Annotated in this window: 57 protein-coding genes, 1 tRNA gene and 1 pseudogene (1 of these 59 only partly in view); 24 read left to right on the top strand and 35 right to left on the bottom strand. The window is 66.7% G+C overall.

All coding sequences use genetic code 11. The features are described from left to right. The 4 genes from argF to queE all read left to right on the top strand — a co-directional run. Positions 1 to 803 carry the 3' portion of an ornithine carbamoyltransferase gene (argF, locus tag ASG07_RS11450; protein WP_055846352.1) on the top strand. It extends 115 nt beyond the left edge of the window, so only the last 803 of its 918 coding nucleotides appear in the window; its start codon lies off the left edge, out of view; its stop codon occupies positions 801 to 803. A 31-nt stretch (positions 804 to 834) separates the two neighbouring features. Further along, positions 835 to 1,749, top strand: a complete 915-nt coding sequence (hslO, locus tag ASG07_RS11445) for an Hsp33 family molecular chaperone HslO (protein WP_055846349.1) — start codon at positions 835 to 837, stop codon at positions 1,747 to 1,749. Positions 1,750 to 1,902: 153 nt separating this feature from the next. Beyond that, complete coding sequence (gene queC, locus ASG07_RS11440) at positions 1,903 to 2,622, top strand: 7-cyano-7-deazaguanine synthase QueC (RefSeq protein ID WP_055846347.1); 720 nt, start codon at positions 1,903 to 1,905, stop codon at positions 2,620 to 2,622. Beyond that, the gene (gene queE, locus ASG07_RS11435; protein ID WP_055846346.1) at positions 2,619 to 3,251 is read left to right on the top strand and encodes a 7-carboxy-7-deazaguanine synthase; all 633 of its coding nucleotides are present in this window, start codon (positions 2,619 to 2,621) and stop codon (positions 3,249 to 3,251) included. Before queC ends, queE begins: the two co-directional genes overlap by 4 nt. 98 nt (positions 3,252 to 3,349) lie before the next feature. On the opposite strand, the gene ASG07_RS11430 is transcribed toward queE, so the two are convergent. The 3 genes from ASG07_RS11430 to lipB all read right to left on the bottom strand — a co-directional run bounded on the left by ASG07_RS11430 (position 3,350) and on the right by lipB (position 5,349). Beyond that, a complete protein-coding gene (locus tag ASG07_RS11430; RefSeq protein WP_330219021.1) occupies positions 3,350 to 4,102 on the bottom strand; it encodes a hypothetical protein in 753 nt (250 codons plus the stop codon). A gap of 225 nt (positions 4,103 to 4,327) precedes the next feature. Continuing rightward, on the bottom strand, positions 4,328 to 4,591 hold the full coding sequence (locus ASG07_RS11425; protein ID WP_055846343.1) for a hypothetical protein: 264 nt from the start codon (positions 4,589 to 4,591) through the stop codon (positions 4,328 to 4,330). A gap of 89 nt (positions 4,592 to 4,680) precedes the next feature. Next, entirely contained in the window at positions 4,681 to 5,349 is a 669-nt protein-coding gene (lipB, locus tag ASG07_RS11420; protein WP_055846340.1) for a lipoyl(octanoyl) transferase LipB, read from the bottom strand. Positions 5,350 to 5,481: 132 nt separating this feature from the next. Here lipB and ASG07_RS11415 point away from each other — a divergent pair, with 132 nt between their 5' ends. Beyond that, positions 5,482 to 6,312 (top strand): hypothetical protein, encoded by an 831-nt coding sequence (locus ASG07_RS11415; RefSeq protein ID WP_156361843.1) that lies wholly within the window; start codon positions 5,482 to 5,484, stop codon positions 6,310 to 6,312. Between the two features lie 3 nt (positions 6,313 to 6,315). On the opposite strand, the pseudogene ASG07_RS11410 reads toward ASG07_RS11415, so the two are convergent. The 3 genes and pseudogenes from ASG07_RS11410 to ASG07_RS11400 form a co-directional block, all read right to left on the bottom strand. Continuing rightward, positions 6,316 to 6,899: pseudogene (locus tag ASG07_RS11410) on the bottom strand (GNAT family N-acetyltransferase). 4 nt (positions 6,900 to 6,903) lie between these two features. Continuing rightward, complete coding sequence (gene hemF / locus ASG07_RS11405) at positions 6,904 to 7,746, bottom strand: oxygen-dependent coproporphyrinogen oxidase (RefSeq protein ID WP_055846337.1); 843 nt, start codon at positions 7,744 to 7,746, stop codon at positions 6,904 to 6,906. A gap of 57 nt (positions 7,747 to 7,803) precedes the next feature. Next, complete coding sequence (locus ASG07_RS11400; protein WP_055846335.1) at positions 7,804 to 8,247, bottom strand: tRNA (cytidine(34)-2'-O)-methyltransferase; 444 nt, start codon at positions 8,245 to 8,247, stop codon at positions 7,804 to 7,806. Between the two features lie 176 nt (positions 8,248 to 8,423). Here ASG07_RS11400 and petA point away from each other — a divergent pair, with 176 nt between their 5' ends. From petA to ASG07_RS11380, 4 genes are all read left to right on the top strand, one after another. Then, positions 8,424 to 9,008, top strand: coding sequence for a ubiquinol-cytochrome c reductase iron-sulfur subunit (petA, locus tag ASG07_RS11395; RefSeq protein ID WP_055846333.1), 585 nt, complete (start codon positions 8,424 to 8,426; stop codon positions 9,006 to 9,008). Between the two features lie 10 nt (positions 9,009 to 9,018). Then, on the top strand, positions 9,019 to 10,305 hold the full coding sequence (locus tag ASG07_RS11390; protein ID WP_055846330.1) for a cytochrome b: 1,287 nt from the start codon (positions 9,019 to 9,021) through the stop codon (positions 10,303 to 10,305). A gap of 18 nt (positions 10,306 to 10,323) precedes the next feature. Then, on the top strand, positions 10,324 to 11,172 hold the full coding sequence (locus ASG07_RS11385; protein ID WP_055846327.1) for a cytochrome c1: 849 nt from the start codon (positions 10,324 to 10,326) through the stop codon (positions 11,170 to 11,172). Positions 11,173 to 11,253: 81 nt separating this feature from the next. After that, positions 11,254 to 11,784 carry an adenine phosphoribosyltransferase gene (locus tag ASG07_RS11380; RefSeq protein ID WP_055847005.1) on the top strand — a complete coding sequence of 177 codons (531 nt, stop codon included), beginning with the start codon at positions 11,254 to 11,256 and terminating at the stop codon, positions 11,782 to 11,784. 201 nt (positions 11,785 to 11,985) lie between these two features. On the opposite strand, the gene ASG07_RS11375 is transcribed toward ASG07_RS11380, so the two are convergent. After that, a complete protein-coding gene (locus ASG07_RS11375) occupies positions 11,986 to 12,771 on the bottom strand; it encodes a hypothetical protein (protein ID WP_055846325.1) in 786 nt (261 codons plus the stop codon). A gap of 167 nt (positions 12,772 to 12,938) precedes the next feature. On the opposite strand from ASG07_RS11375, the gene ASG07_RS11370 reads away from it, so the two are divergent. After that, entirely contained in the window at positions 12,939 to 13,529 is a 591-nt protein-coding gene (locus ASG07_RS11370; RefSeq protein ID WP_055846321.1) for a hypothetical protein, read from the top strand. An 18-nt stretch (positions 13,530 to 13,547) separates the two neighbouring features. On the opposite strand, the gene ASG07_RS11365 is transcribed toward ASG07_RS11370, so the two are convergent. The 6 genes from ASG07_RS11365 to ASG07_RS11340 all read right to left on the bottom strand — a co-directional run bounded on the left by ASG07_RS11365 (position 13,548) and on the right by ASG07_RS11340 (position 18,328). Beyond that, positions 13,548 to 13,997: a MaoC family dehydratase gene (locus ASG07_RS11365; RefSeq protein ID WP_055846319.1), complete on the bottom strand. Its 450-nt coding sequence runs from the start codon at positions 13,995 to 13,997 to the stop codon at positions 13,548 to 13,550. 74 nt (positions 13,998 to 14,071) lie between these two features. After that, positions 14,072 to 14,767, bottom strand: coding sequence for an HAD family hydrolase (locus ASG07_RS11360; RefSeq protein WP_055846317.1), 696 nt, complete (start codon positions 14,765 to 14,767; stop codon positions 14,072 to 14,074). Between the two features lie 4 nt (positions 14,768 to 14,771). Then, positions 14,772 to 15,872 carry a redox-regulated ATPase YchF gene (gene ychF / locus ASG07_RS11355; protein ID WP_055846314.1) on the bottom strand — a complete coding sequence of 367 codons (1,101 nt, stop codon included), beginning with the start codon at positions 15,870 to 15,872 and terminating at the stop codon, positions 14,772 to 14,774. 92 nt (positions 15,873 to 15,964) lie between these two features. Beyond that, a complete protein-coding gene (locus tag ASG07_RS11350; protein ID WP_055846312.1) occupies positions 15,965 to 17,206 on the bottom strand; it encodes a DUF2254 domain-containing protein in 1,242 nt (413 codons plus the stop codon). Between the two features lie 45 nt (positions 17,207 to 17,251). After that, entirely contained in the window at positions 17,252 to 17,854 is a 603-nt protein-coding gene (locus ASG07_RS11345; protein WP_055846309.1) for a TIGR02466 family protein, read from the bottom strand. 105 nt (positions 17,855 to 17,959) lie between these two features. After that, positions 17,960 to 18,328: a hypothetical protein gene (locus ASG07_RS11340; protein WP_055846306.1), complete on the bottom strand. Its 369-nt coding sequence runs from the start codon at positions 18,326 to 18,328 to the stop codon at positions 17,960 to 17,962. A gap of 146 nt (positions 18,329 to 18,474) precedes the next feature. On the opposite strand from ASG07_RS11340, the gene ASG07_RS11335 reads away from it, so the two are divergent. Together ASG07_RS11335 and ASG07_RS11330 are read left to right on the top strand one after the other, a co-directional pair. After that, positions 18,475 to 18,912, top strand: coding sequence for a hypothetical protein (locus ASG07_RS11335; RefSeq protein WP_055846301.1), 438 nt, complete (start codon positions 18,475 to 18,477; stop codon positions 18,910 to 18,912). 207 nt (positions 18,913 to 19,119) lie between these two features. After that, a complete protein-coding gene (locus ASG07_RS11330; RefSeq protein ID WP_055846298.1) occupies positions 19,120 to 19,713 on the top strand; it encodes an FxDxF family PEP-CTERM protein in 594 nt (197 codons plus the stop codon). 58 nt (positions 19,714 to 19,771) lie between these two features. On the opposite strand, the gene ASG07_RS11325 is transcribed toward ASG07_RS11330, so the two are convergent. The 3 genes from ASG07_RS11325 to ASG07_RS11315 are packed head-to-tail and all read right to left on the bottom strand — an operon-like array spanning position 19,772 to position 22,124. Further along, positions 19,772 to 20,935: a glutathionylspermidine synthase family protein gene (locus ASG07_RS11325; RefSeq protein WP_055846296.1), complete on the bottom strand. Its 1,164-nt coding sequence runs from the start codon at positions 20,933 to 20,935 to the stop codon at positions 19,772 to 19,774. 11 nt (positions 20,936 to 20,946) lie between these two features. After that, positions 20,947 to 21,693, bottom strand: coding sequence for a PspA/IM30 family protein (locus ASG07_RS11320; protein WP_055846292.1), 747 nt, complete (start codon positions 21,691 to 21,693; stop codon positions 20,947 to 20,949). 14 nt (positions 21,694 to 21,707) lie between these two features. Then, positions 21,708 to 22,124 carry a YjfI family protein gene (locus ASG07_RS11315; protein WP_201781013.1) on the bottom strand — a complete coding sequence of 139 codons (417 nt, stop codon included), beginning with the start codon at positions 22,122 to 22,124 and terminating at the stop codon, positions 21,708 to 21,710. 194 nt (positions 22,125 to 22,318) lie between these two features. Here ASG07_RS11315 and ASG07_RS11310 point away from each other — a divergent pair, with 194 nt between their 5' ends. The 3 genes from ASG07_RS11310 to ASG07_RS11300 are packed head-to-tail and all read left to right on the top strand — an operon-like array spanning position 22,319 to position 24,003. Further along, entirely contained in the window at positions 22,319 to 22,957 is a 639-nt protein-coding gene (locus tag ASG07_RS11310) for a DUF2491 family protein (RefSeq protein ID WP_201781012.1), read from the top strand. A gap of 9 nt (positions 22,958 to 22,966) precedes the next feature. Beyond that, positions 22,967 to 23,383 carry a DUF350 domain-containing protein gene (locus ASG07_RS11305; protein WP_055846286.1) on the top strand — a complete coding sequence of 139 codons (417 nt, stop codon included), beginning with the start codon at positions 22,967 to 22,969 and terminating at the stop codon, positions 23,381 to 23,383. 11 nt (positions 23,384 to 23,394) lie between these two features. Further along, entirely contained in the window at positions 23,395 to 24,003 is a 609-nt protein-coding gene (locus ASG07_RS11300) for a DUF1190 domain-containing protein (RefSeq protein WP_082474753.1), read from the top strand. A 60-nt stretch (positions 24,004 to 24,063) separates the two neighbouring features. On the opposite strand, the gene ASG07_RS11295 is transcribed toward ASG07_RS11300, so the two are convergent. Both ASG07_RS11295 and ASG07_RS11290 read right to left on the bottom strand, forming a co-directional pair. Then, positions 24,064 to 24,140 (bottom strand) — tRNA-Pro (locus ASG07_RS11295). A 135-nt stretch (positions 24,141 to 24,275) separates the two neighbouring features. Then, positions 24,276 to 25,226: a CsgG/HfaB family protein gene (locus ASG07_RS11290; protein WP_055846282.1), complete on the bottom strand. Its 951-nt coding sequence runs from the start codon at positions 25,224 to 25,226 to the stop codon at positions 24,276 to 24,278. Between the two features lie 133 nt (positions 25,227 to 25,359). Between ASG07_RS11290 and lepA the strand changes: the two genes are divergently transcribed. Continuing rightward, a complete protein-coding gene (gene lepA, locus ASG07_RS11285; protein ID WP_055846278.1) occupies positions 25,360 to 27,183 on the top strand; it encodes a translation elongation factor 4 in 1,824 nt (607 codons plus the stop codon). 48 nt (positions 27,184 to 27,231) lie between these two features. Here the strand turns inward: lepA and ASG07_RS11280 are convergent, their stop codons facing one another. From ASG07_RS11280 to ASG07_RS11260, 5 genes are all read right to left on the bottom strand, one after another. Continuing rightward, positions 27,232 to 27,636: a hypothetical protein gene (locus ASG07_RS11280; RefSeq protein ID WP_055846275.1), complete on the bottom strand. Its 405-nt coding sequence runs from the start codon at positions 27,634 to 27,636 to the stop codon at positions 27,232 to 27,234. Continuing rightward, a complete protein-coding gene (locus ASG07_RS11275; RefSeq protein WP_055846271.1) occupies positions 27,633 to 28,844 on the bottom strand; it encodes a hypothetical protein in 1,212 nt (403 codons plus the stop codon). Before ASG07_RS11275 ends, ASG07_RS11280 begins: the two co-directional genes overlap by 4 nt. A gap of 198 nt (positions 28,845 to 29,042) precedes the next feature. After that, positions 29,043 to 29,519, bottom strand: a complete 477-nt coding sequence (locus tag ASG07_RS11270; protein WP_055846262.1) for a cytidine deaminase — start codon at positions 29,517 to 29,519, stop codon at positions 29,043 to 29,045. Further along, complete coding sequence (locus tag ASG07_RS11265; protein WP_055846258.1) at positions 29,516 to 30,193, bottom strand: GH25 family lysozyme; 678 nt, start codon at positions 30,191 to 30,193, stop codon at positions 29,516 to 29,518. Before ASG07_RS11265 ends, ASG07_RS11270 begins: the two co-directional genes overlap by 4 nt. Next, the gene (locus ASG07_RS11260; protein WP_055846255.1) at positions 30,186 to 30,668 is read right to left on the bottom strand and encodes a UPF0262 family protein; all 483 of its coding nucleotides are present in this window, start codon (positions 30,666 to 30,668) and stop codon (positions 30,186 to 30,188) included. Before ASG07_RS11260 ends, ASG07_RS11265 begins: the two co-directional genes overlap by 8 nt. Before the next feature lie 70 nt (positions 30,669 to 30,738). On the opposite strand from ASG07_RS11260, the gene ASG07_RS11255 reads away from it, so the two are divergent. Together ASG07_RS11255 and ASG07_RS11250 are read left to right on the top strand one after the other, a co-directional pair. After that, on the top strand, positions 30,739 to 32,229 hold the full coding sequence (locus ASG07_RS11255; RefSeq protein WP_055846251.1) for a replicative DNA helicase: 1,491 nt from the start codon (positions 30,739 to 30,741) through the stop codon (positions 32,227 to 32,229). Positions 32,230 to 32,310: 81 nt separating this feature from the next. Next, positions 32,311 to 32,610, top strand: a complete 300-nt coding sequence (locus ASG07_RS11250) for a hypothetical protein (RefSeq protein ID WP_201781011.1) — start codon at positions 32,311 to 32,313, stop codon at positions 32,608 to 32,610. Positions 32,611 to 32,750: 140 nt separating this feature from the next. Here the strand turns inward: ASG07_RS11250 and ASG07_RS11245 are convergent, their stop codons facing one another. Next, the gene (locus tag ASG07_RS11245) at positions 32,751 to 33,854 is read right to left on the bottom strand and encodes a helix-turn-helix transcriptional regulator (protein WP_055846247.1); all 1,104 of its coding nucleotides are present in this window, start codon (positions 33,852 to 33,854) and stop codon (positions 32,751 to 32,753) included. 163 nt (positions 33,855 to 34,017) lie between these two features. Between ASG07_RS11245 and ASG07_RS11240 the strand changes: the two genes are divergently transcribed. After that, positions 34,018 to 34,692 carry a hypothetical protein gene (locus tag ASG07_RS11240; protein ID WP_055846242.1) on the top strand — a complete coding sequence of 225 codons (675 nt, stop codon included), beginning with the start codon at positions 34,018 to 34,020 and terminating at the stop codon, positions 34,690 to 34,692. A 123-nt stretch (positions 34,693 to 34,815) separates the two neighbouring features. On the opposite strand, the gene ASG07_RS11235 is transcribed toward ASG07_RS11240, so the two are convergent. The 3 genes from ASG07_RS11235 to ASG07_RS11225 are packed head-to-tail and all read right to left on the bottom strand — an operon-like array spanning position 34,816 to position 37,625. Next, positions 34,816 to 35,574, bottom strand: coding sequence for a phosphoadenylyl-sulfate reductase (locus tag ASG07_RS11235; RefSeq protein ID WP_055846239.1), 759 nt, complete (start codon positions 35,572 to 35,574; stop codon positions 34,816 to 34,818). Further along, on the bottom strand, positions 35,567 to 36,001 hold the full coding sequence (locus ASG07_RS11230; protein ID WP_055846235.1) for a DUF934 domain-containing protein: 435 nt from the start codon (positions 35,999 to 36,001) through the stop codon (positions 35,567 to 35,569). Before ASG07_RS11230 ends, ASG07_RS11235 begins: the two co-directional genes overlap by 8 nt. Further along, complete coding sequence (locus tag ASG07_RS11225) at positions 35,994 to 37,625, bottom strand: nitrite/sulfite reductase (protein WP_055846232.1); 1,632 nt, start codon at positions 37,623 to 37,625, stop codon at positions 35,994 to 35,996. Before ASG07_RS11225 ends, ASG07_RS11230 begins: the two co-directional genes overlap by 8 nt. A 228-nt stretch (positions 37,626 to 37,853) precedes the next feature. Between ASG07_RS11225 and ASG07_RS11220 the strand changes: the two genes are divergently transcribed. After that, positions 37,854 to 40,895 carry a TonB-dependent receptor domain-containing protein gene (locus ASG07_RS11220; protein ID WP_055846229.1) on the top strand — a complete coding sequence of 1,014 codons (3,042 nt, stop codon included), beginning with the start codon at positions 37,854 to 37,856 and terminating at the stop codon, positions 40,893 to 40,895. A 46-nt stretch (positions 40,896 to 40,941) separates the two neighbouring features. On the opposite strand, the gene ASG07_RS11215 is transcribed toward ASG07_RS11220, so the two are convergent. Then, the gene (locus ASG07_RS11215; protein ID WP_055846226.1) at positions 40,942 to 41,238 is read right to left on the bottom strand and encodes a DUF2849 domain-containing protein; all 297 of its coding nucleotides are present in this window, start codon (positions 41,236 to 41,238) and stop codon (positions 40,942 to 40,944) included. After that, positions 41,235 to 42,038, bottom strand: a complete 804-nt coding sequence (cobA, locus tag ASG07_RS11210) for a uroporphyrinogen-III C-methyltransferase (protein ID WP_055846223.1) — start codon at positions 42,036 to 42,038, stop codon at positions 41,235 to 41,237. Before cobA ends, ASG07_RS11215 begins: the two co-directional genes overlap by 4 nt. Positions 42,039 to 42,289: 251 nt before the next feature. Between cobA and parE the strand changes: the two genes are divergently transcribed. After that, entirely contained in the window at positions 42,290 to 44,266 is a 1,977-nt protein-coding gene (gene parE / locus ASG07_RS11205; protein ID WP_055846219.1) for a DNA topoisomerase IV subunit B, read from the top strand. A gap of 56 nt (positions 44,267 to 44,322) precedes the next feature. Here parE and ASG07_RS17260 read toward each other — a convergent pair whose 3' ends face one another. The 3 genes from ASG07_RS17260 to ASG07_RS11195 form a co-directional block, all read right to left on the bottom strand. After that, positions 44,323 to 44,904, bottom strand: a complete 582-nt coding sequence (locus ASG07_RS17260) for a hypothetical protein (RefSeq protein ID WP_156361842.1) — start codon at positions 44,902 to 44,904, stop codon at positions 44,323 to 44,325. Positions 44,905 to 45,049: 145 nt separating this feature from the next. Beyond that, positions 45,050 to 46,462, bottom strand: coding sequence for a hypothetical protein (locus ASG07_RS11200; RefSeq protein ID WP_082474751.1), 1,413 nt, complete (start codon positions 46,460 to 46,462; stop codon positions 45,050 to 45,052). Between the two features lie 44 nt (positions 46,463 to 46,506). Then, the gene (locus ASG07_RS11195; RefSeq protein ID WP_055846212.1) at positions 46,507 to 47,340 is read right to left on the bottom strand and encodes a TIGR00266 family protein; all 834 of its coding nucleotides are present in this window, start codon (positions 47,338 to 47,340) and stop codon (positions 46,507 to 46,509) included. Positions 47,341 to 47,495: 155 nt separating this feature from the next. Here ASG07_RS11195 and ASG07_RS17885 point away from each other — a divergent pair, with 155 nt between their 5' ends. Then, positions 47,496 to 48,317: a PEPxxWA-CTERM sorting domain-containing protein gene (locus tag ASG07_RS17885; RefSeq protein WP_082474750.1), complete on the top strand. Its 822-nt coding sequence runs from the start codon at positions 47,496 to 47,498 to the stop codon at positions 48,315 to 48,317. 66 nt (positions 48,318 to 48,383) lie between these two features. Here ASG07_RS17885 and ASG07_RS11185 read toward each other — a convergent pair whose 3' ends face one another. Then, positions 48,384 to 49,199 (bottom strand): DeoR/GlpR family DNA-binding transcription regulator, encoded by an 816-nt coding sequence (locus tag ASG07_RS11185; protein ID WP_055846205.1) that lies wholly within the window; start codon positions 49,197 to 49,199, stop codon positions 48,384 to 48,386. Beyond that, positions 49,200 to 50,747 carry a glycerol-3-phosphate dehydrogenase gene (locus ASG07_RS11180; protein ID WP_236694648.1) on the bottom strand — a complete coding sequence of 516 codons (1,548 nt, stop codon included), beginning with the start codon at positions 50,745 to 50,747 and terminating at the stop codon, positions 49,200 to 49,202. A gap of 153 nt (positions 50,748 to 50,900) precedes the next feature. Here ASG07_RS11180 and ASG07_RS11175 point away from each other — a divergent pair, with 153 nt between their 5' ends. Both ASG07_RS11175 and glpK read left to right on the top strand, forming a co-directional pair. Continuing rightward, positions 50,901 to 51,695: an MIP/aquaporin family protein gene (locus ASG07_RS11175; RefSeq protein ID WP_055846201.1), complete on the top strand. Its 795-nt coding sequence runs from the start codon at positions 50,901 to 50,903 to the stop codon at positions 51,693 to 51,695. 21 nt (positions 51,696 to 51,716) lie between these two features. Continuing rightward, positions 51,717 to 53,210 (top strand): glycerol kinase GlpK, encoded by a 1,494-nt coding sequence (gene glpK / locus ASG07_RS11170; protein ID WP_055846197.1) that lies wholly within the window; start codon positions 51,717 to 51,719, stop codon positions 53,208 to 53,210. A 455-nt stretch (positions 53,211 to 53,665) separates the two neighbouring features. Here glpK and ASG07_RS11165 read toward each other — a convergent pair whose 3' ends face one another. After that, on the bottom strand, positions 53,666 to 54,136 hold the full coding sequence (locus tag ASG07_RS11165) for a hypothetical protein (RefSeq protein ID WP_156361841.1): 471 nt from the start codon (positions 54,134 to 54,136) through the stop codon (positions 53,666 to 53,668). Positions 54,137 to 54,285: the final 149 nt, after the last annotated feature.

Here is a 54,285-nt window from a genome sequence, read left to right as displayed (position 1 = left end):
CCGACGCGCCGCTCGCCGGCCGCGTGCTGGCGATGGTGTTCGAAAAGAACTCGACCCGCACCCGCGTGTCGTTCGACATGGCGATCCGCCAGCTCGGCGGCACGTCGATCGTCATGGACGCCGGCTCGATGCAGCTCGGCCGCGGCGAAAGCATCGCCGACACCGCGCGTATCCTGTCGGGCTATGCCGACGCGATCATGATCCGGACCGACGATCATGCGAAGATCGAGGAGATGGCGGCGCACGCCTCCGTCCCGGTCATCAACGGCCTGACCGACGCGTCGCACCCCTGCCAGATCATGGCCGATCTGCTGACGATCCTCGAAACCGGCCGCGCGCTGCCCGGCCTGAAGGTCGCGTGGCTGGGCGACGGCAACAACGTCCTCGCGTCGATCGTCGAGGCGGCGTCGCTGATGCGGTTCGACGTCGTCGCCGCCTGCCCGCCCGGCTTCGCGCCGGAGGAGCAGGCGATCGCCGCCGCCTCCGGCCGCGCCCGCGTCGTCACCGATCCGTACGAGGCGGTGGCGGACGCCGACATCGTCGTAACCGACACTTGGATCTCGATGGGCCAGCTTCATGCCGAGGAGAAGCTGGCGGCGCTCGCTCCGTATCAGGTCGATGCCGCGCTGATGGCGGCGGCGAAACCGGGCGCGGCGTTCCTCCACTGCCTGCCGGCGCACCGTGGCGAGGAAGTCACGGCGGAGGTGATCGACGGTCCGCAGTCGTTGATCTGGCAGGAGGCGGAGAACCGGCTGCACGCGCAGAAGTCCGTCCTGCGCTGGTGCTTCGGGCAGATCGGTTGATCGTCACGGCGGCGTCCCCACATCGGGCCGCATGCAGGACATGACCGATACCCTCGACCGCGCGCTCGGCTTCGCGATTCCGGACCGCCATGCGCGCGGCCGGATCGTGCGGCTGGGGCCGACGCTCGATACCATCCTGGCGGCGCACGCCTACCCGCCCGCGATCGAGGCGTTGCTGGCGGAGGCGTTGACGCTGTGCGCGCTGATGGGGTCGACGTTGAAGGACGGCGACGCGCAACTGACGATGCAGACGCGGTCGGAGACGGGCGTCGTCCAGTTGCTCGTCTGCGATTATCGCGGCGGCGAACTGCGCGGCTATATCCAGTACGACGCCGACCGGCTGGCCGAGGCCCCGGCACAGCCGACCCTGTTCGCGCTGTTCGGCAAGGGGTATCTGGCGATCACGTTCGACATGGCGACGACCGGAGAACGCTATCAGGGGATCGTCCCGCTCGATGGCGAGACGCTGGCGGCGGCGGCGGAGAGCTATTTCGTGCAGTCTGAACAGATCCCCACGCTCGTCCGCGTGGGCAGCGCGCGCCAGTCCGACGGGACCCTGATCTCCGGCGGGCTGCTCCTCCAGCATCTGCCGGAGGGGGAGGAGGGTCGCGAGCGGCTCCACACCAAGCTCGACCATCCGGAATGGGAGCACGTCGCCGCGCTGGGCGTCACGATGGGCGTCGACGAACTGGCCGACCCGACGTTGCCACTGGAGACGCTCGTCTGGAGATTGTTCAACGAAGAGAGTGAGATACGCGTTCTGGCCGGACAAGACCTGTCCAGAGGATGCCGCTGTACGCCGGAGCATATCCTGAGCGTGCTGGCCAAATTTTCGGTCGCGGACCGGCAGGACATGGCGGACGAAAAAGGTGTCATTGCCGTGGATTGCGCGTTCTGCGCCACGATATTTCCGGTCAATGCTACCGATCTGGTCCCAATTCGTTAACCAAATCTTAACTTAACTGTCGTTATGGGGGGATCGTGCTTTTGATTGCAGCACGGTTTTCTCCCTTGATGGGCTCGACCCATAAACCTCAAAAGGGCCGCGGACGTCGCGGCCCTTTCTTTTTTGGGGCCGACGGAGTAGCCGCGCGCCATCATGACAGCTTCGCAAACAACGTCTTCCCCCGCGGCGACGGGGTCGCTGGCCGTGGCTCTGGTGTCCGGCGGCCTCGATTCGCTGGTCGCCGCCGCCCGCGCGCGCGAGGACGGCCATCGCCTCCTCGCCCTCTCCGTCGACTATAACCAGCGCCACCGCGTCGAACTCGCCGCCGCCGCGCGCGTCGCGGCGATGCTCGGGGCCGAACGCCACGTCGTCCTGCCGCTCGACCTGTCGGCGTTCGGCGGTTCCGCGCTGACTGCCGACATCGCCGTGCCGAAGGGCGGCGTCGAGCCGGGCATCCCCGTCACCTACGTTCCGGCGCGCAACACCATCTTTCTCAGCCTGTCGCTCGGCTGGGCGGAGGCGGCGGGCGCGCGCGACCTGTATATCGGCGTGAACGCGCTCGATTATTCCGGCTATCCGGATTGCCGCCCCGAATTCATCCGCGCGTTCGAGGGCCTCGCCGAACTCGCGACCAAGGCCGGGGTCGAGGGGGAGGCGTTCCGTATCCAGGCCCCGCTGCAACATATGACCAAGGCTGATATCGTCCGCGAGGGCGTACGCCTCGGCCTCGACATGGGTGTGAGCTGGTCCTGCTACGACCCCGTGAAGGGCGCGGGCGGGGAGGACCTGCATTGTGGCCTGTGCGACAGTTGCCGTCTGCGATCGAAGGGCTTCGAGGAAGCCGGCGTCGCCGATCCGACGCGCTACGCGTGACCTATGCGGTAAAGGAGATGTTCCTCACGCTGCAGGGTGAGGGCGTCAACGCCGGCGCGCGCGCGGTCTTCGTGCGGTTCGCCGGCTGCAATCTCTGGTCGGGACGCGAGCAGGATCGCGCGACGGCGGTCTGCCGGTTCTGCGATACCGATTTCGTCGGCACCGACGGGCTGGGCGGCGGCAAGTTCGCCGATGCGGCCGCGCTGGCAGCGGCGGTCGCGGCGCATTGGGGCGAGGGTCGCGAGCGGCGGTTCGTCGTCCTGACCGGSGGSGAGCCGATGCTCCAGATCGACGATGCGCTGGTCGAGGCCTTGCACGCGGCGGGCTTCCGGATCGCGATCGAGAGCAACGGCACCTTGCCGGTCCACCCCGGCATCGACTGGATCTGCATCAGCCCGAAGGCGGGCAGCGACGTCGTGCAGCGATCGGGCGACGAACTGAAGCTGGTCTGGCCGCAGGCGGGAAGCGACCCGGTCGCGATGGAGGCGTGGGACTTCGCGCATCATCTGGTGCAGCCGCTGGACGATCCACAGGCGGATGCGAACCGCGAGGCGTGCGTGGCACTGGCGATGCAGCGCCCGCGCTGGCGGCTATCGCTTCAGACGCACAAGTATCTGGGATTGCGCTGAACCGTCCGGGCACATCCGCCTGTCGGGGGTGAACGGGGGTGGCCGCAAGCAAGCTGCCTGCGGCCCCGATCCCACCCGGTCCCGGCGATACGCGACGTTCAGCGCGAGGCGGACACCACCGGCGCGGGCTGCGCCATGACCGGGGCGGGCGCGGGCGCCGCCGCGACCGTCGTCGCGGCCATCGGCCACGTCAGCGGCCCGCACTTCTTGTCCTGCCACCGCGCCTTCTTGTCCCAGCACAGCGCATCGAGCCGCGGCGTCGTCGCGCGGTCGAACCCGATCGAGCGCGGGAAATGCTGCTCGCCATAGGGGATCAGGCTGTTGCGCAGTTCCTTCATCCGCGTCTGCGCCAGCGACGACAGGCCGCCACGCGGGCTGAACAGCGCGTCCCGCCCGATCGAATTGGCGGTCCGGCAGAACCCGTATTGCGACGCGACGGTCGCGAAGCTGGAATAGGTCCGCGTGCCGAACTGGTCGAGCGCACCCTGCGCCGCGCGCGGCGCCTTGTTCGTGCGGGCGAAATACTTGGTCAGCGTGGTCCAGGACTTGGCCAGCTCTTCCTTGTGGTCGGTCAGGATGGCGTTGTAATTGCCGACCGTCAGCAGCGTCGGTTCGAACTGGCACTGCAACGCGGCGACGTTCAGCGCCGACCGCATCGTCCACACCAGCGCCGCCTGCGTCTCGTCCGCCGTCGCACCCGGCAGCGGCTGGACCATGCCCGGCTCGTCGCCGCGCACCGCGTCGCCCGCATATTGAAAACTGCGCAGGAAGAACTGCGCCGATGCCGGTGTCGCCACCAGTCCACCCGTCGTCGCGATCGCCAAAACTGCGATCCGGACCGCCCCCATCATATTCGTCACCCCAGAAGGCTCCCACAGAAGCATTATGTGGTGGAATCTACCGCATTTCCGCGGATTGCGCATCCGCTATTCACCATGACCGGCGACCGGACGAGTCATGCGCGCGACGAACCGCCGGTCGCAGGCGGAACGATCCTCGCGAACGCTGCCGGCAACGAAAAAGGGCCGCCCGGTCGCCCGGTCGGCCCCTCGCATCATGTAATCCCGAACGGGAAATTACATCATGTTGTTCGACATCATGCCGTCGTTCGACATCATCGTGTCGTTCGCCATCATCGTGTCGTTGGCCATCATGCCACCGTTCGACGCGCCGTCGACGGCGGTCATGTTGTCGGTCATGGTGTCCATGCCCTCGGTGGCATTCATGTCGGTGACCATCGTGTTGTCGGTGGTCTCGGTCTTCGGACCGCAAGCCGCAACCGCGAGCGCGGCGCCGGCGATCATCGAGCCGGTCAGGACCTTGGAGAGGATTGCACGCATTTGGAAGCTCCCTAGATAGAGGATTTGGTTTGGCCTATTGCCGTTAAGACCCAAATCGACGTAGACATTAACTGGATATCACCGCGCTCTCAAGCCACGATTTCCGTGGCGCAAGAAAGAGTTTCGAGAAACCCTGACGCGGTCAACGCCAGTGCGGCATCAAAGGTTTCCAAGGGGATAGCGCATCCCAGCGCCGCCAGACTGGTGACCGGATAGTCCGGCAGGCCGCACGGCACGATCCCGCCGAAGTGCGTCAGGTCCGGCGAGACGTTCACCGAGAAGCCGTGAAGCGTCACCCAGCGTTTCACCCGGACGCCGATCGCGCCGATCTTCGCCTCCCGTCCGTCGCGGTCGATCGTCCAGATTCCGACGCGCCCCTCCGCCCGGAACGCCTCCACTCCGATCTCGCCCAGCGCGGCGATCACCCATCCCTCCAGCGCATGCACGAAGCACCGCACGTCGCGGCCCCGCTTGTTCAGGTCCAGCACCAGATAGCCGACCCGCTGGCCGGGGCCGTGATAGGTGTATTTGCCGCCGCGCCCCGTCGGCACCACGGGGAACCGCGCGTCGATCAGGTCGCCCGCCACCGCGCTGGTGCCGGCGGTATAGACCGGCGCATGTTCCAGCAGCCACACCAGCTCGTTCGCCGTCCCGGTCGCGACGGCGGCGGCGCGCGCCTCCATCTCCGCCAGCGCGTCGGAATAGGGGATCAGGCCGGTGCTGTGCCGCCATTCCGGCGCGGGAAGATCGTTCGACATCGCCGCTGCATCTGGCGCGGCGCGCGGCCCGGTGCAAGCGGGTGGCCCAACGCAGGCAGATGGCCGGCGCAGGCAGGTGGCCGGCGCAGGCAGATGGCCGGTGCAAGCTGGCGGCTATGCCCCGCCTTCGCTATGCGGATCGGAATACGGGGCAACGGAGTTACGCGCGACATGGTCAGCATGGGCAATGTCTGGGATCGCACGGTCGACGTGCTGCGCGGTCGGTCGAGCATCCTGGCGTCGATCGCCGGGGTCGGCATCCTGTTGCCGTCGGTCCTGCGCGACGTGATCGGCCTCGCCGCTCCGACGTCGTCCGGCCTGTACGCGCTGATCGGGCTGCTGGCGCTGGTCGCGACGGTATGGGCGCAGCTGGCGATGCTGGCGGTCGCGACCGATCCCGCCACCGATCGCGCGGAGGCCAGCCGACTGGCGCTGTCGCGGCTGGGCGTCGCGCTGGGCGTCGTCGTGCTGCTGGGGCTGGCCTTCACCCTGTTGTTCATTCCGGCGGTCGTCGCGCTCGCGCAGAGCGGCGTCGACTATTCGACCGGCACGATCGATCCGACGACGATCCCGGCGGGGCTGCGCAGCTTCCTGACGATCTATTTCCTGCTGTTCTTCGCCGCGGCCTTCTGGCTCGGCGCGCGATTGCTGTTGCTGAACGCGGTGATCCTGCGGGAGCGGCTGGGTCTGGGCGCGATCATGCGGTCGGTGCGGCTGACGCAGGGGGCGACGTGGCGGATCATCGGCGTGATGCTGCTGTTCGTGATCCTGCTGCTGGTGTGCGCCGGCGCGGTGCAGGTGGTGGTCGGGCTGGTGCTGCGCTTGCTGCTCGGTGCTGGGTCGCTCCCGACCATCACCTTCGTCGCCAGCCTGATCGCGTCGATCGTCACGACGGCGTTCAGCGTCGTCGCGGCGGCCTTCACGGCGCAGCTCTACGTCGCCGCGCGCGACAGTCGGAACTAGGCGTCAGGCGAGCAACGGGATCTGCGGCGCGGCATCGCGCGGCAGGATGCCCGACACGCGCGGGTCGGCTTCGTCTCGACCGTGCGACCGGTCGCGACGAAGCCGTGGCGGCGATAGAAGCCGAGCGCCGCGGGATGGTCCAGCGTGCAGGTATGCACCCACACCCGCGCGACGCCCGGTCGCCATGCCCGCGCCAGCGCCTCCGCCATCAACCAGTCGCCATGCCCCTTGCCCGCCAGTTCCGGGACGAGGCCGACATAGCCCAGCTCGCACGCGCCGGCGCTGCGATGGTCCAGCTCCAGCATCCCGACCTCGACCCCCGCCCGGTCGGTGACGGCGAAGACCGATATCCCCGGATCATGGACGATCGCGGTCAGTGCGCCGTCGTCCATCGCCAGCCGCGAGAACCACAGCCACGGCGCGCCGACGCGGCGGAACAACGCGCGATACCGGTCGGGCGCGGGTGTCGGCCATGCCACCAGCCGAAAGGGAGAGGCGGGCAGGGGGCGGAGCGGCGGCCGGCGTGTCATCTCCAATGTGGTGACGATCGTCGCCAGTCGATCGTCCGGCACCGGAATCAGCGCCATGCCCCTACTCCCATGTGGCCAGCGGCGGCAGGCTCATCAGGATGGCATCGATATTACCGCCGGTCTTCAGGCCGAACAGCGTGCCGCGATCGTAGACGAGGTTGAACTCGGCATACCGTCCCCGCCACGCCCGCATCGCCGCGATGTCGGCGTCGGTGAAGCCGTCGTTCATGCGGCGGCGGACGATGCGCGGATAGGCATCGAGGAACGCTTCGCCCACGTCGCGCACGAACGCGAAATCGCGTTCGAAGCCATTCTCCAGATGATCGAAGAAGATGCCGCCGACGCCACGATGGACCTTGCGGTGGGGCAGCCAGAAATACTCGTCCGCCCATTGCTTGAAGCGCGGATAGTAATCGACGTCATGCGCGTCGCACGCGGCCTTCAGCGTCGTGTGGAAATCCTCTGTATCCTCCCCGACCGGCAGCGGCGGGTTCAGGTCCGCACCGCCGCCGAACCACCGCTTCGTCGTCGCGAGAAAGCGGCAGTTCATGTGCACCGCCGGCACGCGCGGATTGGCCATGTGCGCGACGAGGCTGATGCCGGTCGCGAAAAAGCGCGGGTCGTCCGCCGCGCCGTTGATCGATCGCGCGAAATCCCCCTCCAGCGTGCCGCCGACGGTGGAGACGTTGACGCCCACCTTCTCGAACACGCGCCCCTTCATCACGCCGCGCACGCCGCCGCCGCCGGGCCCGCCGGACGGATCGATGCGGTCCCACGCGATATACTCGAACGCCGCGTCCGATCCGGCATCGCGCTCGATCGCCTCGAACGCGGTGCAGATGCGGGTCCTGAGCGATTCGAACCACGCGCGGGCGGTCTGTTGGTCGGTGTCGAGCGTCAGCATGGCGCGCTCGCTAGCAAAAGCGGCGGCCGGGCGGGAGCGGTCAAATCGTCCAACCCTTCAGGCCCAGCCGGTCTGGCGCAACGCCTCCGCGAGCACGATCCCGCCCGCGACTGCGACGTTGAGCGACCGGAAGCCCGGCCGCATCGGGATCGCGACGCGCAGGTCGGCGCGGTCGTGGACATGCGCCGGCACGCCCGCCCCCTCCGATCCCAGCAGCAGCACGTCGTCGGGCCGGAACGCGGCATCGGGCAGGGCGACCGCCCCGCTGGTCGTCAGCAGCACGATCCGGCCCGTCGCCTGCGCCGCGAACGCCGCCCAGTCCTCATGACGGGCGACATCCGCGGCGCGGGCATAGTCCATGCCGGACCGGGCCAGCGCGCGGTCGCTCCACGGAAAGCCCATCGGCTCGATCAGGTCGATACCGACGCCGAAACAGGCGGCGGTGCGGATCAGGGTGCCGACATTGCCCGCGATGTCGGGTTCGTGGAGAGCGAGGCGCATCAGTTGGCAGTAACCCACGCGGCTCGCCGGGCAAAATGCTGTTGGCAAATGGCGGCTGCGGCGGCTAACAGGGCGCGGGCTCGCCGTGGGGACGGTATGGGGCCCGGCGGGCGATACGCAGCCGGACGGCGCGGTTTTCCGTCAGATATACGGGTTCTGAGCAAGGGTTCAGGTGAATGGCGACTGTCGACGATAGGCTTCCTCCGGGCGAAGACCCCACGCTTCTGCAGGAGGAGGTCCACGACCCGCGCCGTCGCGACTTCATCAACATCGCCGCCGTGTCCTTCGCGGGCGTCGGCGCGGTCGCGATCGTCTTGCCTTTGGTCAATCAGATGAACCCGTCCGCCGACGTGCTCGCGCAGTCGACGACGGAGATCGACATCTCCAAGATCGAACCCGGTCAGGCGGTGAAGTCGTCGTTCCGCAAACAGCCGCTGTTCGTCCGCAACCTGACGCCGGCCGAGATCGCCGAGGCGAACAAGGTTCCCGTCAACAGCCTGCGCGATCCGCAGACCCTGGCCGAGCGGACCAAGCCCGGCAAGGAGAACTGGCTCATCACGCTGGGCGTCTGCACCCATCTCGGCTGTGTGCCGCTGGGCGCGGGCGAGGGCGAGAACAAGGGCCCGTTCGGCGGCTATTTCTGCCCGTGCCACGGTTCGGCCTACGACACCGCCGCGCGCATCCGTCAGGGGCCTGCGCCGCGCAACCTCGAAGTGCCGCCGTACAATTTCAATTCCGACACCGTCGTGACGGTGGGTTGAGGTCGCCGATATGAGCTTTCCCTGGGCCAAGCAGTACGAGCCGAAGCAGCCGCTGATGCGGTGGCTCGACGAGAAGCTTCCCGTGCCGCGTCTGGTCTACAACGCGGTCGGCGCGGGCTATCCGGTGCCGCGCAACCTCAACTATTTCTGGAACTTCGGCGTGCTCGCGGGCGCGGCGCTCGGCATCCAGATCATCACCGGCATCGTGCTGGCGATGCACTATGCCGCCAACGCCGGGGTCGCCTTCGGCTCGGTCGAGGGGATCATGCGCGACGTGAACGCGGGCTGGTTCCTGCGCTACGCGCACGCCAACGGCGCGTCGATGTTCCTGCTGGTCGTCTACATCCACATCGCGCGCGGCCTCTATTACGGGTCGTACAAGGCGCCGCGGGAAATGGTGTGGCTGCTCGGCGTCGTCATCTTCCTGCTGATGATGGCGACGGCGTTCATGGGCTACGTCCTTCCTTGGGGCCAGATGTCGTTCTGGGGCGCGCAGGTCATCACCGGCTTCTTCTCCGCCATACCGCTGGTCGGAGAGTCGATCCGCATCTGGCTGCTGGGCGGCTATGCGCCGGACAACGCCGCGCTGAACCGCTTCTTCTCGCTCCACTATCTGCTGCCGTTCGTCACCGCGGGCGTCATCATCCTGCACATCTGGGCGCTGCACATTCCGGGTTCGAACAACCCGACCGGCGTCGATGTGAAGGGCGAGCAGGACACCGTGCCGTTCCACCCCTATTACACCGCGAAGGACGCGGTCGGGCTGGGCGTGTTCATGCTGATCTTCGCGCTGCTGATCTTCTTCAGCCCGAACCTGCTGGGTCACCCCGACAATTATATCGAGGCGAACCCGCTCTCGACGCCCGCGCACATCGTGCCCGAATGGTACTTCCTGCCGTTCTACGCGATCCTGAAGAGCTTCACCGCCGATTTCATCCTGCCGGCGAAGCTGTGGGGCGTGCTGGCGATGTTCGGATCGATCCTGCTGCTGTTCTTCCTGCCCTGGCTGGACAGTTCGCCGGTGCGCTCGGCGAATTATCGCCCGAAGTACCGCGCGTTCCTGATCGTGCTGCTGTTCGACGTGCTGCTGCTCGGCTATGTCGGCGGTGCGGAGGCTAACGCCCGCAACGTGGTGCTCGGCCAGATCGGCAGCGCCTATTACTTCCTGCATTTCCTCGTGATCCTGCCGCTGGTCGCCGCGTCGGAGCGGCCCCGTCCGCTGCCCAACTCGATCACCGAAGCGGTGCTGGAGAAGCACGCAGGCACGAGCCCGGCCAAGACCGCGCTGGCGAACTGATAAGGACTGACACGCACCATGGTTCGCTTCATCGCAATGCTGGTCGGCGCGGCGTTCACGTTCGTGCTCGCCCTCGCCCTCTGGGGAACGATCTCGACCGCGATCACCGATCCCGCCCCGGAATCGGCTGAACACGTCTTCCACCTTCACCCGAAGGATGCGGAGCTGTCGTCGGCCGGCTTCTTCGGCAAGTTCGACGATCGTCAGGTCCAGCGCGGTTTTCAGGTTTTCAAGGAAGTCTGCGCCGCCTGTCATTCGCTGAAATACGTCGCCTTCCGCGATCTTGCCGAAATCGGCTATTCGGAGCGCGAGATCAAGGCGGTCGCCGGTCAGTGGGTTATCGAGCAGCCGTCGGTGAATCCGGATACGGGTGAAGCCGCGACGCGCAAGAACGTCGCGTCGGATCGCTTCCCGTCGCCCTTCGCGAACGAGGTCGCCGCCCGCGCCGCGAACAACAACGCGCTGCCGCCAGACCTGTCGCTCATCGCCAAGGCGCGTCACGACGGCGCGAACTACGTCTATTCGCTGATCGGGCCGGACGGTTACCGTCCGCAGCCGGCGGCGCTGGTGAAGGAGTTCCCGGGCGCGAAGACGCCTCCGGGCCTGCACTACAACCCGTATTTCGCGAACCTCAACATCGCGATGCCGCCGCCGCTCACCGCGGACGGTCAGGTCACCTACACCGACGGGACCCGCGCGACGCGCGACCAGATGGCGAAGGACGTGTCGGCGTTCCTGACGTGGACCGCGGAGCCGAAGCTGGAATCGCGCCACGGTGCCGGTTTCGCCGCGGTGATCTTCATCGTGATCTTCTGCTTCCTCGCCTGGGGCGCGTACCAGAACGTCTGGCGCGATGTGAAGCATTGATCGGACAGGCGTAAGGCCGCGATCGAACAGGGGGCGGGGCCGGTGGCTCCGCCCCTTTTGCGTGCAGCGAAGGAGTTGGCGATGAACGACGATCTGAAGGCGCTGATCCGCACCATTCCCGACTTCCCGAAACCGGGCATCCAGTTCCGCGACATCACCACGCTGCTGCTCGACGCGAACGGGCTGGCGACGGCGGTCGATCGGATGGCGGCGGCCGCGCCGGGATCGATCGACCTCGTCGCCGGGATCGAGGCGCGCGGTTTCCTGTTCGCGGCGGCGCTCGCCGTGCCGTTGAAGGCGGGATGCCTGTTGATCCGCAAGGACGGCAAGCTGCCGGGCGCGACGATCGCGGAGGATTATGCGCTGGAATATGGCGAGGACCGGATCGCGATGCACGCCGACGCCTGCGCGCCCGGTGCCCGCATCCTGCTGGTCGACGACCTGATCGCCACCGGCGGCACCGCCCGCGCCGCCGTCCGCCTGCTTCGCAAGGCCGGTGCGGAGGTGGTGCAGGCGCAATTCCTGATCGACCTGCCCGATCTGGGCGGCGCGGTCGCATTGGCGGCGGACGGCGTTCCGGTCGCCTCGCTGGTCGCGTTTCCCGGGCACTGACAGGTTTCCGTCCGGCGCAGTGACGACGGCAGATCAGGCTCCCCGCCCTCCGGAGCGACGAGGCAAAGAAGCGCGATCTCCGCACCCGCCGGGGTCTGAAGGGCAGGGAGCTTCAGCCTGACCCCGTTCCGCCCCGGTCGTCGTCCGGACCGATGAAGCGCAGCATCCCGCCCGCTCCCATGCGATCGAACCGTCAGCCCGTCAGGGCGTAATCGCCGGCGCGGCTGCCGTCGTGCCGCCGCCCAGTTGATAGGTCGCGTCCCATGATCGTTCGGGATTCTTGTCGAACGTGATGCCCGCCACCGCGGGCCGCGGCGGGCCGCTGTCATGTTCGCGACATCCGTCGCTCTCGCACGTCCACGCCGTTCCGCCGCTGCCGATGACATTGATCGACACGGTCTGCCTCCGCGGCATCAGCGACCCGGCGGTGATGATCTTCCGATCTCCAAAGATCGCGGGCTTGCGCATGGCATGGACGTTGCCGACGAGGATCAGGACGAGGTCGCGGTCGTTCCGCGGAATGGCGGTCCACGACGCCGCCATCGCCGCGTCGCGGGTTTGTCCGGGCGGCGTCGAACGCCCCACGTCCGACGCGACGACGCCGGCGATCGTGCCGGACTGCTTCATCCCCCGCAACGTGTCCCAGAGTCGCAGAAAAGCGACGCTGCTCCGACCGTCCTGGAATTCCGTGCTCCAGATCGGCAGCTTGGTCAGCGCCGATCGTGCCGCGGTATCACCGTCGGATTCCAGCCATGCGTCGATCACGGCCTGCCCATCCGCCGGATATTCCAGCGCGACCGTCACGGGGCGGCCCGTCACCGCCGCGAGGCAGAGGAGATTGGCGAAGGCGTCGGGGATTTCGTTGGTGCCGTGGAGTTCGCCGACGATGACCCAGCGCGTGGTCGCGCTCCATAGTCGATCGGCCCCGGCGACCGGAACGCAGGGCGCCGTCGTGGCGCCGACCAAAGCAGCGAGCATCGCGATCATGTCGACAAACCTCCCCGGTGAACGCAGGCGGTGTCGCATCATCCCCACCGCGCTTCAATCCCGGGCCGCGCCATGAACCGGGAAACGGAACGAGAACCCCGGCCTCTCGTTACCCTGTTACTGGCGGCGCGTTCTCGCCGCGAGCCTCATGTACGGGAGGTTCCATCATGTTCCTGAAGCGACTCGGCCTCGTCGGCATCCTCGCCGGCCTTGGCATCGGCCTGTCCGCATGTGCGGACGGTTACGGCTATGGCGGCCTCAACGCCGGTTATGGATCGACGGCCTATTACGACGGCTATGGCGGCGGCTATCCGGGCTACGGCTATGCCGGTTACGCACCAAGCTACTTCGGCTGGTACGGCGATTATTATTATCCGGGCACGGGCGTCTACGTCTATGATCGCGACCGCCGCGCGCATCGCTGGAACGATCGCCAGCGCAACTATTGGTCGGGGCGGCGAGGTAACGCTCAGGCCCGCGACAACTGGGCCGATTTCCGGAGGGACTACCGCTCGGAGCGACGCGACTATCGCGGTGATCTTCGCGACAATCGCCGCGCCTATCGGGCCGGTACGATCGACCGTGGCCAGTATCGGGAAGGGCGTCGCGCGGCCCGGCAGGAGTTTCGCCGCGACGTGAACCGCGATTATCGCCAGACGCTGCGGGAGAATCACGGCGTTCGGCAGGGCGGCGATCGTCCGGTCCGGTCGGGCTTCGGTCCGCGTGGTGGCGGACGGGGTATGCGAACCGGCCGTTGACGAGGTGCGGCCCGCCGGTCAGCCGGTGGGCCGCGTCCGGATCAGGGCATTGGAGATGAAGTTCATCACCACGACGTCGTCCTGATTGAACACCGTCATCCGCGACCGGTACAGGCCCATCTCCGGCCGGCTGGCGGACGGTCGCTTGTCGATGATCTCCGTTTCGCAACGGAGCGTATCGCCGGGATAGACTGGTTTCCGCCATTTCAGCTCGTCGATACCCGGCGAGCCGAGCCCGGCCTCCTCGCGCCCCTTCAGATCCTCGACGATCATCGCCATCGTCATCGCGCAGGTATGCCAGCCCGATGCGGACAGCCGGCCGAAATGCGTCTTCGCGGCGGCCTCGTCGGACAGGTGGAAGGGCTGCGGATCGTACTTCGCCGCGAACTCCACCACCTCTTCGCGCGTGACGGCATAGGCGCCGAACGCGCGACGCGCGCCCACCTCGATATCCTCGAACCAGTGCATCTCCGCTCCTCCGCCGCCCCGTGATACGCGATCATCGGCCAATCGCCGCGCGCCGACAAGCGGGCGGGCGGGGTTCAGCCGATCGTGTCGATCCATCTCGGCAGATCGCCGAGCCGGTCCAGCCGGCGATAGCGCGGATGATCCTCCGGCTCCGCGCGCTGCTCGTGCGCCCAGCCGCCGGGCTGCGGGACGAACGCCGCCCATGCGCCCGCGTCCAGCGCGGGCAGCACGTCGGACCGCATCGAATCGCCGGCCATCACCGCCCGCTCCGGGGTGACGCCATACCGATCGAACAGGCGCAGGAACGTGTCGGGCGTCTTGTCGCTGACGATTTCGACGCCCGCGAACCGCTCGCCCAGCCCGGATGCGGCGAGCTTGGCCTCCTGATTCAGCAGGTCGCCCTTGGTGACCAGCACCAGCCGTCCCCGTTCCGCCAGCGCGTCGAGCGTCGCGGCGATCCCGTCGAGCAGCTCGACCGGATGCGCGAGCAGGCGACGGCCCGCGGCAAGGATGTCCGACACCACCGACACCGGCAGGTCGCCGCCGACCAGCTCGATCGCGGTTTCGATCATCGACAGCGTGAAGCTCTTCGCGCCATAGCCGTAATGGCGCAGGTTCGCGATCTCGCACCGCTCCAGCGCCGCGCGCGCCGCCCGGTCGTCGGTGAACGGCGCCAGCATCGCCGCGAACGCCGCCTCCGTCTCCGCGAAGAAGCGCATGTTATGCCAGAGCGTATCGTCGGCATCGAGGCAGATCAGGTCGACGGGCATCGGCCTAGACGTTGAAGCGGAACAGCATCACGTCGCCGTCCTGCACGACATACTCCTTGCCCTCCGCGCGCAGCTTGCCGGCGTCGCGTGCGCCGGTTTCGCCGCCCAGCGCCACGTAATCGTCGAACGCGATCGTCTCGGCGCGGATGAAGCCGCGTTCGAAGTCGGAGTGGATCGCGCCCGCCGCCTGCGGAGCCTTCGCCCCGACATCGACGGTCCACGCGCGCGCCTCCTTCGGGCCGACCGTGAAGAACGTCAGCAGGTGCAGCAGCGTGTAGCCGGCCCGGATCACCCGGGCGAGGCCGGTTTCGGACAGGCCGAGTTCCGACAGGAACTCGCCGCGATCCTCCGCGGGCATCGTCGCGATCTCCGCCTCGATCGCGGCGGAGACGACGACCGCCTCGGCTCCCTCCGCCTTCGCCTTGTCGAACACGCGCGCGCTGAACGCATTGCCCTCGGCCGCGTTGGCTTCGTCGACGTTGCAGACGTAGAGGACGGGCTTGGCGGTCAGCAACTGCGCGGATGCGAAGACGCGCTGCTCCTCGGCGTCCTTGATGTCGGTCAGCCGCGCCGGCTTGCCCTCGCGCAGCAGGTCGAGCGCGCGGCCCAGCACGACCGCCCCCAGCTTCGCCTCCTTGTCGCCCTGCTGGCCCTTTTTCGCCAGATTGGGGACGCGCTTCTCCAGGCTTTCCAGATCGGCGAGCATCAGCTCCGTCTCGACCGTCTCGGCATCGGCGATCGGGTCGACCTTGCCCTCGACATGCGTGACGTCGCCATCCTCGAAACAGCGCAGCACATGGACGATCGCGTCGACTTCGCGGATGTTGCCGAGGAACTGGTTGCCCAGGCCCTCGCCCTTGGACGCGCCGCGGACCAGCCCCGCGATGTCGACGAAGGCGAGCTGCGTCTCGATGATCCTGGCGGAACCGGCGATCGCCGCCAGCTTTTGCAGGCGATCGTCGGGCACGGCGACGTTGCCGACGTTCGGCTCGATCGTGCAGAACGGGTAATTCGCCGCCTGCGCCGCTGCCGTCTCGGTCAGTGCGTTGAAAAGGGTGGACTTGCCCACATTGGGCAGGCCCACGATGCCGCAGCGGAAACCCATGCGTCGTTCCTGGGATGTGTGAGGATCAGCGTGCGCCGTTACGCCAGCGGCCGGGATATGACCAGCCCGCGGTCGTCAGGCGTGCGCGGTGGTCAGGACCAGACGCCGTCATGCGCCGCGCGGAAAGCGGCGCGATCGTCGTCGTCCTCGATCGTGCGCCCGACCCGCCGGGCGGCATCGTCGGCCAGACGGCGGATCGCCACCCGCGACATCGGCAGCCGGTCGTGCAGCGCGGCGAGCGTCTTGGTCAGGCGGATCATCACCTCCACCGAAGCGCCGCCGTCGCGGATCAGCGGGCGGAACGCATCGACCAGCATCGTCGGCAGGTCGTGACTGGGCACGTGTACGGAGGCGCGCTCCGCTAGCACCGCGGGCGAGGGTCGCTCGGCCGGCAGGTTGGCCAGCACCCGGTGTAGCGCGTTCAGCACCTCGATCGCGGTGCCGGGATCGTTGACGGCGGGTGACAGCGCGCGGCTGCCGATCTCCGACAGTGCGATCAGGCCCAGTCGCGGGTCCTGATCGAAGCTGCGATGGCGTTCCACGCTGAACGCCCGGATCATCGCCGCGCGCGCCTCCTCGTCCACGGCGCCCTCGACGCGGAGCAGCGCACGGCCCGGATGGACCAGCGTGCCGGGCAGGGCGACGACATGCACGCTCAGGTCCGCCGCGTTCGCCACCCGCGCCAGTGCGGCGATATCGACATGCGCGACATAGCCCACCGCGTCGCTGCACAGCGCTGTCGATGCACCGGGGATCGGCATCGGCGGCTTGCCACCCATGAACGGCGCGGCGGCGAACTCCACCATCGACTTTGCGGCCGCATCCTCGACCCGGTCGATCACGTCCGCCATCCGGCCGAACGCGGTGATGTGGGCGATCCAGCGCAGCAGCGTCACGACGACCACGGCGACGACCAGAACCGTGCCCGCGAATAGGATGATCCGCCCGTCCTCGCCATAGGCGCTCGTCTGCAGGCCGATGATGCCGACGACGGAAAACACGAACGCGCCCAGAAACGTCGACAGCGCGTTTTGCGACGTCGGATCGCTAATCATCAATTGCGTGGCGCGCGGCGTCGCCAGTTGCGTGGCCGACGAATAGGCGCTGACCATCGCGGTGAGCGAGAAGGTCGTGACCGCCAGCATGCTCGACGCCATGATCTGCAGGATCGTGCCGACCGAATCCTGCCCCAGCTCTCCGCCGAACCGGTAGGGCAGATACGGCCCCACCAGCGCCGCCGCCACCGCCAGCGCGATGCTGAGCGCGCTGATGATCGCGGCCCGAAACCAGATCTGCCGGACGATCCGGCTCAACATCCAGGACCAGTGTCCCATCCGCAACTCCCTTTCACTGCCAACGCACGGGCGGCGAAAGTCGGTTCAGCGATAGTTGAAGCTGATGCTGATCCGCTCGCCCTTCGCGCCGTTCGGCACGACCTCGTGGCGCAGCCAGCTTTCCCATAACAGGATCGTGCCGGCATCGGGCTGGATCGTCTCGAACGTGCGCGATCCTTCCGGCGCATCGGCGCGGCGCGGCGGCGCGGCCATCAGCATCGGCAGGCGCGGGTCCTCCAGCTTCAGGCCGCCGGCTCCGGGGGGCAGCGCGACGTAGGCGGTGCCGGACACGACGCTGTGCGGGTGGAGATGCGCGGAATGGTGGCCGCCCGGCTTCATCAGATTGACCCACAGGCTGTCGAGTTTCAGCCGCTTGCCGCGGAGATCGAACGCGCACGCCTCCGCGAAGGCCGCGACGTGACGGTCGAGGATACGCTTCAGGTCGGCGAACGCCGGATCGCGCCGGGGCAGGTCGTTGAGCGACGCGTAGCTGGTATAGCCGCGATATCCGTGCTCCTTCGACCAGCGCCGCCCCGCACCGTCATCGGCGGCGAGGGCACGGACCGAATGATCGAGATCGGCGATCAGCGCCGGATCGTCGAGTTCTGCCCGATAGAGCAGGGTGGGGAACAGCGCACGCACGGTCATGCCGCCGACCTGCCCCCGCGTCCGGGCCCAGTCAATCGAGGGGAGTCAATCGAGGGCGGTCAATCGAGGGCGACCAATTGGGGGACGTCAAAGCACCACAGTCTCTCAGCGCGCGGTGAAGCCCGGCAATGCGCGCATCATCCCCGCGACGAACGCGCGCGCGGCATCGGGCGCGATCAACGCGGCGGCGGCGGTGCGGGCCGCGCCGATACGGTCCGCGCGCGCCAGTCGCCACAGGCCAAGCACGACCGCCTCCGTCTCCTCGACGGTGGCATGACAGGGGCGCTGGAACACCATCGTGTCGGACGATCCCCGGTCCAGCGCGCGCATCAGGTCGTCGAACGGCTCTCCGTCGGGGCCGGCCGGCGCATGTCCCGCCAGCGTCAGGGCATGGACCCAGCGCCGCGTCGCGTTCAGAATGCGTGCCTCGAACGCGGGAAGGTCGGCGACGGGACGGTCGATCAGATCGTACATGCCTGCTCCGGAGCGACGCGCAGTCGCTAATGAGAATGCCTCTCACTAAAAGCCGACCCGTAAAGAGTCAATTACGATCGGCCTGGCTGGATGCGATTCGCCGCAGGTGTAAACCGGCCTGCAACATCTTCGGGCTAGGGTGCGACATGGACCACGCGATTTCCCTCTCCGACCTGAACGATCATCAACGTCGTGCGCGCGACGTGCTCGTCCGCGGCGCGGCCTGCGTGGAGGCGGGGGCCGATGCCGTGGCGGCGCAGTCCAGCGCGTTGCGGGCCGAGATGGCGGCGGTGCTGGGTGACTATCAGGTCTTCAAGCACGAACGCATCTTCAATCCGGCGATGACCAACGCCGATCCCGGACTGGCGAGTCTGGCGCGCGAGATGAAGGTGGAGTGCATCGCGGCAGGGGAGGCGTTCCGTGCGCATCTTCAGGCGTGGCGGGTGGACGACATTCGGGCCGCGTGGTCGAACTACAAGCCGGCCGTGCGCCTGACGATCAACCAGTTGCGCCGTCACATCGATCGCGAAGCCGAAGGGATCACGGCCTTGCTGACGGCGCTGCAGGCGCGACCCGCAGTCTGACGCCGGATCGGGCCGTCCCGATCGTGAACGCGGAATGACGCAAATATAAATTATCGGTCATTAAGTATAGTTCGCATCGGGATTGATGGTTACCACTATTGTGACGATTTCAACGGCTCCGTAAGCACCTGTATCGAGATCGAGAGGTTGCGACATCGGTCGCGGGGACTGTCCTACTCTCCATGCTCTGTTAAAGGGGTGCGTGGCATGACGAAGTACGGCAAGATCATCGGCATGGCTGTCGCCGCGATGGTGTCGATAGCCGCAGTTGCCGTCGCGCGGCCTGCACCGGCTCCGGCCAAAGCCCTTCCGAACATCGGCACGCCCTTCAACAAGTTCTCGACGCTCGCCTCGACCGGGACATTCGGCAACAATGGCGGCCTGACGAGCGCCAGCTTCAGCAACGTCTTCACCTTCGTCGTCGGCCGCGCGGGCGATCTCTCGGCGGACTTCAGCAATTCGGCGAGCCGCAACAACGCGAACGGCGATATCGACTTCACCTCGGCCGTGCTGTCGGGCGGGTCGCTGACCATGCCCCTGTCCTTCACCCGCCTGCTCGGGGAACCGGTGCGCCTGACGGAGGTCTGGGGGCTGACCCGCGCGACCCGGATTGCGGCGGGCACCTACACGCTGACGATCGGTGGTCGTTCGTTCGGGACCGCATCGACCTATTCGGGGAATTTCAACGTCGCGGCGGTGCCGGAGCCGGCCAGCTGGGCGATGATGATCGTCGGTGTCGGCATCGCCGGCGGTGCGTTGCGGCGTCGGCGCGTGGTCGCCGCGAATACCGCCTTCGCCTGAACGGAACGCCATTGCTTCTTACCCCCGGCCCGCCATAGAGACGCGCCGGGGCGCGCGGTCAGACGATCGCGTGGGGGACGAACCGGGCAAGATCGCGGGTGATCGCCGCGTCGTCCTCCCGGATCGACATCGCGACCGGCTCGTCGCCGACGATCCACGACCCGATCACCGGACGCACGCCGTCGAAAACGGGTAGCGGGGCCAGCGCCTGGATGATCGCGCCTTCTGCCCCGTAACCGCCCTCGGGGCCACGCTCGACCGCCGTCCCGTCGACCAGTTCGATATCCCATCCCTCCCGCGAGAAGAACGGTTTGCGGACGTAACGCGGCCCGATCGCCGCCGCCGCGTCCGTGTCGTCGGCGAATGCGGCGGGCAACAGGTTCGGATGGCCGCGATGCCGCTCCCACAACAGCGGCAGCATCGCCTTGTTCGACAGCACCGCCTTCCACGCCGGCTCCAGGAACATCGCCCGGGCGGTCGCCAGATGCGCGGCATAGGGTTCGCGCAGCATGTCTTCCCACGGATACAGCTTGAAGATCGCGGCGATGATCGTGCCGTCCTCGTCGACGAAGCGACCGTCTTCGTCGACGCCGATCCGGTCGACCGCGACGAAGTGCGGATCGAGCCCCGCCTGTCGGGCGACATCCTCCAGATAGCGGACGGTCTGCCGATCCTCCGGGTGATCGGCGTCGCTGGCGAAGTGGAGCAGGCTGCCGGGCGTCAGTATCTGGCCCATCCGCCCGACCAGCGCCTCGTGCAGGCGGTTATACTGGTCGGTCCCGGCGGGCAGCGCGCCGGATGCGATCATGTCCTCCAGCCATTGCCACTGGAACAGCGCCGTCTCGAAGATGCTGGTGGGGGTGTCGGCATTGTATTCCAGCAGTTTGGCCGGACCCGTACCGTCATAGCTGAAGTCGAACCGCCCATAGAGGGTCGGCGCGCGCGCGGCCCAGCTGCGGGCGATGACGTCGCGCTGCCCGTCCGGGATCGCCAGCCGCTGCATCAACGCGTCGCTGACCGTCGCCTCCGCGACGAGGTCCAGGCACATCGCGTGCAGTTCGCCGCTCGGCCCCTCGATCCGCTCCTCCACCTCGTCGAGGGAGAAGCGGTAATAGGCGCGCTCGTCCCAATAGCGTGCGTCGTCCAGATGGTGGAACGTGAAGCCCATCCGCTCCGCGGTCGCGAGCCAGTCGGACCGCTCGGCCGCGGCGATACGCTCCATGTTCCCCGCGCCTATTCGCGGGGGAGGGCGCGGGTTTCGGTGTCGCGCGGCAACCGCGTCGCGTCGCCGCCGTCCCTGGGGCCGGCGAGGCGGGCGAGGATGTCGTCCGCGCTGCTCGATCCCTCCAGCAGGCCGGCATCGCGCAGCCTGTTGTCCAGATCGGCGCCGGTCCGCATGTCCTCCAGCTCCGCGGACGCGCGGAACTTCTCGTCGCGGATCGCCTGCTGCTCCTTGATCCGCTTCAGGCTGTCCGCCGCCGACCCCATCGACGAGATCGTCCCGCCATAGCTCGCGGCGACGCTCGCCTGCGCCTTCTGGACGCTTTCGTTGGCGCGGACGACCTCGACCTCCCGGCTCAGCGCCTGGATCTTGCCGTCCGACTGCTTGATGATGCTCCGGATCCGGTCCTCGGCGCTGCGCATCTCGGCGATCTGCGGCCCCTTGGTCGCGCCCTCCGCCTCGATCGCGGCCAGCCGCTCGGCAACTTCACGGGCAAGATCCATATCCCCCCGCCCCATAGCCGCCCGCGCCGATGCCTCGTATTTGTCGCGTTGCGCAGTCAGTCCGTCGAGTTCCTTCTCGATCAGCCGGCGTTTGGCCGTCAGCGTCGCGAGATCGTCGCGCGCCTTGCCCTGCGCGGTGTGCGCGTCGCGGATCTGCTGGTCGAGGATGACCAGCGCCCGCTTGTCGACCGCGGCCTGCCCGGCCTCGTGCGCGGTCCCGCGGATAAGGGTGACGAGCTGATTCCAGATGGACATGCGAACGGGATCCTTCAGGCTTCAAACGCGGTGCGCAGGTCACCGGCAGCGGAGATGGCGTTGTCGGCGAGCACGCGCAACTCCAGCGCGATGATCTCGATGGAAGACGCGGTGGCGAGTTCGCCGACCAGCTCGTAATAATCGCGACCGTCCACCTCGGTAATCGCGAAATTGGACAGCGGCACCAGCTTCTGCGCCTTCAGGATGAAACGATTGAATGCGTCGGCATCCTGTTGTTCGTCCACCGGCCAGAGCAGGGTCGACACGACGATCTGGTCGCCCGCGGCGGTGAGGAAGACGGCAAGGTCGCCATGCTCTCGCATCGTGATGCGCAGTACGGGCTCGTCGCCCGTCACCGCGTCCACGCCGAATTCGTCGGCGAGGCCGCGCAGAGCGTCCGCCAGCCCGTCGATCGTCCATGCCTCAGCCAACGCTATCGTCCTATCCGTCGTGGTCGCTTGACACACCATGCACGACCACGCAGCACTTGCAACATGAGCGGATACGGTGGCGACGGTCGAATGCCCGGACGGGGCGCAGCACGGATGGCGGTTCCGGCGGTGCATCCCGTCGGGTCGATGACGCCCGTCCGCTCCCGGTCGATGTTGCTCGAGCCGCTATCGTCATGATCTGGAAGTCGTTGTTCGGAATCGACGATCGCCCCGCCCGGTCGCGACTGGCGGAGGTGCGCAACATCACGATCGGTCGCACCGTGCGGCTGGACGCGCTGGCGTGGCGGATGCTGGAGAACAGCGGATTCCAGCTCGATCGCGATACGCTGGAAATCACGGCGCAGGGCGTGGTCAAGCTCGACGACGGCAGCCATGTCCACCGCTTCTACACCGACGACGAACTAATGCTGCAAGCGGTGAGCCAGCAGGCGAACGGCTCCGACGCGGACGATTTCACGCTGTTCCGGCCTTGGTCGAGCAGCTATCCCGCCGACCGCGACGACAAGGAGGCGTTCCTGCGCCGGATGTCACGACCGACATGGGATCAGGGCGGCCTGCCGCCGTTCCGCCGCTTCTGGTACGAGGGTGACGAGCGGGACCAGCCGCCCGTTCAATTGTGGGAGGCGGTCTATTACGAACGCGACGCCGACCCGGTCAGCCATATCCGGCAGACCTGCATGCTCTATGCCCGCGATCTGCGGCCGGCGGGGCTGGAGTTGCTGCTGGCGCTGGCCATGGCGCCGGAGGGCGGCGACTACACGCACGAGATCATGGTCGGCCTGCCGCTCGGGCTGGCCGAGTTCACTGCCTGAGGGGGAAGCATGGACTATTTCGCGAACGTGTTCCTGTACGCCGCGGGACATTTCGTCCTCGCCTTCGGGCTGGCCTGCCTGTTGCTGGCGGTGTTCAAGCGCCTGTACCAGATCTCGACGCCATATGACGAGGCGAAGCTGATCGCGGCGGGCAACGTCGCCGCGGCGGTCGCGCTGGGCGGCGCCATCATCGGCTTCGCGCTGCCCCTCGCGTCGGCGTTGAGCGAGACGGCCGATCCTGTCGAGTTCACCGCCTGGGCAGTGCTGGCCGGCGTGGTTCAGGTGCTGGCGTCGCTGGTCGTGCGGCGGTTCGTGGTGCGCGACATGGCCGAACGGATCGAAGCGGGGAATATCGCGAGCGGCATCTATCTGGCGGCGACATCGATCGGCGTCGGGCTGCTCAACGCCGCCAGCATGACATATTAAGGGCAGAGACGATGGACAGCCTTCCTCGCCGCCGGATGCGGTCCGCCGCCGCCGGTCTCAGCGCCGTCGGAGTGGCGGCCATGCTGTCCGGCTGCGATCCCAGCCCGGAGGAATTGTCGCGGCAGCAATTCGGTGCCCCGACCGAAGTCGCGGCCTTCGCCTCTGTCGCCGAATGTGTCGCCACGCGCGACTATACGCAGCAACAGTGCGAGGAAGCGCAGCGCACCGCCAATAACGACGACACCCGCACCGCCCCCCGTTTTGCCGAGCGTGGCTTGTGCGAAGACCAGTTCGGCAGCGGTTCCTGTTCCGCCCGCACCGATGGCGGGCAGAGTTTCTTCACGCCATTGCTGACCGGCTTCCTGATCGGTCAGCTCGCCAATGGCGGCGGCTACCGCTATGGCGGACTGTATCGCGACCGGCGCGACGACCGCTACTACACCGGCTCGGGTGCATGGCTGTACAATGGCGGTTATGGCGGGCGCGGCTATCGCTATCAGGTCGGATCGCGGGCGATCTCGGCGCCGGTGACCACGTCGCGCATCCAGACGCGCAGCTCGGTGGTGTCGCGCGGCGGGTTCGGCGGACGCGCCAGCACGCGCGGCGGCTGGGGAGGCTGACGCCGGCGACATGCCGCGTGCGGCCGTCCGGCGGGCGACTGCCGGCTGTGATACGATAAATGGTCGGGAAGAGAGGATTCGAACCTCCGGCCCCTGCCTCCCGAAGACAGTGCTCTACCAGGCTGAGCTACTCCCCGACGGAGTCCCGGGTCATCGGCCTTTTCGGGGGCCTACCGGTGCTTGGAGGCGCGCCTATAGCCAGCACTTCATAAGCTGGCAAGCGGTCGCGCACGATTTGGTGCGCGACCGCCGAACGTCACCTGGGCGGATGGTCAGTTGCTGGGGGACAGCTTGGTGTTCAGGACCCAGCCGACATTGTCGTTATCGTCGGCGACCTCCCACCACAGGCCGGCCTTCTGTCCGGTGGGGTAGACGATCGAGCCGACCGGCAGCGTGCGGATGATCTTCGCCGACGCCATGCCGGATGCGCGCATCGCGACCGGACCCTGCGCGGTGAAGGTCTTCGCGGGGGCGGCCTGCGCGGTGCCGGCGTCGCCCGGCGTGACGAGGCCGAGCGTGTTGACCATCTTCGTATAGGCCTGGATGAACGACAGCGTCACGATGCGGCCGATATCGGTATTGTCGTAGCCGCCGCCGACTGCGCCGCCCACGGCCAGAAAGCCGCCCGCACCGAACGCCAGATTGTTCTTGGCGGCATAGCCGTCCTCGACCGCGATCGTCTCCGTCGTGCGGACGTTGGTCAGCGACAGCTGGGTGTTCGCCTCCATCTTCTTGCTCTTCAGCCCGCCGAGCAGCCCACCGACGCGGCCGCCGACCAGTCCGCCGATACCGCCGGCGACACCGCTGCCGCTGACGTTGCTGTTCGCGCCCGCAATCTCCGCGACGAGGACGTAGTCGGCCGCCTTGATCTGGCCCTGACCGACGTTGGAGGCGCGTTGCAGGCCGAGCCCGTCGCCGATCGCGCGTTCGCGGCTGGCGGCGTTCAGTCCGGTGCCCCGATCGACGATGTTGAAGCAGCCCGAACGCTGGACGAGAACGCGCAGCAGCTTCTGCGGAGGTGCGAGGCTGTTCTGCGTCCAAGCGGAGGGATCGTCGCCGTCCGCGATCGACACGGTGCCCAGCTTGCGGGCGCAACGCGGCACGTCGTTGACGGCCTGCGTCTGCATCTGCTGTCCCTTGGACGCGCGGGCTTGTGCATCGGCCAGCGCCGGAAACATTGCCACGGCCGCGACCATGCCGGCCGTTACTGCGAACGTCTTCATCGATAATCCCCTTTGTTACTTGCCCCGTAACGACTCCGGCCTTTAGCGAAGGTGAAGCCGGCGCGGAACCCGCGTTTGCCTTGGGCCGAGCGGATGCTATGGCCGACGAAACCCGCACATCGTCAGGACATCCGTGGCAACCCCGCTCGACCGCATCCGTAATTTCAGCATCATCGCGCATATCGACCACGGCAAGTCGACGCTGGCGGATCGCCTGATCCAGCAGACCGGCGGCCTGACCGAGCGCGAGATGTCCGAGCAGGTGCTCGACAACATGGACATCGAGAAGGAGCGGGGGATCACGATCAAGGCGCAGACGGTGCGCCTGGCCTATACCGCGTCGGACGGCGAGACGTACGTCCTGAACCTGATGGACACGCCGGGCCATGTCGACTTCGCCTATGAGGTGTCGCGGTCGCTGGCGGCGTGCGAGGGTGCGCTGCTGGTCGTCGACGCGGCGCAGGGCGTCGAGGCGCAGACGTTGGCCAACGTCTATCAGTCGATCGAGCACGACCACGAGATCGTGCCCGTCATCAACAAGATCGACCTGCCCGCCGCCGAGCCCGAGATGGTCCGGAAAGAGATCGAGGACGTGATCGGCATCGACGCGTCGGAGGCGGTGCTGGCATCGGCCAAATCGGGGATCGGCATCGCCGAAATCCTCGAGGCCATCGTCAAGCGCATCCCGCCGCCCAAGGGGGATGCCGATTCGCCGCTGAAGGCGATGCTGGTCGACAGCTGGTACGACCCGTATCTGGGCGTCGTCATCCTCGTCCGCGTGATCGACGGTGTCCTGAAAAAGGGCCAGCAGATCAAGTTCATGCAGGCCGGCACGATGCACCTCGTCGACCGCGTGGGCTGTTTCCGGCCCAAGATCGAGCAGCTGGCCGATCTGGGACCGGGCGAGATCGGCTTCATCACCGCGCAGATCAAGGACGTGGCGCAGGCCCGCGTCGGCGACACGCTGACCGATGCGAAGCGGCCCGCCGCGGAGGCGCTGGAAGGCTTCAAGGAAGTTCAGCCGGTGGTGTTCTGCGGCCTGTTCCCGGTCGATGCCAACGACTTCGAGAAGCTGCGCGAAAGCATCAGCAAGCTGCGGCTGAACGATGCCAGCTTCTCGTTCGAGATGGAGACGTCGGCGGCGCTGGGCTTCGGGTTCCGCTGCGGGTTCCTGGGGCTGCTGCATCTGGAGATCATCCAGGAGCGGCTGACGCGCGAATACGACCTCGACCTCATCACCACCGCGCCGTCGGTGGTGTACCAGATCGAGTTCACGCATCCCGATCCGGCCGGGATCACGCAGATCGACCTGCACAATCCCGCCGACATGCCTGACGTCAACAAGATCAAGACGATCAGCGAGCCGTGGATCGAGGCGACGATCTACGTCCCCGACGAATATCTCGGGTCTATCCTGAAGCTGTGTCAGGACCGGCGCGGCATCCAGAAGAACCTGACCTATGTCGGCGGGCGGGCGCAGGCGACGTACGAATTGCCGCTCAACGAAGTGGTGTTCGACTTCTACGACCGGCTGAAATCGCTGTCGAAGGGCTATGCCAGCTTCGACTACCACCAGATCGGCTATCGTGAGGGCGATCTGGTCAAGATGTCGATCCTCGTCAACGAGGAGCCGGTCGACGCGCTGAGCATGATCGTCCACCGCGGCACCGCCGAAGTCCGGGGCCGCGGCATGGTCGAGCGGCTGAAGGAGCTAATCCCGCGCCATTTATTCAAGATTCCGATCCAAGCGGCGATCGGCGGCAAGGTAATCGCGCGCGAGACGATCAGCGCGATGCGCAAGGACGTGACCGCGAAATGCTATGGCGGCGACGCCACCCGCAAGAAGAAGCTGCTGGAAAAGCAGAAGAAGGGCAAGGCGAAGATGCGCGAGTATGGCTCGGTCAGCATCCCGCAGGAAGCCTTCATCGCGGCACTGCGCATGGGTGACGAGAACTGACGCGGGACCTGCTGCGGTCCTGAACGGCGACCGGATGGCGTGTGCGGTTCAGGCAAGATCGGGGAACATCAGCGTAAAACGTGCCTGCTCCGCGCGCTCCAGTCGCTTTCTGGCTTCCGCGAAGTTGACCGTCATCTCGTTCAGCAGCCGGTCGTGGTCGGCGATCGCGAAGGCGATCAGGTCCGGCACCGCGTTCAGGCTATCGAGCGGTTTGCCGTTGCGAAGATTGAAGATGAGGGACAGGTCGAACCAGTTATCCGGCTCCTGCCGGCTGGCGATATCGATAGAAGCGGACCCTTGTTCGGAGACGAGGCGGAACCGGACCACGTCATTTTCGAGTATCGCCGTGCCGTTATCGCGAAATCCGGTATCGGCGATCGCGGGATCGCGCAGGCGCCAGGCGGTGGCCAGTTCACCGGTATCCGCCGCGAGCGTCGTTATGGTGGACATCATGGTCGTCCCGGTTTGATGAGGCTGAGCCCGTCCTTCGCGGGTTTGTAACCCTTCGAGAAGAGGTAATCGAGTTCCCGCGCCAGATAGCTGTCCGGTTTGACCTTGGTAACCGAGTTGGACAGGATGATGGCGTCACCACGCGCGATGGTGCGATCAATGAACGGCTTGTTGAACCGGTCGAAGATCTGATCCTTGGTCATGCCCTTGGTAATGCGGTCCCACTGTTGCGTCGGGATGTCGAAATACCGGTCTCCACCCTTGTTCGCGAGCGCCTGGTAATCGGGGTTGTGACCCAAGACTGTGGTCCCTGTCTGCCGCTTCGCAGGTTTGGCCAGCGGCTTGTGGAGCGGCGCGGATGCCTCTTCCCCTGTTCTAGCGGTCGCTGCGGTCCGCGCCGCCGTCGTGTCCACCGCCGCCGTGTCCGCCGCCGCGCGACGAAGACCACCAACCTGCAGGCGGATCAGCAACCACGCGATGAACGCCTTGCCCAGATGCTCGAATGCTTCGGCGTAGCGGCGGGCGGCGATATCAATGTCGGCTTCCGTGCGCGCCTCCGCCGCCGCTCGGCTCGCCGCGCCCAGACCATAGGCGAAGGCGATACCCTCGTAGCCGAACTCCCAGCAGGTCCACGCCAGGATCGCCGCGCCTAACGCCTCGCCCACCACCGGCACCGCCAGCAGCGCGAAGCCGCCGACGATCAGCGCGACGTCGCGTTCGTCCAGTCGCTCGATCGCCTGCCGAAGTTCGACCAGCTTCCGGCGGGTGTCGCCACGGACATGGTCCAGCGATCGCTGGACCGCCAGCGCGACCTTTTCGATCGCCGGCAGGTCGTCGATCCGCTGCCGCGGCTGGGTACGCTGACCCGCGCCGGCCGGCGGAGTCTTCGACGTCGGCAGCCGATCGATCTGGATCGTGCCCGTGAACAGCGGCGGCAGCCACACCAGCGCGATCCGCTGTGCGATGATCGCCCGCTCGATAGTGTCGCGCAGTTCCATCGGCGTGAGGTGGGCCGCGTGACTGCCGCTGAGTGGAAGCTGTCGCCAGACCTGCTGCAATTGCCGAACCGCGCCGGCGCTGCCGAACAGCCGGTACAGAACCGCGACCTGATGATACGGCCGACGCTGTTCCGGCGGCAGCAGCGCGGGCGTACCGATGAGGATGCGGCCGGTGCCGACCCGAACTTCAATCGGCCGCGAGACCACGGCCATCCCTGTTCCCCGGCATTGCGATGCGTCCCCCGGGGCGCATCCTGACACCGGCAGGGCGCGTCCGCAACGATGTTTGGGGGAACACCATAGTGTCGACTGGTCCGGGCGACACGGAGAGACTGTATCACCGCGAACTTGATGCCAGCGAAGTGCTTCAGATTACGGCGGGAAGTCAGTCGCGCTTCCGACCACGTCCCGTCACTTGCTATCGGGACCCGGATGATCTCGACCGATCCCCAGATCGAGCGGGCCGAACGCATCGGGGAGCAGTTCCGACAGCCGGTAGCTGCGGATCGCATCGCCCTCGGCTGCGCCGCAATGGACCGGCAGGTCGCGGCCGCCCATCTGCGCCGCCTCGTTCAGCACCTGACGGCAGCGGCCACAGGGGCTGACCGGCTGCACGCCGGTCGCGCGTCCGTCCGCATCCATCGCGCCGCCGATCACCCCCACCGCGACCACATCGCGCAATCGGCCCGCCGCGCTGGCGGTGGCGACGGCGACCGTCTCGGCGCAGAGCGACAGGCCATAGCTCGCATTCTCCATATTCGCGCCCGTGACGATGCTGCCATCGGTCATCAGCAGCGCCGCGCCGACCGCGAACCGTGAATAGGGGGCGTGGGCGTGCCGCGCGGCCTCCCGCGCGGCGGCGATCAGGCGGGGGGCTTCGTCATTCATGGTGCCACTACGTCCCAGTTCACGGGTCCCTCAATGCCGTCGACGCGGCGGATATCGGTCGCGCGCCACATCTGCCACGGATGCGCGGCATAGCCGGGGACGAGGAAATAGCCGGTCAGCCATACCGGCCGGGCCAGCGCGGCGGTGACCGTATAGCGCCGCTCGACCGGCTTCGCGATGCGCAGCAGGGCGGGCTTGCCCGTATGCGCCTCCACAATGGTCAGGAACCGGCGCAGTTCGGCGAGCAGCGCGGGACGGTCCGGCCGCGCCGCGCAATCGTCGCGGAACGACAGGTCTACGGCGGCGGGTAGCGCATCGCCGGTACGGGGCACGACCGTGTTGAACGCGTTCGCCTGATCCTTCGCCGGCTGGCACAGCGAATACAGATGCACCGCCCCGCGCCGCATCCCGGCGTCGGGCAGCGCCTGCCAGTTCGCCTCGAAGTTTGGCGCGCGGCGATCCTTGCCGCTGGTCGCGACCAGATAGGCGAAATCCGCCCCGTGCGCGCGGACGGTCGGCCATTCCGGAACCGCCGCATCCTCGTCCAGATCGATGCCCTGCAACGGATAGCGTCCAACCGACGGTGCCCAATGCGTGACATAATGCCAGCCGCCGATCCCCAGCGCGCCCGCGGTCGCCAGCCCGCCGACCAGAACGTGCCAGACCTTAGCCACGAATGTGCAGGACGCAGATCAGCGTGAACAGGCGGCGCGCGGTGTCGAAATCCACCGCGATCTTGCCGTCGAGCCGTTCCATCAGCAGTTCGGCGGCTTCGTTGTGGACGCCCCGGCGGGCCATGTCGACGGTCTCGATCTGTTGCGGGGTGGAGGCGCGGATCGCCTGATAATAGCTGTCGCAGATCGCGAAATAGTCGCGGATCGGCCGGCGGAAACGCGCCATCGACAGGATGAGCGTTTCCAGCGGCGTATCGTCCTCGCGCTTGATCGCCAGCACCAGTCGCCCTTCCTCGACCGAGATGGCGAGACGATAGGGGCCTTCATAGCCGTCCGGCGCGGCGCGCTGCGGCGCGAAGCTGTTGCCCTCCAGCAGGTCGAAGATCGCGATCCGCCGTTCCTGCTCGACATCGGCCGACCGCCACAGGATCGTGCGTTCGTCCAGGGTGACGTCGATGATGCGGCGGTCGGCCATGACTCCGATTACGGTGAACCGCTTGCCCCGGCAATGGCGCGGGGGCGGCCACGGCGCTACAGGACGGCGCATGGCCACACTCGCATTTCCGACTCCCGCTACCCCCGTCGTGGAGCAGCAGCTTCCCCGCAACGTCGAAGCGGAGGCGGCGATGCTCGGCGCGATGATGATCGACAACCGGCTGGCCGACGATCTGGTCGACCGGCTGGAGCCGGTGCATTTCTTCGAGCCGCTGCACGGCCGCATCTTCGCCGCGATCAAGACGCTGCGCGCCAACGACATGCTCGCGACGCCGGTGACGCTGCGCCCGATGTTCGAGGCGGACGAGGCGATGAAGGAACTTGGCGGGCCGTCCTATCTCGCCGGGCTGACCGGATCGGGCGCAGGCCTGATCGGCGCACGCCAGTTCGCGACGCAGATCTACGACCTCGCCATGCTGCGCGCGCTGGTCACGGTCGGCCGCACACTTGTCGACCGCGCGATGGACACCAGCGAGGAGGTGAATCCGCGCGCCCAGATCGAGGCGGCTGAAGAGGAACTCTACAAGGTCGCGGGCGACGGCGGCGCGGAGAACGCCACGAAGACCTTCGCACAGGCGACGACGATGGCCGTCAAGATGGCGGAGCGTGCACTGAACAGCGGCGGCAACCTGTCGGGCGTGACGACGGGCCTCGACTCGATCAACGCCAAGATTGGCGGCATGCACCATTCCGATCTGATGATCCTCGCCGGCCGACCCGGCATGGGCAAGACGTCGCTGGCGACCAACATCGCCTTCAACGCCGCCCGCCGCTGGATGCGCGACATGGCGGACGGGATCGCCCCGGCCGACTCGGTCGGCGCGAAGGTCGCGTTCTTCTCGCTGGAAATGAGCGCCGACCAGCTCGCGACGCGTATCCTCGCGGAACAGGCGCGGATCAGTTCGGAAAACCTGCGCATGGGCAAGATCAGCCGCGCCGAGTTCGCGCAACTCGCGGCGGCGGCGGCGGAACTGGAAAATCTGCCGCTGTTCATCGACGATACCGGCGGTCTCAGCATCTCGGCGCTGCATACCCGCGTTCGTAGATTGCAGCGGCGGCACAATAACGAGATTGGGCTGGTCGTCGTCGACTACCTCCAGCTGCTGACCGCGGGCGGCAAGGGGTCGGAGAACCGCGTGCAGGAAATCTCCGAAATCTCGCGCGGGCTGAAGACGCTGGCCAAGGACATGAACGTACCGGTGCTCGCGTTGTCGCAGCTCAGCCGCGCGGTCGAAAGTCGCGAGGACAAGCGGCCGATGCTGTCGGATCTGCGTGAATCGGGATCGATCGAGCAGGACGCCGACATGGTCTGGTTCGTGTTCCGCGAGGACTATTACGTCGCCGCGAAGGAGCCGAAGCGCCCGACCGAGGGTGACGACAGCCGCGTGTTCGAGGATCACCAGAAGTGGGCGACCGACATGGAACGCGTCTATGGTCTGGCCGAACTGATCGTTGCCAAGCAGCGCCACGGCGCGACGGGCAAGGTCGTGATGAAATTCGATCCGACGATCACCCGCTTCTCCGACTACGCCGGCTATTGAGCGCAGGCAGCGACGGCGTCCGCCGGACGTGCTAACGACCGCGGCGTGACGGACAGTCCGCCGCGGATCGGGAGTGCCTTCATGTACACATGGCCGTATGCGGGTTGGGCGAAAGCCGGCTTCGACGCCTGGGCGCTGGGAATGGAGGCGTCGGCGGTGATCGGCATGCGCGTCGCCAAGATCGCATCGGGAGGCGACGCCGACCAGCGCGAGACGCGCCTGATGATGCAGGAAAAGATGCAGGCGGCGCTGGAACTGCAATTCGCGATGGCGACCGGCGGCCTCGGCTCGACCCCGCTCGCAGGCACGCAGAAGGTGCTGAAGCATTACCGGGGCAAGGTGGGTGCGAATCGGAGGCGGCTGGGGAAAGCCGGGGGGTAAGGCTGCTGCTCGCTGCTGCTAGCTCCCCTTGCCTTGGGGAGGGCTTCGCCAAAAGCGTACGGTCCGTTGAGAAACCTTCCCCCAGCCCTCCCGCAAGCGGAAGGGACGCCAAGAAGCAGGGCCCCGGTTTAACACCTCCCTCAGCAAAACGGCCGGATCGCCAGCACCAGTTCCGTCTGCCGGTTCGTGCCGGTCTTCTCGAACAGCGCCTTGACCTGATTGCGCACCGTTCCCGCCGCTGCCCCGCGATGCCGTGCGACCGTCGCGATGTCGTGACCGTCCGCCAGCATCAGCGCGACCGCCGCCTCGGCAGGGGTCAGGCCATAGGCGGCGCGCAACAGCATGATCGGATCGCCGCTGCGCTGCGGCGTCCGGATCGTCAGGACCGCGCGCGCCGCCGATAGCGGTCCCTCGATCCGGATCGCCAGCGGGACGAGGTCGACGATCGCCGGCTGACGGCCGCGCACCGGGCGCAGCGCCACGGACACCCTGCCGGTCATCGGCCGCCCGGGCGATGTCACCGCGCGGAACGCGTCCTCCAGCGCCGGGTCGGAGCCGCTGGCCGCCGCGACGACGCGACCGTGGCGGATCGTCAGGTGCGTGGCCGATTGCAGGATCGCCTCCGCCGCCGGTGACAGGGATGCGATCTTGCGATCGAACCCCAGCAGGATCGCCGGGCCGGACAGATGCTCCGCCGTTCGCACCAGCGACGCGTCGAGCGCCGTACCCAGCGTCAGGCTGGCACCCATCGTCGCGGCGATGGCGGGGGCGATCGTCTCCAGCAGGCGGCGTTCGTCCATGTCCGCCTCGCCGCTGCGTGCCGGCCTCAGCAGCGCCATCGCCATCTGTGCGCCGTCGGCGGCGTGGCCCAGCGGCACGATGCAGGAATGGGGGATGTCGTACTCCGCGAACAGGCCGGTGTAGATCGGCAGGCGGGCGCGCATCGCATCGGTGCTGAAATCCCGGTCCGTCTGGCATCGGAACGCCGGCCCCCGGATCGCCGCGCGCGTGCGCGGATTATGCGCCGGATCGGGACCGCCCGCGCGCAGGTAATCCTCCTCGACATAGCGGCCGAAGTCCGACAGCAGATTGACGAACAGGCCCCGCTGCGGATCGATAGCGGCGATCTGCGCCGCCGCGCCGCCCGTGGCGCGCGCCAGCGTCTCCAGAGAGCACGCCCAGCTCGTCATCCCCATCGCTGCCTGTCGGAAATGTTCGACCAGCGCCTGTGCGTCCTGCGTCATGCCGTTCCCCCGGTCCGGCGTCCCCACGACGGTATGTTCGAAACTGCATCGAAATACAGGATTTGGAAAGCATCTTATCCCAAATGGGACATGCGCACTGCGCGGCCGCGTCGCAAAAGCGCGGCGGGGATGGACCTGTCTTCGGTCCTACGGGGGAGTTTCTATGACGATCAAGGCCTTGTTTGTACTGACGGCGCTGACTGCGGCAACGCCTGCGGTCGCGCAGGATGCGGGATCGGACGGGGGCATCCGGTTCAGCGCGGCAGTGACCGGTGGCACGCTCGGGGTGGGGCCGGAGATCGGCGCGCGCTTTTCCGATCATGTCGGCGTCCGCGCCAGCGCGACGTTCCTCGGTATCAGCGGCGACATCGATCCGGACGAGATCACCTATGACGGTAAGCTGAAGCTGGAAAGCTATGGCCTGATGGCGGACGTGTATCCGATGGGCGAGCATTTCCGCATCTCGGCCGGCGCGCGGATCAACAAGAACCGCGCGCGGGTGATCGCGACGCCGACGACCAATGTGGAGGTGGGCGACACCACCTACACACCGACGCAGATCGGCACGCTGCGCGGCCGCGCCGAGGTGAAAGAGTTCGCGCCAGCTCTGACGCTCGGCTGGAGCGGCGGCAATCGTCGCGGCTTCATGTTCGGGTTCGATGCGGGCGTGCTGTTCCAGGGATCGGTCAAGATCCGCGAGTTCACGGCGACGGGGTCGCTGTCCAACAACGCCGCATTCCGCGCCAGCCTCGAAGAGGAGCGTCGCGACGTTCAGGACGATGTCGACGATTACAAGATCTATCCGATCGTACAGTTCAGCATCGGCTATCGTTTCTGACAGCCGACACTGGGCACGGGTCTGCGGAGTCGGGGCCGCAGACCCGATCGCCCGATCTCCAGGGGGAGACTGGCCGGGCGCCGCCATCGCGGTGACCCGGCCTTTTTTTGCGTGCTGCTCGCCCTAGAAAGCGGGTTCGTCGCCCGGCAGCGTCGAGACGTGGATGCCGCATTCCACCTTGTCCCATCCGCGCCAGCGACCGGCGCGGGGGTTTTCGCCGGGTGCGACCCTGCTGGTGCAGGGCGCGCAGCCGATCGATAGATACCCCTGCGACTCCAGGGGATGGCGTCGCAGGTCGTGTTCCGCGAAATACGCCTCCAGCCGCTCCTTCGGCCAGTCGGCGAGGGGATTGATCTTCAACCGCCCTTCATCCTCCTCGAACCGTGGCAGTGCGATGCGGGTGCCGGACTGGAAACCCTTGCGCCCCGAGATCCACGCGTCGAACGGCAACAGCGCACGGCGCAGCGGCTCCACCTTGCGCAGGTCGCAACACCCATCGGGATCGTAAGACCAGCGCAGCCCCGTCTTGTCCTTCGCCGCCAGCAGCCGCGGATCGGGCCGGAATACGCGCAGGTCGGTCAGCCCCAGCCGCTCGGACAGCTCGTCCCGGTACGCGAGCGTCTCGCCGAACATCTTCTGCGTGTTGGTGAAGATCACCGGCACGTCGACATCGATGCTTGCGACCATATGCAGCAGCACCGCCGATTCCGCGCCGAACGACGACACCGACGCGACCCGCCCGGCGAGTTCGCCGGTCAGCAACTGGCGCAGCATTTCCGACGCTTCGACCCCGTCGAACCGCGCCTGCATCGCCGCCGCATCCACCGCGGTGAACGCCGGCCGCGCATCGATCATATCAAAGACCCGTGCCGCCTCACCCATGACGCAGCTTCCACACCGGCACCGCCGCATCCGCCGCACGCTGATAGCGGAAATCATACCGGTCGAGCGCCCGCGCCAGCGCGTCCGCATCGATCTCCGCTTCCGGCGCGAAGCTGTCGAAGCCGCAGCGGCGCATCAGCGGCAACTGGTCGACCAGCACGTCGCCCGCCGCACGCAATTCACCGGAATAGCCTGCCTCGCGCAAAATACGCGCCGCCGAATAGCCGCGGCCGTCGCGGAACGTCGGAAAGCTGATCTCGACCAGCGCCAGCTGCTCCAGATGCGGCAGCAGCGCGCGCGCGTCGTCGCCCGCCTCCAGCCGCACGGCGGTGGCGTTGGTCTGGCCCGCCAAAAACGCGTCCAGCGTCACCGCCGGCCCGTCATGCGGGGCATCGTCGCGAAAGCGCAGATCGGTGGGATCAACCATAGATCGCCTCCTTGAACGGCTCCATCCCGACCCGGCGATAGGTGTCGAGGAAGCGTTCCCCCGGCGCCCGTTCCGCCAGATACCGGTCGGTGACGCGCTCGATCGCATCGACCACCCCGTCCTCGGAAAAGCCGGGGCCGGTGATCTTGCCGAGCGACACATCCTCCGCCCCCGATCCACCGAGCAGTAGCTGGTAGTTCTCGGTGCCTTTCCGATCGACGCCGAGGATGCCGATGTGCCCGGCATGGTGGTGGCCGCAGGCGTTGATGCAGCCGCTGATCTTCAGCTTCAGCTCGCCCAGATCGCGCTGCCGCCCCGCATCCGCGAACCGGCTGGCGATCTTTTGCGCCAGCGGGATCGAGCGGGCATTGGCCAGCGCGCAGTAATCGAGGCCGGGGCAGGCGATGATGTCGCCGATCAGGTCGAGGTTCGCCTCCGCCAGACCCGCGTCGGTCAGCGCCTGCCAAACCGCATACAGGTCGCGCGCGGCGACATGCGGCAGGACTATGTTCTGCGCATGCGTGACGCGCAGTTCGTCGAAGCTGTACCGCTCCGCCAGATCGGCCATCACGTCGATCTGGTCCGCCGATGCGTCGCCGGGGATGCCGCCGGTCGGCTTCAGGCTGATCGTGACGATCGCATATCCCGCCTGCTTGTGCGCCCGGACATTCTGGTCAAGCCACACGGCAAAATCGGGGTCGGAGCGGTCGACCGCCGCCGATGCCGCCGGATCGAACGCGGGCGGCGCGAACATCGCGGTGATCCGCGCCAGCTCCGCCGCCGGGGGGTCGAGGCCCAGCGTCTTGACCAGCGCGAACTCCTCCTCGACCTGCCGGCGATATTCGTCGGGGCCGATCTCGTGCAGCAGGATCTTGATCCGAGCCTTGTAGATATTGTCGCGCCGGCCGTAGCGATTGTAGACGCGCAGGCACGCCTCCAGATAGCTCATTAGGTCGTCGGCGGTGACGAAGTCCCTGATCTCGTGCGCGATCATCGGCGTGCGGCCCATGCCGCCGCCGACGAAGATCTTCGCGCCCAGTACGCCGTCCCGTTCCAGCAACTGGATGCCGATATCGTGCAGCCGCATCGCCGCGCGGTCCTCGTCGGCGGCGATCACCGCGATCTTGAACTTGCGCGGCAGATAGGTGAATTCGGGATGGAAGGTCGACCATTGCCGGATCAACTCGGCCCATGGACGCGGGTCGGTGACTTCATCAGCGGCCGCCCCTGCGAACTGGTCGGACGAGATATTGCGGATGCAATTGCCGCTCGTCTGGATCGCGTGCATTTCGACCGTCGCCAGCTCGGCGAGAATGTCCGGCGCATCGCTCAGCGTGATCCAGTTATACTGGATGTTCTGCCGGGTCGTGAAATGCCCATAGCCGCGGTCGTATTTGCGCGCGACATGCGCCAGCATCCGCATCTGCCGGCCGTCGAGCGTTCCATACGGCACCGCCACGCGCAGCATATACGCATGAAGCTGGAGATACAGACCATTCATCAGCCGCAGCGGCTTGAACTGGTCCTCCGTCATCTGCCCCGACAGGCGACGCTGCACCTGATCGCGAAACTCCTCGACGCGGGCGTCGACGATGGACTGATCGTATTCGTCGTACTTGTACATGCGTGGGTCCTGCTCCTCCACAGCGGAGGAGATATGGCGGCACGAATGACCTCATCGGTGCCCGTCTTGGAGGAAATGGCGGCTGTCCCGCCCTCCCGCAACCGAGCGATGCTTGCCCCGGCGGTAGGGCAGCTTTCGATCTCCGCGGCCCCGCGTCGTATAATATATTTGACAAACCATCTTTTGCAGGTGAGTTTTATTGCAGAACATCATCCCGGGGGGGCGAATATGACGCGCATATGCAGGATTCTGCTGAAGGCCGGAGTCGCGACGACGGCATTGATCGCCATGCCGGTCGCGGCGCAGACATCGTCTGCGGCGGCCAAGCCCGACAAGGTCCAGAAGTCGAAGAAGCTGAAGAAGGCCCGTGAGGCCGTTCGGGCCGAGCCGGCGGCCGATGGCGCCGTTGCGGATACCAACGATCAGGAAATCCTGGTGACGGGCACGCGCATCCTGCGTCCGAACATGGAGAGCAACGCGCCGATCACCGTCATCGACGAGGCGTTTCTCAAGGAACGCGGTCTGGCCCGGATTGAGGATGCACTGTCCCAGATCCCGCAGATCACGCCGATGCTGGGGCTGCAGGGTAATAGCTGGACTGCCGGTCGCGCCGGGATCAACCTGCGTCGTCTGGGTCAGGGGCGAACGCTGACGCTGCTTAACGGACAGCGCTTGGACAATGACGTCGGCCTCGTTCCCGGCGCGTTGATCGAGCGGATCGACGTGCTGACCGGCGGTGCCTCGGCGGTCTACGGTTCGGACGCGATCGCGGGCGTCGTCAATTTCATCCTGAAGCGCCGTTTCAACGGGTTGGTCCTTGATGCCGAAGCCAGCGGCTTCCAGCATCACAACGACAATATGACCCTGCTGAAGGCCGGCAAGGAAGCGGGCTATCCCAGCCCGAACGAGCGGTTCTTCGGCGGCGGCAATTTCTACGCGTCGCTGGCGGGCGGGCAGGACCTGTTCGACAAGAAGGTGAACGTCAGCGCCTTCCTGACCTACAAGGAGGCGAAGCCGGTTCGCTTTTCGGATATCGACCAGACGACCTGTCCGCTGATGATGAACCCGTTGAACACCGAGGTCTTCCGTAACGACACCTACGTCTGCAACGGTACGACGTTCAACCAGTATAACTACTTCAACGTCGGCGGCGTGGATTACGCCAACGCGCGTGACGGTTCGCGTTCGTGGCGGCCCTATAGCACGGACGACGAGGTACGGGTGCCGCGCAACGACTTCATCCAGCGCGCGGATCGGACCATCAACGCCGGCATGTTCGTCTCCGCTGACTTGATGGCCGACCTGAAGTTCAACGGCAATTTCATGGTCTCCCGGACCAGACAGAACGCCGAGATCGCCGTCACCGACGCCTTCTACACGGGCGATGTCCGCATCAACTGCGACAATCCCTTTCTGGGGGCACAGCAGGCAGCGATCTTGTGCGGCAGTGCTGCGGGCACCACGGCGCTGGCGGATGCCAGCACCGTCGTCGCGTGGAAGGATCAATTCACGCAGGTCATGGCACCGCGGATCTGGAACTGGCGCGCATCGGGGGCGGTGAGCGGGACGGTCGTCGATTCGATCCGGTTCGAAGCCAGCTATCTGCGGACGCGCGATATCTTCCGCAACTCCACCACCAACACCTATACCGGCGATGTGGACAAGTTCGCGCGGAGCCTTCAGGCGCGCAACGTCAACGGCGTGCCAACCTGTCTGTCGAAGATCGACGGCACCGACCCCGACTGCGTTCCCGCCAACGCGTTCCAGCCCAACTCCCTGTCCGACGAGACTTTCGGATATCTGACGGGCACCGGGCGGAGCTGGCAGCAGAACGACCTGACGGTCATGATGGGCGTCCTGTCGGGAACCTTGGGCGAATACGGGATCAAGAGCCCGTTCGCCGACAGCGGTATCGGTTTCGCGCTGGTCGGCGAACAGCGCAATGTTCGGTCGCAGTCGCGCGGCAGCGGCGTCTGGAGCAGCTGGACCCAGTTCGATGGCCGCGCCCGTGTGCGCGAACTGGCGGGCGAGATCGACATCCCCCTGATCCAGGGCAAGCCGTTCTTTCAGGAGCTGTCGATCAATGGCGGATATCGTGTCTCGGACTACACGACCTACGAGAAGCTCGTCCACACCTGGAAGGCGGAGAGCACCTGGGCACCGGTAGACGGTCTGCGCTTCCGCGGCAGCTACAACCGCGCGGTGCGCGTACCGGTGCTGGAGCGGCTGGAAGGGGAGAATCGCTATCCCAATGTCGGGACGCTGGACCTCTGTTCCCCGCCACGCGCGCCGACGAGCGGGCAGGCGTTGCAGCGCTATACGTTCGATCAATGCTCGATCGGCATGACCCGGGCCCAATATGACGCGTTGACCAGCAACTCGACGTGTGACGCCAACGGGTTCTGCCGGGCCACGCTTATCAACGGCGGCAATCCCGATCTGAAGCCGGAGCGTGGGCGCAGCTATACGGCCGGCGTGGTCATTCAGCCCACCTCCATTCCGGGCTTCTCCGCGACCGTCGACTGGTACAATATCGCCATCACCGGCGCGTTCGAATGGTCGCGGTGGGGAATGGCCTTCGACCAGTGTTATAACGAGAAGATCAACTTCTGGTGCAACATCTACAAGCGCGATCCGCAGACCGGGCGCGTGACCGAGATCGATGCGCGTTACAGCAACTCCGGCCGCACTGAAAGCCAGGGTTTCGACTTCAGCCTCGGTTACAACATCGATCCGCGGCGACTGGGGATCGCCGACAATGCAGGCACCTTCGCCGTCAACTTCTCCGGCACGCTCGCGACCAGGCTAACCCGCCAGTTCGCGCCGAACACTCCGACATGGCAATGCAACGGGTATCACGGCTTCAACTGCGGCGAACCTTCGCCGAAGTGGCGGCATGTCACCGGCATCAACTGGGCATTGCCCTGGGTGAAGGGCGGCGTCGGCCTGACATGGCGCTACACTGGATCGACGAAGATTTCCAAATTGTCGAAGGATACGACGCTTGCGGCGCGTCCGACGCCGACCAACCCGGATGTCTATCCGCTGATCGCCAGGCTGCCGGCCTATAGCTACTTCGACTTCGCGGCCAACGTGGCGGTGAACCGCTATCTCGATCTACGGTTCAACATGCAGAACCTGTTCGACAAGGATCCGCCACTGATCGGAGACGGCCCCTTCGGTGGCGTGGGGCAGTACCAGAACACCTATTCCAGCTATTACACCATCCGGGGCCGGACGTTGCGCGTCGGATTGACGGCACGGTTCTGACGATGGCCAGCCGGCTTGAGCGGGGCACCTCGCTCAAGCCGGCGTCTCAGATCACCCAACTTCCCGCCGCCGGATCGGCGGGCTTCAGGGTCAGGTCCGGCCGCACCGTCGGGCCGAGCGCGCGGATACGGTCCTTGATGTGCGCCGGCCGTGGCCCATCGGGGGTTGCCGTCGCGTCGATCACATACGGTCCATTGACGCGGCGTGCGCCCTCTTCCGCACGGGCGATCGCTTCGCCGTCCGCACCCACGTCGCCCGCATCCTCGACATGACGCGACCAGCCGGAACCGGTCCACCAGATCACGTCGCCTGTGGGCAGGTCGTTCCCCGTCAGCAACTTCATGCCGCATCCTCCACCGCGACGGCTTCAGCGACGCGCGCCCAGCGCGCCAGCTTGTCCTCCGCGTCGGACAGTTCCACGACCTCGCCGACGACGATGATCGCCGGGCTGCGTACCGCCTCGCGCGTCACCATCGGCCCGAGATCGGCGAGCAGCGTCTTCATCGCGCGGTGGCCCGGCTGCGTGCCTTTTTCCAGCACCGCGACCGGCATGTCCGGCGCGACGCCGTCTGCCATCAGCTTGTCGGCGATATCCGATGCAGTCGCAACGCCCATATAGATGACGAGCGTGCGGCCTTGCCCCGCCAGCCCGGACCAGTCCTGTTCGGACAGACCCTTGCACTGGCCCGCCACGAAGCTGACGGCGCTGGAATGATCGCGGTGCGTCAGCGGCAGCATCGCCTCCGCCGCGCAGCCGAGCGCCGCCGAGACTCCGGGGATGACCTCGACCGGCAGGCCGGCTGCGCGCACCGCCTCGACCTCCTCGCCGCCGCGACCGAACACGAACGGGTCGCCGCCCTTCAGCCGGATGACGACGCTGCCCGCCTTCACATGCGCGACGATCAGCGCGTTGATCGCCTCCTGTGGCAGCGTATGCCGCGCCCGCGTCTTCGCGACGGAAATGCGGTGCGCGGTCGCGGGCGCGAGATCCAGCACGCGCGGATCGATCAGCCCGTCGTGGACGACCACCTCGGCCGCCCTCAACGCCTCCACGGCGCGCACCGTCAGCAGGCCGGGATCGCCCGGGCCCGCCCCGACGAGAATGACGCGCCCGCGCGCGTGCGGATCGAGTAAGGTAGCCATGATCCCCGAAATGACGGCGGGAGCGGCGTGGCGCGAGGCACATCTGCTTGGCGAAGGGCTAGTTGGGCTTTGGGGGCACCATTCTTCCCCGGCACGGGGAGGGGGACCGCGCAGCCGTGGAGGGGCGGCCTTCGAGCCGGGTCGCTCGTGGCTGCCCCTCCGTCACGCCGGCGGTGTGCAACCTCCCAGCGGACGGGGAGGATCGAGTCACCGACTTGCCCTCCGCTCCCCCGTACCCCATACGTTCGCGCATGGCCGAGGACCTGTTCGCTGCGCCGCAATCCGGCACCCCCTATGACGCATCGTCGATCGAGGTTCTGGAGGGGCTCGAGCCGGTCCGTCGCCGCCCTGGCATGTATGTCGGCGGCACCGACGAACGCGCGCTGCACCACCTCGCCGCCGAGGTGCTGGACAATGCGATGGACGAGGCGGTCGCCGGCCACGCCACCCGCATCGAGGTCACGCTGGAGCCGGGCAATCGGCTGACCGTCGTCGACAATGGCCGCGGCATCCCAGTCGATCCGCATCCCAAGTTTCCCGACAAGTCGGCGCTGGAGGTGATCCTCTCGACGCTCCATTCCGGTGGCAAGTTCGCGGGCAAGGCGTATGCGACCTCGGGTGGCCTGCACGGCGTCGGCGTGTCCGTGGTCAATGCGCTGTCGAGCGACACGGTGGTGGAGGTCGCCCGGGAACGCGTTCTCTACCGCCAGCGCTTCAGCAAGGGCGTGACGCTCGGCCCGCTGGAGACGGTCGGCGCGGCCCCTAACCGGCGCGGCACCTCGGTCGCGTTCACGCCGGATACTGAGATCTTCGGGCCGGAACTGAACTTCAAGCCGCAGCGGCTGTACAAGCTCGCCCGCTCCAAGGCCTATCTGTTCGCGGGCGTCGAGATCCGCTGGAAATGCGCGCCCGAACTGATCGACGGCGACAGCCCCGCGGAGGCGGTGTTCCAGTTCCCCGGCGGCCTCGGCGATCACCTGCGCGAGCAACTGGGTGCGCGGGAGTGCGCCACCGCCGACTTCTTCGCCGGGCGTCAGGATTTTCCGGGCGATCAGGGCCGCGTCGAATGGGCGGTGGCGTGGCCGCTCTGGTCGGACGGCAGCTATAGCTGGTATTGCAACACCATCCCGACGCCCGACGGTGGCACCCACGAACAGGGGCTGCGACAGGCGCTGGTGCGGTCCTTGCGCCATTTCGCCGAGCTGGTGGGCAACAAGAAGGCCAAGGACCTGACCGCCGACGACGTGATGGTCGGTAGCGAGCTGATGCTGTCCGTCTTCATCCGCGAACCGCAATTCCAGAGCCAGACCAAGGACCGCCTGACCAGTCCGGAGGCCGCCGGCCTCGTCGAGCGCGCGGTCCGCGATCATTTCGACCATTGGCTCGGCCACAATATGGAGCGGGGCAAGGCGCTGCTCGGCTATGTCCTCGATCGCATGGACGAACGGCTGCGCCGCAAGGCGGAGCGCGAGGTCAAGCGCAAGACCGCCACCTCCGCCCGCAAGCTGCGCCTGCCCGGCAAGCTGACCGACTGTTCGGCGGACGATCCGGCGGGCACCGAACTGTTCATCGTCGAGGGCGATTCGGCCGGCGGTTCGGCGAAACAGGCGCGCGACCGCAAGACGCAGGCGATCCTGCCGATTCGCGGCAAGATCCTGAACGTCGCATCGGCGACGATGGCCAAGATCATGGCCAACCAGGAGATCGCCGACCTCGCCCTCGCGCTCGGCTGCGGCACGCGCAAGGACTGTAACGCCGACCTGCTCCGCTACGAACGCGTGGTCATCATGACCGACGCCGATGTCGACGGCGCGCATATCGCGACGCTGCTGATGACGTTCTTCTTTCAGGAGATGCCCGACATCGTCCGGCGCGGGCATTTGTATCTGGCCCAGCCGCCGCTCTACCGGCTGACCGCGGGCACGAAGTCGCTCTACGCGCGCGATGACGCCCACCGCGCCGAACTGGAACGGACGGCGTTCAGGGGCAAGAAGGTCGATGTCGGCCGCTTCAAGGGGCTGGGCGAGATGAACCCCGGACAGCTTCGCGAAACGACGATGGACCCGAAGACGCGCAGCATGATCCGCATCACCCTGCCGCAGGAATATGAGGAGCGGGCGGGGGTGAAGGACCTCGTCGATCGCCTGATGGGCACCAACCCCGCCCACCGCTTTGCCTTCATCCAGGAAAACGCCGCCCGGCTGGACGAGGAAGCGCTGGACGCCTGACGTCGGCCGGACGGAAGAACGGGGCTGATCGACGGTGAGCAGCCCCGCACTCCGATCTATTGGGCCTTGGTTTCCGTAACCTGATTGCTCGTCGTCGTCGTGTTAGGTGTAACGCTGACTGGTTGTACTGGCGGCGTTACCCTCGGACTCGATCGATTGGCGTCCGGGCGAGCACGAGCAATGTCGACCGACGCCGCCAATACGGTCTGAATCAGCATGACGGCTTCTGCCGGACTCAGATTGTTGTTGGTGGCAATTGTACAGACCTGGAATAGTGCAACGTCAGCAAAGGTGGCAACGTCGTTCTTGTCTTGAATGAGTCCGACGGCTTCGGTGATGATTTGTCCGAGGTTGGCATTGACATCCACACTCTCGGGCAGCTTGATGGTCAGTCCACCGTTGCCGGAAATATTCCGGGCTTTGGCGCTCTGCGCACTTTGGATGCAGGCACTCTTAGTGCCGGGATAGATGACCGCCCCTACTGCATGAGAGGGCCATGTGACTACCGTTCCTTGCGTGCCACCGATTGCGAACTGGCCCGGAACGATCTTGTCCGGTCCATACTTCCATTCAAATGGTCCGGTGGCACATGCCGTCAGAGGCATGCACAGCAAGAGCAGATAATAGGATAATTTCATCGATCAATCCCCCCGACCGCGATATTAACCTCGAATATCGTCGCGTATTCCGAAGATGACACGGGAACGGATGCTTCGTAACCCCATGAAGCTGATGATTTATAGGTAGAATCTAAGACGATCGCATCCGAACCGGTGCAGATGTTCAGTCGAACCGCGCGACCGCCGCCGTATGCCCCGGCGCCCGCCGCGCATACACCGCGACCGATTTCCGCCCCAGCGTCACCCGCGCCGTCAACCGGTAATCGCGTGCGATCAGCGCCAGCGCCAGCGCCCGGATGCTCGCGCGCTCACCCTTATACGGTGGCCCGACGACCACGACCGACGGCCCCGCCGCCATCACGCGACGCAACTCCGTGGCCTGATCGACGCCGATCGCGCCCTGCTCCCGTACCCGCGTCAGGTGGCTGGGAAAGACGTAGCGCGACAGCGAACAGCGGCCCGTCGCCGGATAGAGCATCGTGCTGGAGGAATAGACGTAGAGACAGCCCGGCCCGCTGCCCATCGCATGCGCCAGCGTGGCGAACTGTGTCGGAGTCCCGCGACGGACCCGGTCGACGACCAGCGACACCTGCCCGATCACGACCACCAGCGCGATCAGGCCATATCCGATCCGCCGCTGGTCCTGCCTTGCAAGGAACCCGGCGGCCAATGCCGCGGCGGGTACCATCACCGGCAGCGTATAGTGATCGAACCACGGTGCCACGAGCGCGAACGCGATCAGCGCCGCCGTCAGCCAACCCTTCAGGAACCGGCGGGTAAAGACGTCGCCCTCCTCGATCGGCCCGCGCAGCACCGCCATCGCCAGCAACGGCCCGAGGATCACGGCGCAGATCGCCAGATTGCCCGCCAGAGCCCCGAACGCATCCGGCCGTCGTCCCAGAATCGACAGGACATTGGCGTAGAAGAACGCCGTCCACTCACCGATCGCTACATAATACAGCGCCACCGCCAGCGTCGGGATCAGCGCGATGCCGACCAGCAACGCGCCCCGCGCGACCGCCGACCATGCGCCCCGCTCGCACTGGCAGCGGTGCATCAGCCACAGGCCGATCCATACCCCCTCCACGCCCGCGGTGTATTTGATCTGGATCGCGACGCCGACCAGCAGCATCGCCGCAATGGCATCGCGCGCCCGCGCATCCGACCGCGTGGCGAACCACGCCGCCATGGCGACGAACAGATTGTAGAATACCGGCGACTGCCCGCCCTGACCGCCCGCGACCGTCAGCCATGCGAGGTATGCGACGCCCGCCGTCGTCCCGCCCCGCGACCATCCCGCGCGATCGGCCAGCCGCGCGATCAGCCAGGCGGTCGCCGCCGCGCTCGTGAGCGCCAACGCCTGATACAGCCAGATGCCCCACGGCCACGCCAGTGCGGCAGGCAGCAGGTACAGCGCGAACAGCCCGACCGGCTTGCGGTCCCAGATGTCGACGAACGGCACCGCCCCGTTCCCGATCGCGCGGGCGGCGGCGAAATAGAATTCCTCGTCCGAATAGACGATCGGATTGCCCAGCGTCAGCGCCCGCGTCAGCAGCGCCGCCGCCACGATGACCATCAGGCGCGGGACCGCTATCGGGGTCCCGCCAGCCGGCCCGGACATCAGTCGTTGCCGCCGATCCAGTCTCCCAGCGACCCCAGCGCCGATCCCTCGCCACGGTTCTGGCCGCCACGGCTGCCCGCCGCCGCCAGCATCCGTCCCGCAAGGCGGGAGAAGGGCAGCGACTGGATCCACACCTTGCCCGGTCCACGCAACCGCGCGAAGAATACGCCCTCGCCGCCGGAGAACATCGTGCGGATGCCACCCACCGTGACGAGGTCGAAATCGATCGACGGGGTGTAGGCCGCGAGGCAGCCGGTATCGACATGCAGTTCCTCGCCGTGGCGCAATTCGCGCTCCACGACGGTGCCGCCCATCTGCACGAACACCCAGCCGTCGCCGTCCAGCCGCTGCATGACGAAGCCCTCGCCGCCGAACAGGCCGGTCATCACGCGCCGCTGAAACTGGACGCCGATCGATACGCCCTTCGCCGCGGCGAGGAACGCGTCTTTCTGGCAGATCAGCGTGCCGCCAAGATCCGCGAGATTCAGCGGCAGGATCGATCCTGGGGTGGGGGAGGCGAAGGCGACCCGCGCCTTGCCGCGGCCGTGGTGCGTGAACACGGTTGTGAACAGGTTTTCGCTGGTCACCAGCCGCTTGCCCGCACCGAGCAGCTTGCCCATGAAGCCGCCGCCGGCATCGCCCGATCCGTCGCCGAACACCGTCGTCATCTCGATCGACGCGTCCTTCCACACCATCGCGCCGGCCTCTGCGACTGCGCTTTCTCCCGGATCGAGTTCGATCTCGACGAATTGCAGTTCCTGTCCCTTGATCTCGAAATCGACGTCGTCGGCTACGCCGCTGCGGCGGCGATGCGTCCAGGGGGAAGTGGTCACGGCAATATCTCCACGCTCGATCCGGGGCAGCGCGTTCCTAGCCTAGCTGCCGGGCCGGGCGCCACGCCGGATGTGCTGTTCGGGCTGTTTGCCCCAAATTGACAGGTGTTCCGAAACCGGCCTAGCGTCGGCCGGTATCGGGGGAATGATTCACAATGCGCAGAATGTTGGCGGTGCTCGCTTTCACCGCGACGGCGATGCTGTCAGGCACGGCGGATGCAGGGACGTTGGTCGTCGGGGGCGATTTCACGCCGACCTTCTCGTTGAACGCGTTCGATGCGGGCGACGCGGGAAATCGCCTGTTCTACGATCGCCTTCGCGGCGGCGCGATGCGCGTGGTGATCTCGCAACGCACCTTCTCGACCTTCGCCAACGAAAATCTCGTCCGGTTCTTCGGTGAAACGCCGGGCGTGCAAGTCGTGCAGACGCCGGGCGACATCACCGCGGATGTCCTCGCCGGGGCCGGCCTGCTGGTGCTGCAATTCCGTAGCGACGCATTCGCCGGCGACGAGATGACGGCGATCGACCGCTACGTCCGTGCCGGCGGCAACCTTTTGCTGGTCGGGGAGGCGTCCAGCCTCAACACGACCTTCCCCGGCCCGGCCTTCACCGAGGGTATGCAGGCGAACGCGGCCGCCAACGGCCTGCTGGCGGGGCTCAATTCCTCGATCCGCATCGTCAACGACGATGTCGGTTGCTGCGGCACTCTGGTCGCGAACGGTGCGCAGATCGGCAACGATCCGCTGACGGCGGGCATCGCCAGCTTCCGCTACGGCTATGCCACCTCGGTGTCGGGCGGCACCGCCTTGTTCTTCGCACCCGACGCGAACGGCGTCCTGAAGCCGTTCTTTGCCGCGGAGACGCTGGACGCCATCGCCGTGGTTCCGGAACCGGCGACGTGGGCAATGATGATCGCCGGCGTCGGTCTGGTCGGCGGCGCGGCGCGGCGGCGGCGCGCCACGCTGGCGATGACCTGAACGCGGGACGGGGGCCTGATTTCGGGGCTTGAGCGCGAGCTCCCTCCCGCGCCCGTGCCGGCGCGATCAGCGCGTGTCGGTTTCGACGATCCGCACGGCGTGGCGGGCGCAGGCGTGGCGCAGGCCGGGGTCGAGGATGCGGTCCGTCACCCAGTGGTCGATCGCGTCCAGCGGCCCGACCCGGACGGGGGCGGCCCGCCCGATCTTTGACGAGTCGGCGACGAGGATGACCTGACGCGCGTGCTGCATCAGCGTGCGCGTGACCTGCACCTCGTCCACCGCGAAATCCATCAGGCTGCCGTCCGGATCGATCGCCGACGCACCGATCAGCGCGTAATCGACCTTGAACGACCGGATGAATTCCATCGCCAGCGCACCGACGACGGCGCGGTCGCTCTGGCGGACCTGACCGCCGACGACGACCATGTCGATGTCTTCGCGCCCGTTCAGGATGTCGACGACGTTCAGGTTGTTGGTGACCACCATCAGGTCGCGGTGCTGCGCCAGATGGCCGGCCACCGCCTCCGTCGTGGTGCCGATGTTGATGAACAGCGATGCGCCGTTCGGGATCAATGCCGCCGCCGCCCGCCCGATCGCCGCCTTCGCGCCCGTCGCAACGGTCCGGCGTATGCCGTAATCGAGATTGTCGACGCCCGACGTCACGATCGCGCCGCCATGCACCCGCGACAGCATCGACCTGCGCGCGAGCAGGTTCAGATCCTTGCGGATCGTCTGCGGCGTGACGCCGAACCGCTCCGCCAGGTCGTCGACCATCACGCTGCCGGCCCCGCGCGCCAGTTCCAGGATGCGGCGATGCCGGTCCGCAATCGCATCGGCGCTAGTGGCGATGTCTGCGCCAGCGATCGGATCGGTCTTCGCCATCTAGGCTATCGCGGCCGGGCTGGTGATCTTGCGACGCGCCGAGAGATAGGAGTCGATCCGCTGCGCCGTGCCGGCGGGAACGTGCAGGCCCAGCTTGCTACGCCGGAACAGCATGTCCTCCGCCGTCGTCGCGAACTCTTCGGCGTGTAGATAGTCGACTTCGCGCGCGGACAGGCCGGCGCCGAAATCCTCGCCCAGATCAGCCACGGTGCGCGCGTCGCCCAGCAGCATGTCGGTACGGATGCCGTATGCGCGGGCGAGACGGCGGAGCAGCGGCTGCGGCAGGTGCGGATAGCGGCCGGTCAGTGCGTCGAGATAGCGCCCGAAATCGGCATCGGGCATGTCGCCCCCCGGCAATGTCGCGCCTGCCGTCCACGCCTTGCCCATATCCGGGAAGAACGGCGTAAGTTCCCGCAGGGCGTGTTCGGCCAGCTTGCGGTAGGTGGTGATCTTGCCGCCGAAGACGCTGAGCATCGGCGCGCGACCGGGGCTGCCGTCGAGATCGAGGACATAGTCGCGGGTCACGGCGGAGGCGTTCGCCGCATGGTCGTCGTAGAGGGGCCGGATGCCCGAATAGGTCCAGACGATGTCATCCTGCGCGACCGGCCGTTCGAAATAGCGGTCGACGGTTTTCAGCAGATAGTCGATCTCGCCCTGATCGATCGTCGCGCGGCCCGGCTCGCCCTGCCACGCTTCGTCCGTCGTGCCGATCAGGGTGAAATGCTCCTGATAGGGGATGGCGAAGACGACGCGCCTGTCAGGGTTCTGGAGCAGGAAGGCATGATCGCCCTCGTACAGGCGCGGTACGACGATATGGCTGCCCTTGATAAGGCGGACGCCGCGGTCGCGGCGCGCATCGGCAACCTCGCCCAGCACCGCCGCGACCCACGGCCCGGCTGCATTGACGATGGCACGGACACGAACGTCTCGCCGGCTCTGGCCATCCGCGATCGTCGCGATCCACCCGCCGTCGCGGTCCTCGGCGCGCCGGGCCGTCACCAGCCCGGTGTGGGTCATGATCCGCGCGCCGCGATCGGCCGCGTCCCGCGCGTTGAGCGCGACCAGCCGGCTGTCCTCTACCCAGCAATCGGAATAGACGAACGCTTTGGGGTCGCCCATCTTCAGTCCGTTGCCGACGCTGTCGCGATCCAGCGCCACGGTGCGCGTCGCGGGCAATCGCTCGCGCCCGCCGAGATGGTCGTACAGAAACAGGCCCAGTCGAACGAGCCACGCCGGACGCGGCGAATGGCTCTGGGGCAGGACGAACTCCAGCGGCCAGATGATGTGGGGGGCCATCCGCCACAGCCGTTCGCGCTCGATCAGCGCTTCCCGCACCAGCCGGAACTCGTAATATTCCAGATAGCGGAGGCCGCCATGGATCAGCTTGGTGGAGGCGGAGGAGGTGTGGCTGGCGAGATCGTCCTTTTCCACCAGCATCACGGACAGGCCGCGACCGACCGCGTCGCGGGCGATGCCGACGCCGTTGATTCCGCCGCCAACGACCAGCAGGTCGGCGTCGAACGCGGCGGATGCTATCTGCTGAGCCAAAAGGCACCTCGTCTCTCGCCGGATACACGCCCGGTTTCGAAAATGAATATGACGACCTTCGTTCGAACTTTCAAACGAAAGGATTGACGTTCGTCCGAAAGGTCGTGACAGTGTTCGTGCAAGGGCAGGCATGGTCCTGCACCGGGGGTGGATATGACAGGACGAGTCGGTCTCAGGGGCGAACTGATCTCGGAGGCGCTGGCGGTCGCGATCATCATCACATTGGGTGATTCCGCCGCCGCGATGCTGATCCTGTACGATCCAAGCCCCTACGCCACCGCCTATTGGGGCGTCTGCATCGCCTGGGGTCTGGCGGTGACGATCGCGATCTACGTCACCGGCGCGGTGTCGGGGACGCACGCCAATCCCGCGGTCACGCTGGCCCTGACGCTGTTCCGCGATTTCCCGCGTCGAAAGGTGTTGCCCTATGTCGCGGCGCAGGTCGTCGGCGCGATGATCGGCGCGGCTTTGGTCTATCAGCTGTTCGGTCCGGTGATCGAGGCCTTCAACACCGCGCATGGCCTGACACGCGCGGGCGGCGGCGCGGCGGGCGTGTTCTTCACCGCGCCCGGCGCGCACATCACGCCGATCCACGCCTTCTGGGACGAAGTGGTGCTGACCGGCATCCTGCTGCTGGGCATCTTCGCGATCACCGACGAGTTCAACACGCAGGCGCCGATGGCGAACGCCAGCGCGCTCATCATCGGCCTGCTGGTCGCCTGCATCGGTGCGTCGGCGGGGTATCTGGAGGGATGGCCGATCAATCCGGCACGCGATTTCGGGCCGCGCCTGTTCTGCTGGCTGATGGGCTGGGGCGATTCCGCGCTGCCCGGTCCCGACAACTACTGGTGGGTACCGATCGCCGGGCCGCTGGCCGGCGGTGCTGCCGGCGCCGCGGTCTACCAGTATCTGGTCCGACCATATCTGCCGCCCCGCGCGACTCAATAGACGATCACTGGGAGAGAGACGTTGGCCGACCGCACGCATATCCTGGCGATCGACCAGGGCACGACATCGACCCGCGCGATCGTCTTCGACGCCGACACGCGTCCCGTCGCGACGGCGCAGACCGAATTCGCGCAACATTATCCGCGGCCCGGCTGGGTCGAGCATGATCCGGAGGATATCTGGCGCGACACGCTGTCGACGGCGCGTCAGGCGATCGCCCAGAGCGGCGTCGGGGCGGACGGCATCGCGGGTATCGGCATCACCAACCAGCGCGAGACGGTGGTCGTCTGGGATCGGGCGACGAGCGCGCCCATCCACAACGCCATCGTCTGGCAGGACCGTCGCACTGCTGATCTGTGCGCGCATCTGAAGGGGGAGGGGCACGAGCCTGCCGTCCGCGCGAAGACTGGGCTGCTGCTCGATCCGTATTTCTCCGCGACCAAGCTGGCGTGGATCCTCGACCATGTCGATGGCGCGCGGGAGCGGGCGGAGAAGGGTGAACTCGCGTTCGGTACGATCGACAGCTTCCTGTTGTGGCGGCTGACCGGCGGCGCGGTGCACGCGACCGATGTGACCAACGCCGGTCGGACGATGCTGTACGACATCCATGCGCAACGCTGGGACGAGGCGCTGTGCGCACTGTTCGACGTGCCGATGGCGATGCTGCCGGAGGTGCACGACAACAGCCATATCTTCGGCCACACCGCCGCAGGATTGTTCGACGCCACGATTCCCGTTGCGGGCATGGCGGGCGATCAGCAGGCGGCTCTGTTCGGACAGGCGTGTTTTCAGCCGCGCATGGCCAAATCGACCTACGGAACGGGCTGCTTCATGCTGCTCAATACGGGCGAGGAGGCGGTCGCATCCGAAAACCGCCTGCTGACGACGCCGGCCTATCGGCTGGATGGCCGGATCACCTATGCGCTGGAAGGATCGATCTTCATCGCGGGCGCAGCGGTGAAATGGCTGCGGGACGGCATCGGCGTCATCACCCATGCCCGCGAAACCAACGACATGGCGACGCAGGTTCCGGATAGCCACGGCGTCTATATGGTGCCCGCCTTCGTCGGACTGGGCGCGCCGCACTGGGACCCAGACGCACGCGGAGCGATCTTCGGGCTGACGCTGGGATCGACGCAGGCGCATCTGGCGCGCGCGGCGCTGGAGGCGGTGGGATACCAGACGATGGATCTGGCGGAGGCGATGGTCGCGGACGGTGGCGATCCGCCCGCCACGATCCGCGTCGACGGCGGCATGGCCGCGAACGACTGGCTGTGCCAGTTTCTGGCGGACATGCTGCAGGTGTCGGTCGAGCGACCGCGACATCTGGAGACGACGGCTCTGGGCGCGGCATTCCATGCCGGGCTGGCCACGGGGGTCTGGGCCGATCTGGATGCGCTGGCGGCGACCTGGGTGCGAGGCGACTGTTTCGAGCCGAAGATGGATGCCGACGCCCGGGCGACGCTGGCGGCCGGCTGGCACGCTGCACTGGCGAAAACCCTGACGAAGGTTTGAAACCTCGATCCGTCACTGAGACAGATGCTGGTGACCCCTACGGGAGGCGTCGAATTGTTCGAGCGGATCGTGAAATCAAAGGCTTAGCAATTGCCATTGGTTGGTTTCGTCTCGGACTTGTAGCACCTTTTGGAGGTGTTCAATACAGTCAGCAGCCTTCCCATTCAGACAGAGCTTTGGTTGGACAGCTCGACCCAATCCCGGTTGATCGCGGGCACTTTTGGCTTCCCCACTTCGACCACTCGTTCATATCGCGGGAGCGCCGATGGAAACGGCTTGGTTTGGGGCAGTGATTGCCCTCAGAGAAAGCTCGCCAGCGTGCGCGGTGTTGAGGACGCAAATATGTTCCCAATGCTCGTTCCCTGGATCTAGATACACCACATGCGTGTTAGCCTGAGCCAACGCGCCCAACGCCAGATTTAGGATCTGCTGCGGTATCTCCTCCAAAGCTTCATTCATATGTTATCGCCATCATCGACGTTCATTCTGGCCACGTCGTCTTGGATCATGTCGTAGATGCCCATATTCATCGCGAGCAAGCCGCCGTCACTGAGCAAATCGAGCTCAACGAAACCCGCTCTCTTGAAGATGACCCAGATGTTGCGTTCGCCTCGTTCCAGCCAGAGTTGAATTGCGATGAGCCGCCGGCGCATCAACTGGCACTCATGCTCGTCCATCTCGCCGGGCCAAGCGCCCTCGTGGAACAGGCGATGGACAAAGTAATCACGTTTATCCTTGATCCATCTCAAATAGGCGATGTCAGCATGGTCGACGTTTTGGCGTTCGAGAATCTTGATCAACGATCCCAGCGTCGAACCCTCTAGCAAAGCCTTTTTCGCTACCGATCGCTCCCATGCACCCTGATCAGGTCCGAGCGCCTTTCGCAACTTGACGCGGTCGCACATGTGCATTGCTGAGATGAGCATGCTCTCAAATTTGCCGACTGCGAGATAAGCTCCGGCCATCTCTTGGCATGACGTGTTCCCCAAAGCTCTACCAGTCATAACTGGAGTCCGGGGTTAGTATGGTGCCCCTCGGGGCGGTGTTGCACAACCCGCCTGGCAGCATCGGCGGG

Origin of the sequence: Sphingomonas sp. Leaf343 (assembly GCF_001423765.1) — a bacterium.
GTDB lineage: Bacteria > Pseudomonadota > Alphaproteobacteria > Sphingomonadales > Sphingomonadaceae > Sphingomonas.
This window is presented reverse-complemented; position numbering and strand designations above follow the sequence as displayed.

What these genes read in the sequence shown, in the direction of transcription:
- hslO (WP_055846349.1), top strand. Translation starts at nt 835, where the DNA reads ATGCAGGACATGACCGATACCCTCGACCGCGCGCTCGGCTTCGCGATT.
- queC (WP_055846347.1), top strand. Translation starts at nt 1,903, where the DNA reads ATGACAGCTTCGCAAACAACGTCTTCCCCCGCGGCGACGGGGTCGCTG.
- ASG07_RS11430 (WP_330219021.1), bottom strand. Translation starts at nt 4,102, where the DNA reads ATGATGGGGGCGGTCCGGATCGCAGTTTTGGCGATCGCGACGACGGGT.
- ASG07_RS11425 (WP_055846343.1), bottom strand. Translation starts at nt 4,591, where the DNA reads ATGCGTGCAATCCTCTCCAAGGTCCTGACCGGCTCGATGATCGCCGGC.
- lipB (WP_055846340.1), bottom strand. Translation starts at nt 5,349, where the DNA reads ATGTCGAACGATCTTCCCGCGCCGGAATGGCGGCACAGCACCGGCCTG.
- ASG07_RS11415 (WP_156361843.1), top strand. Translation starts at nt 5,482, where the DNA reads ATGCGGATCGGAATACGGGGCAACGGAGTTACGCGCGACATGGTCAGC.
- hemF (WP_055846337.1), bottom strand. Translation starts at nt 7,746, where the DNA reads ATGCTGACGCTCGACACCGACCAACAGACCGCCCGCGCGTGGTTCGAA.
- ASG07_RS11400 (WP_055846335.1), bottom strand. Translation starts at nt 8,247, where the DNA reads ATGCGCCTCGCTCTCCACGAACCCGACATCGCGGGCAATGTCGGCACC.
- petA (WP_055846333.1), top strand. Translation starts at nt 8,424, where the DNA reads ATGGCGACTGTCGACGATAGGCTTCCTCCGGGCGAAGACCCCACGCTT.
- ASG07_RS11390 (WP_055846330.1), top strand. Translation starts at nt 9,019, where the DNA reads ATGAGCTTTCCCTGGGCCAAGCAGTACGAGCCGAAGCAGCCGCTGATG.
- ASG07_RS11385 (WP_055846327.1), top strand. Translation starts at nt 10,324, where the DNA reads ATGGTTCGCTTCATCGCAATGCTGGTCGGCGCGGCGTTCACGTTCGTG.
- ASG07_RS11380 (WP_055847005.1), top strand. Translation starts at nt 11,254, where the DNA reads ATGAACGACGATCTGAAGGCGCTGATCCGCACCATTCCCGACTTCCCG.
- ASG07_RS11375 (WP_055846325.1), bottom strand. Translation starts at nt 12,771, where the DNA reads ATGATCGCGATGCTCGCTGCTTTGGTCGGCGCCACGACGGCGCCCTGC.
- ASG07_RS11370 (WP_055846321.1), top strand. Translation starts at nt 12,939, where the DNA reads ATGTTCCTGAAGCGACTCGGCCTCGTCGGCATCCTCGCCGGCCTTGGC.
- ASG07_RS11365 (WP_055846319.1), bottom strand. Translation starts at nt 13,997, where the DNA reads ATGCACTGGTTCGAGGATATCGAGGTGGGCGCGCGTCGCGCGTTCGGC.
- ASG07_RS11360 (WP_055846317.1), bottom strand. Translation starts at nt 14,767, where the DNA reads ATGCCCGTCGACCTGATCTGCCTCGATGCCGACGATACGCTCTGGCAT.
- ychF (WP_055846314.1), bottom strand. Translation starts at nt 15,872, where the DNA reads ATGGGTTTCCGCTGCGGCATCGTGGGCCTGCCCAATGTGGGCAAGTCC.
- ASG07_RS11350 (WP_055846312.1), bottom strand. Translation starts at nt 17,206, where the DNA reads ATGGGACACTGGTCCTGGATGTTGAGCCGGATCGTCCGGCAGATCTGG.
- ASG07_RS11345 (WP_055846309.1), bottom strand. Translation starts at nt 17,854, where the DNA reads ATGACCGTGCGTGCGCTGTTCCCCACCCTGCTCTATCGGGCAGAACTC.
- ASG07_RS11340 (WP_055846306.1), bottom strand. Translation starts at nt 18,328, where the DNA reads ATGTACGATCTGATCGACCGTCCCGTCGCCGACCTTCCCGCGTTCGAG.
- ASG07_RS11335 (WP_055846301.1), top strand. Translation starts at nt 18,475, where the DNA reads ATGGACCACGCGATTTCCCTCTCCGACCTGAACGATCATCAACGTCGT.
- ASG07_RS11330 (WP_055846298.1), top strand. Translation starts at nt 19,120, where the DNA reads ATGACGAAGTACGGCAAGATCATCGGCATGGCTGTCGCCGCGATGGTG.
- ASG07_RS11325 (WP_055846296.1), bottom strand. Translation starts at nt 20,935, where the DNA reads ATGGAGCGTATCGCCGCGGCCGAGCGGTCCGACTGGCTCGCGACCGCG.
- ASG07_RS11320 (WP_055846292.1), bottom strand. Translation starts at nt 21,693, where the DNA reads ATGTCCATCTGGAATCAGCTCGTCACCCTTATCCGCGGGACCGCGCAC.
- ASG07_RS11310 (WP_201781012.1), top strand. Translation starts at nt 22,319, where the DNA reads ATGATCTGGAAGTCGTTGTTCGGAATCGACGATCGCCCCGCCCGGTCG.
- ASG07_RS11305 (WP_055846286.1), top strand. Translation starts at nt 22,967, where the DNA reads ATGGACTATTTCGCGAACGTGTTCCTGTACGCCGCGGGACATTTCGTC.
- ASG07_RS11300 (WP_082474753.1), top strand. Translation starts at nt 23,395, where the DNA reads ATGGACAGCCTTCCTCGCCGCCGGATGCGGTCCGCCGCCGCCGGTCTC.
- ASG07_RS11290 (WP_055846282.1), bottom strand. Translation starts at nt 25,226, where the DNA reads ATGAAGACGTTCGCAGTAACGGCCGGCATGGTCGCGGCCGTGGCAATG.
- ASG07_RS11280 (WP_055846275.1), bottom strand. Translation starts at nt 27,636, where the DNA reads ATGATGTCCACCATAACGACGCTCGCGGCGGATACCGGTGAACTGGCC.
- ASG07_RS11275 (WP_055846271.1), bottom strand. Translation starts at nt 28,844, where the DNA reads ATGGCCGTGGTCTCGCGGCCGATTGAAGTTCGGGTCGGCACCGGCCGC.
- ASG07_RS11270 (WP_055846262.1), bottom strand. Translation starts at nt 29,519, where the DNA reads ATGAATGACGAAGCCCCCCGCCTGATCGCCGCCGCGCGGGAGGCCGCG.
- ASG07_RS11260 (WP_055846255.1), bottom strand. Translation starts at nt 30,668, where the DNA reads ATGGCCGACCGCCGCATCATCGACGTCACCCTGGACGAACGCACGATC.
- ASG07_RS11255 (WP_055846251.1), top strand. Translation starts at nt 30,739, where the DNA reads ATGGCCACACTCGCATTTCCGACTCCCGCTACCCCCGTCGTGGAGCAG.
- ASG07_RS11250 (WP_201781011.1), top strand. Translation starts at nt 32,311, where the DNA reads ATGTACACATGGCCGTATGCGGGTTGGGCGAAAGCCGGCTTCGACGCC.
- ASG07_RS11245 (WP_055846247.1), bottom strand. Translation starts at nt 33,854, where the DNA reads ATGACGCAGGACGCACAGGCGCTGGTCGAACATTTCCGACAGGCAGCG.
- ASG07_RS11240 (WP_055846242.1), top strand. Translation starts at nt 34,018, where the DNA reads ATGACGATCAAGGCCTTGTTTGTACTGACGGCGCTGACTGCGGCAACG.
- ASG07_RS11235 (WP_055846239.1), bottom strand. Translation starts at nt 35,574, where the DNA reads ATGGGTGAGGCGGCACGGGTCTTTGATATGATCGATGCGCGGCCGGCG.
- ASG07_RS11230 (WP_055846235.1), bottom strand. Translation starts at nt 36,001, where the DNA reads ATGGTTGATCCCACCGATCTGCGCTTTCGCGACGATGCCCCGCATGAC.
- ASG07_RS11225 (WP_055846232.1), bottom strand. Translation starts at nt 37,625, where the DNA reads ATGTACAAGTACGACGAATACGATCAGTCCATCGTCGACGCCCGCGTC.
- ASG07_RS11220 (WP_055846229.1), top strand. Translation starts at nt 37,854, where the DNA reads ATGACGCGCATATGCAGGATTCTGCTGAAGGCCGGAGTCGCGACGACG.
- ASG07_RS11215 (WP_055846226.1), bottom strand. Translation starts at nt 41,238, where the DNA reads ATGAAGTTGCTGACGGGGAACGACCTGCCCACAGGCGACGTGATCTGG.
- cobA (WP_055846223.1), bottom strand. Translation starts at nt 42,038, where the DNA reads ATGGCTACCTTACTCGATCCGCACGCGCGCGGGCGCGTCATTCTCGTC.
- parE (WP_055846219.1), top strand. Translation starts at nt 42,290, where the DNA reads ATGGCCGAGGACCTGTTCGCTGCGCCGCAATCCGGCACCCCCTATGAC.
- ASG07_RS17260 (WP_156361842.1), bottom strand. Translation starts at nt 44,904, where the DNA reads ATGAAATTATCCTATTATCTGCTCTTGCTGTGCATGCCTCTGACGGCA.
- ASG07_RS11200 (WP_082474751.1), bottom strand. Translation starts at nt 46,462, where the DNA reads ATGGTCATCGTGGCGGCGGCGCTGCTGACGCGGGCGCTGACGCTGGGC.
- ASG07_RS17885 (WP_082474750.1), top strand. Translation starts at nt 47,496, where the DNA reads ATGCGCAGAATGTTGGCGGTGCTCGCTTTCACCGCGACGGCGATGCTG.
- ASG07_RS11185 (WP_055846205.1), bottom strand. Translation starts at nt 49,199, where the DNA reads ATGGCGAAGACCGATCCGATCGCTGGCGCAGACATCGCCACTAGCGCC.
- ASG07_RS11175 (WP_055846201.1), top strand. Translation starts at nt 50,901, where the DNA reads ATGACAGGACGAGTCGGTCTCAGGGGCGAACTGATCTCGGAGGCGCTG.
- ASG07_RS11165 (WP_156361841.1), bottom strand. Translation starts at nt 54,136, where the DNA reads ATGCTCATCTCAGCAATGCACATGTGCGACCGCGTCAAGTTGCGAAAG.